Origin of the sequence: Ferrithrix thermotolerans DSM 19514 (genome assembly GCF_900128965.1) — a bacterium.
Taxonomy (GTDB): domain Bacteria; phylum Actinomycetota; class Acidimicrobiia; order Acidimicrobiales; family Acidimicrobiaceae; genus Ferrithrix; species Ferrithrix thermotolerans.
Genome location: NZ_FQUL01000003.1, coordinates 57672 through 113676, shown reverse-complemented (window position 1 = coordinate 113676; position 56005 = coordinate 57672). Strand labels below are relative to the sequence as shown.

Annotated in this window: 71 protein-coding genes and 2 pseudogenes (2 of these 73 only partly in view); 11 read left to right on the top strand and 62 right to left on the bottom strand. The window is 51.2% G+C overall.

Translation table 11 applies throughout. From position 1 onward, the window contains the following. Positions 1 to 770, top strand: partial view of a hypothetical protein gene (locus BUA24_RS02140; protein ID WP_072788269.1) — the 3' portion only. 37 nt of this gene lie to the left of the window's left edge; the window shows 770 of its 807 coding nt (coding positions 38–807); its start codon lies off the left edge, out of view; it ends in the stop codon at positions 768 to 770. A 57-nt stretch (positions 771 to 827) separates the two neighbouring features. Here BUA24_RS02140 and BUA24_RS02135 read toward each other — a convergent pair whose 3' ends face one another. After that, the gene (locus tag BUA24_RS02135; protein WP_072788268.1) at positions 828 to 1121 is read right to left on the bottom strand and encodes a WhiB family transcriptional regulator; all 294 of its coding nucleotides are present in this window, start codon (positions 1119 to 1121) and stop codon (positions 828 to 830) included. 243 nt (positions 1122 to 1364) lie between these two features. Between BUA24_RS02135 and sdhA the strand changes: the two genes are divergently transcribed. The 5 genes from sdhA to BUA24_RS02110 are packed head-to-tail and all read left to right on the top strand — an operon-like array spanning position 1365 to position 5312. Then, positions 1365 to 3122, top strand: a complete 1758-nt coding sequence (sdhA, locus tag BUA24_RS02130) for a succinate dehydrogenase flavoprotein subunit (RefSeq protein WP_072788266.1) — start codon at positions 1365 to 1367, stop codon at positions 3120 to 3122. Continuing rightward, a complete protein-coding gene (locus BUA24_RS02125; protein ID WP_072788264.1) occupies positions 3122 to 3868 on the top strand; it encodes a succinate dehydrogenase iron-sulfur subunit in 747 nt (248 codons plus the stop codon). Before sdhA ends, BUA24_RS02125 begins: the two co-directional genes overlap by 1 nt. Positions 3869 to 3871: 3 nt before the next feature. Continuing rightward, positions 3872 to 4255, top strand: a complete 384-nt coding sequence (locus tag BUA24_RS02120; RefSeq protein WP_072788262.1) for a hypothetical protein — start codon at positions 3872 to 3874, stop codon at positions 4253 to 4255. Beyond that, positions 4252 to 5013, top strand: coding sequence for a DUF2510 domain-containing protein (locus tag BUA24_RS02115; RefSeq protein ID WP_072788261.1), 762 nt, complete (start codon positions 4252 to 4254; stop codon positions 5011 to 5013). Before BUA24_RS02120 ends, BUA24_RS02115 begins: the two co-directional genes overlap by 4 nt. Before the next feature lie 47 nt (positions 5014 to 5060). Continuing rightward, positions 5061 to 5312, top strand: a complete 252-nt coding sequence (locus BUA24_RS02110) for a hypothetical protein (protein ID WP_072788259.1) — start codon at positions 5061 to 5063, stop codon at positions 5310 to 5312. 546 nt (positions 5313 to 5858) lie between these two features. Here the strand turns inward: BUA24_RS02110 and BUA24_RS02105 are convergent. From BUA24_RS02105 to purN, 6 genes and pseudogenes are all read right to left on the bottom strand, one after another. After that, complete coding sequence (locus BUA24_RS02105) at positions 5859 to 6839, bottom strand: malate dehydrogenase (protein ID WP_072788257.1); 981 nt, start codon at positions 6837 to 6839, stop codon at positions 5859 to 5861. A 33-nt stretch (positions 6840 to 6872) separates the two neighbouring features. After that, on the bottom strand, positions 6873 to 8075 hold the full coding sequence (gene icd / locus BUA24_RS02100; RefSeq protein WP_072788325.1) for an NADP-dependent isocitrate dehydrogenase: 1203 nt from the start codon (positions 8073 to 8075) through the stop codon (positions 6873 to 6875). A 147-nt stretch (positions 8076 to 8222) separates the two neighbouring features. Next, positions 8223 to 8996, bottom strand: a pseudogene (locus BUA24_RS02095) (methylenetetrahydrofolate reductase); the annotation flags it as partial. Positions 8997 to 9102: 106 nt separating this feature from the next. Then, positions 9103 to 9960, bottom strand: a complete 858-nt coding sequence (locus tag BUA24_RS02090; protein WP_072788255.1) for a bifunctional 5,10-methylenetetrahydrofolate dehydrogenase/5,10-methenyltetrahydrofolate cyclohydrolase — start codon at positions 9958 to 9960, stop codon at positions 9103 to 9105. A 61-nt stretch (positions 9961 to 10021) separates the two neighbouring features. Beyond that, complete coding sequence (gene purH / locus BUA24_RS02085) at positions 10022 to 11515, bottom strand: bifunctional phosphoribosylaminoimidazolecarboxamide formyltransferase/IMP cyclohydrolase (RefSeq protein WP_072788254.1); 1494 nt, start codon at positions 11513 to 11515, stop codon at positions 10022 to 10024. Beyond that, positions 11512 to 12144 (bottom strand): phosphoribosylglycinamide formyltransferase, encoded by a 633-nt coding sequence (purN, locus tag BUA24_RS02080; protein WP_084660101.1) that lies wholly within the window; start codon positions 12142 to 12144, stop codon positions 11512 to 11514. Before purN ends, purH begins: the two co-directional genes overlap by 4 nt. Before the next feature lie 83 nt (positions 12145 to 12227). Here purN and BUA24_RS02075 point away from each other — a divergent pair, with 83 nt between their 5' ends. Further along, the gene (locus BUA24_RS02075) at positions 12228 to 12965 is read left to right on the top strand and encodes an NUDIX hydrolase (protein WP_143146334.1); all 738 of its coding nucleotides are present in this window, start codon (positions 12228 to 12230) and stop codon (positions 12963 to 12965) included. Between the two features lie 723 nt (positions 12966 to 13688). Here BUA24_RS02075 and sucD read toward each other — a convergent pair. The 9 genes from sucD to BUA24_RS13070 all read right to left on the bottom strand — a co-directional run bounded on the left by sucD (position 13689) and on the right by BUA24_RS13070 (position 22644). Next, complete coding sequence (sucD, locus tag BUA24_RS02065; RefSeq protein WP_072788247.1) at positions 13689 to 14573, bottom strand: succinate--CoA ligase subunit alpha; 885 nt, start codon at positions 14571 to 14573, stop codon at positions 13689 to 13691. Between the two features lie 2 nt (positions 14574 to 14575). After that, positions 14576 to 15721, bottom strand: a complete 1146-nt coding sequence (sucC, locus tag BUA24_RS02060; RefSeq protein ID WP_072788245.1) for an ADP-forming succinate--CoA ligase subunit beta — start codon at positions 15719 to 15721, stop codon at positions 14576 to 14578. Between the two features lie 67 nt (positions 15722 to 15788). Beyond that, the gene (locus BUA24_RS02055; RefSeq protein WP_072788243.1) at positions 15789 to 16208 is read right to left on the bottom strand and encodes a cobalamin B12-binding domain-containing protein; all 420 of its coding nucleotides are present in this window, start codon (positions 16206 to 16208) and stop codon (positions 15789 to 15791) included. Between the two features lie 76 nt (positions 16209 to 16284). Next, the gene (locus BUA24_RS02050; protein WP_072788241.1) at positions 16285 to 18471 is read right to left on the bottom strand and encodes an ATP-dependent helicase; all 2187 of its coding nucleotides are present in this window, start codon (positions 18469 to 18471) and stop codon (positions 16285 to 16287) included. A gap of 23 nt (positions 18472 to 18494) precedes the next feature. Beyond that, positions 18495 to 20045 carry a glutamine-hydrolyzing GMP synthase gene (gene guaA / locus BUA24_RS02045; protein ID WP_072788239.1) on the bottom strand — a complete coding sequence of 517 codons (1551 nt, stop codon included), beginning with the start codon at positions 20043 to 20045 and terminating at the stop codon, positions 18495 to 18497. A gap of 3 nt (positions 20046 to 20048) precedes the next feature. Further along, positions 20049 to 21212, bottom strand: coding sequence for a GuaB3 family IMP dehydrogenase-related protein (locus tag BUA24_RS02040; RefSeq protein WP_072788238.1), 1164 nt, complete (start codon positions 21210 to 21212; stop codon positions 20049 to 20051). 470 nt (positions 21213 to 21682) lie between these two features. After that, positions 21683 to 21865, bottom strand: a complete 183-nt coding sequence (locus tag BUA24_RS02035) for a hypothetical protein (protein ID WP_072788236.1) — start codon at positions 21863 to 21865, stop codon at positions 21683 to 21685. 259 nt (positions 21866 to 22124) lie between these two features. Beyond that, complete coding sequence (locus tag BUA24_RS13075) at positions 22125 to 22370, bottom strand: hypothetical protein (RefSeq protein ID WP_072788234.1); 246 nt, start codon at positions 22368 to 22370, stop codon at positions 22125 to 22127. Positions 22371 to 22461: 91 nt separating this feature from the next. After that, positions 22462 to 22644, bottom strand: coding sequence for a hypothetical protein (locus BUA24_RS13070; protein WP_143146333.1), 183 nt, complete (start codon positions 22642 to 22644; stop codon positions 22462 to 22464). 104 nt (positions 22645 to 22748) lie between these two features. Here BUA24_RS13070 and BUA24_RS02020 point away from each other — a divergent pair, with 104 nt between their 5' ends. The 3 genes from BUA24_RS02020 to BUA24_RS11840 all read left to right on the top strand — a co-directional run bounded on the left by BUA24_RS02020 (position 22749) and on the right by BUA24_RS11840 (position 24903). Beyond that, the gene (locus BUA24_RS02020) at positions 22749 to 22994 is read left to right on the top strand and encodes a hypothetical protein (protein WP_072788230.1); all 246 of its coding nucleotides are present in this window, start codon (positions 22749 to 22751) and stop codon (positions 22992 to 22994) included. A 688-nt stretch (positions 22995 to 23682) separates the two neighbouring features. Then, positions 23683 to 24126, top strand: coding sequence for a sensor histidine kinase (locus tag BUA24_RS02010; RefSeq protein WP_143146332.1), 444 nt, complete (start codon positions 23683 to 23685; stop codon positions 24124 to 24126). Between the two features lie 531 nt (positions 24127 to 24657). Continuing rightward, the gene (locus tag BUA24_RS11840; protein ID WP_178138672.1) at positions 24658 to 24903 is read left to right on the top strand and encodes a winged helix-turn-helix domain-containing protein; all 246 of its coding nucleotides are present in this window, start codon (positions 24658 to 24660) and stop codon (positions 24901 to 24903) included. A gap of 121 nt (positions 24904 to 25024) precedes the next feature. Here BUA24_RS11840 and groL read toward each other — a convergent pair whose 3' ends face one another. From groL to BUA24_RS01950, 11 genes are all read right to left on the bottom strand, one after another. Then, entirely contained in the window at positions 25025 to 26656 is a 1632-nt protein-coding gene (groL, locus tag BUA24_RS02000; RefSeq protein WP_072788225.1) for a chaperonin GroEL, read from the bottom strand. Between the two features lie 2 nt (positions 26657 to 26658). After that, on the bottom strand, positions 26659 to 26952 hold the full coding sequence (gene groES, locus BUA24_RS01995; RefSeq protein ID WP_072788223.1) for a co-chaperone GroES: 294 nt from the start codon (positions 26950 to 26952) through the stop codon (positions 26659 to 26661). Between the two features lie 103 nt (positions 26953 to 27055). Then, complete coding sequence (tsaD, locus tag BUA24_RS01990) at positions 27056 to 28039, bottom strand: tRNA (adenosine(37)-N6)-threonylcarbamoyltransferase complex transferase subunit TsaD (protein WP_072788222.1); 984 nt, start codon at positions 28037 to 28039, stop codon at positions 27056 to 27058. A gap of 31 nt (positions 28040 to 28070) precedes the next feature. Next, a complete protein-coding gene (rimI, locus tag BUA24_RS01985) occupies positions 28071 to 28610 on the bottom strand; it encodes a ribosomal protein S18-alanine N-acetyltransferase (protein ID WP_072788220.1) in 540 nt (179 codons plus the stop codon). Further along, positions 28600 to 29337 (bottom strand): tRNA (adenosine(37)-N6)-threonylcarbamoyltransferase complex dimerization subunit type 1 TsaB, encoded by a 738-nt coding sequence (gene tsaB, locus BUA24_RS01980; RefSeq protein ID WP_178138671.1) that lies wholly within the window; start codon positions 29335 to 29337, stop codon positions 28600 to 28602. Before tsaB ends, rimI begins: the two co-directional genes overlap by 11 nt. After that, positions 29334 to 29828, bottom strand: coding sequence for a tRNA (adenosine(37)-N6)-threonylcarbamoyltransferase complex ATPase subunit type 1 TsaE (gene tsaE, locus BUA24_RS01975; protein WP_072788216.1), 495 nt, complete (start codon positions 29826 to 29828; stop codon positions 29334 to 29336). The genes tsaB and tsaE overlap by 4 nt, the downstream gene beginning before the upstream one ends. Then, a complete protein-coding gene (locus BUA24_RS01970; RefSeq protein ID WP_143146331.1) occupies positions 29813 to 30403 on the bottom strand; it encodes a uracil-DNA glycosylase in 591 nt (196 codons plus the stop codon). Before BUA24_RS01970 ends, tsaE begins: the two co-directional genes overlap by 16 nt. Positions 30404 to 30432: 29 nt before the next feature. Beyond that, the gene (gene alr, locus BUA24_RS01965) at positions 30433 to 31611 is read right to left on the bottom strand and encodes an alanine racemase (RefSeq protein WP_072788212.1); all 1179 of its coding nucleotides are present in this window, start codon (positions 31609 to 31611) and stop codon (positions 30433 to 30435) included. A 48-nt stretch (positions 31612 to 31659) separates the two neighbouring features. Continuing rightward, the gene (locus tag BUA24_RS01960; protein ID WP_072788210.1) at positions 31660 to 33081 is read right to left on the bottom strand and encodes an NAD(P)H-hydrate dehydratase; all 1422 of its coding nucleotides are present in this window, start codon (positions 33079 to 33081) and stop codon (positions 31660 to 31662) included. Positions 33082 to 33121: 40 nt separating this feature from the next. After that, complete coding sequence (gene acpS, locus BUA24_RS01955; protein WP_072788208.1) at positions 33122 to 33499, bottom strand: holo-ACP synthase; 378 nt, start codon at positions 33497 to 33499, stop codon at positions 33122 to 33124. A gap of 34 nt (positions 33500 to 33533) precedes the next feature. Then, a complete protein-coding gene (locus tag BUA24_RS01950) occupies positions 33534 to 34424 on the bottom strand; it encodes a LysR family transcriptional regulator (protein WP_178138670.1) in 891 nt (296 codons plus the stop codon). Between the two features lie 264 nt (positions 34425 to 34688). Between BUA24_RS01950 and BUA24_RS01945 the strand changes: the two genes are divergently transcribed. After that, positions 34689 to 35825 (top strand): glycosyltransferase family 4 protein, encoded by a 1137-nt coding sequence (locus BUA24_RS01945; protein WP_072788201.1) that lies wholly within the window; start codon positions 34689 to 34691, stop codon positions 35823 to 35825. On the opposite strand, the gene glmS is transcribed toward BUA24_RS01945, so the two are convergent. The 35 genes and pseudogenes from glmS to rplC form a co-directional block, all read right to left on the bottom strand. Further along, on the bottom strand, positions 35812 to 37647 hold the full coding sequence (gene glmS / locus BUA24_RS01940; protein ID WP_072788199.1) for a glutamine--fructose-6-phosphate transaminase (isomerizing): 1836 nt from the start codon (positions 37645 to 37647) through the stop codon (positions 35812 to 35814). The genes BUA24_RS01945 and glmS overlap by 14 nt on opposite strands. Before the next feature lie 8 nt (positions 37648 to 37655). Next, positions 37656 to 38990 (bottom strand): phosphoglucosamine mutase, encoded by a 1335-nt coding sequence (gene glmM, locus BUA24_RS01935; RefSeq protein WP_072788197.1) that lies wholly within the window; start codon positions 38988 to 38990, stop codon positions 37656 to 37658. 3 nt (positions 38991 to 38993) lie between these two features. After that, positions 38994 to 39389 (bottom strand): 30S ribosomal protein S9, encoded by a 396-nt coding sequence (rpsI, locus tag BUA24_RS01930; protein WP_072788195.1) that lies wholly within the window; start codon positions 39387 to 39389, stop codon positions 38994 to 38996. Positions 39390 to 39399: 10 nt separating this feature from the next. After that, entirely contained in the window at positions 39400 to 39861 is a 462-nt protein-coding gene (gene rplM / locus BUA24_RS01925; protein WP_072788193.1) for a 50S ribosomal protein L13, read from the bottom strand. 59 nt (positions 39862 to 39920) lie between these two features. Then, a complete protein-coding gene (truA, locus tag BUA24_RS01920) occupies positions 39921 to 40745 on the bottom strand; it encodes a tRNA pseudouridine(38-40) synthase TruA (protein WP_072788192.1) in 825 nt (274 codons plus the stop codon). A 54-nt stretch (positions 40746 to 40799) separates the two neighbouring features. Beyond that, positions 40800 to 41153 (bottom strand): annotated as a pseudogene (gene rplQ, locus BUA24_RS01915) (50S ribosomal protein L17); the annotation flags it as partial. After that, positions 41153 to 42091: a DNA-directed RNA polymerase subunit alpha gene (locus BUA24_RS01910; RefSeq protein ID WP_072788188.1), complete on the bottom strand. Its 939-nt coding sequence runs from the start codon at positions 42089 to 42091 to the stop codon at positions 41153 to 41155. The pseudogene rplQ and the gene BUA24_RS01910, both read right to left, overlap by 1 nt. Positions 42092 to 42107: 16 nt before the next feature. Then, a complete protein-coding gene (rpsD, locus tag BUA24_RS01905; protein WP_072788186.1) occupies positions 42108 to 42728 on the bottom strand; it encodes a 30S ribosomal protein S4 in 621 nt (206 codons plus the stop codon). A 7-nt stretch (positions 42729 to 42735) separates the two neighbouring features. Continuing rightward, entirely contained in the window at positions 42736 to 43134 is a 399-nt protein-coding gene (gene rpsK, locus BUA24_RS01900) for a 30S ribosomal protein S11 (protein WP_072788184.1), read from the bottom strand. Between the two features lie 38 nt (positions 43135 to 43172). After that, complete coding sequence (gene rpsM / locus BUA24_RS01895) at positions 43173 to 43553, bottom strand: 30S ribosomal protein S13 (protein WP_072788183.1); 381 nt, start codon at positions 43551 to 43553, stop codon at positions 43173 to 43175. A 6-nt stretch (positions 43554 to 43559) separates the two neighbouring features. Then, complete coding sequence (gene rpmJ / locus BUA24_RS01890) at positions 43560 to 43673, bottom strand: 50S ribosomal protein L36 (RefSeq protein WP_072788181.1); 114 nt, start codon at positions 43671 to 43673, stop codon at positions 43560 to 43562. A gap of 59 nt (positions 43674 to 43732) precedes the next feature. Next, complete coding sequence (gene infA, locus BUA24_RS01885; RefSeq protein WP_072788179.1) at positions 43733 to 43957, bottom strand: translation initiation factor IF-1; 225 nt, start codon at positions 43955 to 43957, stop codon at positions 43733 to 43735. A 120-nt stretch (positions 43958 to 44077) separates the two neighbouring features. Next, positions 44078 to 44818: a type I methionyl aminopeptidase gene (gene map, locus BUA24_RS01880; protein WP_072788178.1), complete on the bottom strand. Its 741-nt coding sequence runs from the start codon at positions 44816 to 44818 to the stop codon at positions 44078 to 44080. 24 nt (positions 44819 to 44842) lie between these two features. Next, complete coding sequence (locus BUA24_RS01875; RefSeq protein ID WP_072788176.1) at positions 44843 to 45517, bottom strand: adenylate kinase; 675 nt, start codon at positions 45515 to 45517, stop codon at positions 44843 to 44845. Positions 45518 to 45534: 17 nt separating this feature from the next. Further along, positions 45535 to 46830, bottom strand: a complete 1296-nt coding sequence (secY, locus tag BUA24_RS01870; RefSeq protein WP_072788175.1) for a preprotein translocase subunit SecY — start codon at positions 46828 to 46830, stop codon at positions 45535 to 45537. Between the two features lie 100 nt (positions 46831 to 46930). Then, on the bottom strand, positions 46931 to 47431 hold the full coding sequence (rplO, locus tag BUA24_RS01865) for a 50S ribosomal protein L15 (RefSeq protein ID WP_072788173.1): 501 nt from the start codon (positions 47429 to 47431) through the stop codon (positions 46931 to 46933). Between the two features lies 1 nt (position 47432). Next, complete coding sequence (rpmD, locus tag BUA24_RS01860) at positions 47433 to 47618, bottom strand: 50S ribosomal protein L30 (protein ID WP_072788171.1); 186 nt, start codon at positions 47616 to 47618, stop codon at positions 47433 to 47435. Positions 47619 to 47620: 2 nt separating this feature from the next. Continuing rightward, entirely contained in the window at positions 47621 to 48157 is a 537-nt protein-coding gene (gene rpsE, locus BUA24_RS01855) for a 30S ribosomal protein S5 (protein ID WP_072788169.1), read from the bottom strand. Next, positions 48157 to 48522 (bottom strand): 50S ribosomal protein L18, encoded by a 366-nt coding sequence (gene rplR, locus BUA24_RS01850; protein ID WP_072788167.1) that lies wholly within the window; start codon positions 48520 to 48522, stop codon positions 48157 to 48159. Before rplR ends, rpsE begins: the two co-directional genes overlap by 1 nt. A gap of 15 nt (positions 48523 to 48537) precedes the next feature. After that, entirely contained in the window at positions 48538 to 49080 is a 543-nt protein-coding gene (rplF, locus tag BUA24_RS01845) for a 50S ribosomal protein L6 (RefSeq protein ID WP_072788165.1), read from the bottom strand. Positions 49081 to 49094: 14 nt separating this feature from the next. Beyond that, positions 49095 to 49499, bottom strand: a complete 405-nt coding sequence (gene rpsH, locus BUA24_RS01840; RefSeq protein WP_072788163.1) for a 30S ribosomal protein S8 — start codon at positions 49497 to 49499, stop codon at positions 49095 to 49097. A 9-nt stretch (positions 49500 to 49508) separates the two neighbouring features. Further along, positions 49509 to 49694, bottom strand: coding sequence for a type Z 30S ribosomal protein S14 (locus BUA24_RS01835; RefSeq protein ID WP_072788151.1), 186 nt, complete (start codon positions 49692 to 49694; stop codon positions 49509 to 49511). Beyond that, positions 49694 to 50272, bottom strand: coding sequence for a 50S ribosomal protein L5 (gene rplE, locus BUA24_RS01830; protein WP_072788149.1), 579 nt, complete (start codon positions 50270 to 50272; stop codon positions 49694 to 49696). Before rplE ends, BUA24_RS01835 begins: the two co-directional genes overlap by 1 nt. Then, positions 50269 to 50574, bottom strand: coding sequence for a 50S ribosomal protein L24 (gene rplX / locus BUA24_RS01825; RefSeq protein WP_072788148.1), 306 nt, complete (start codon positions 50572 to 50574; stop codon positions 50269 to 50271). The genes rplE and rplX overlap by 4 nt, the downstream gene beginning before the upstream one ends. Next, positions 50575 to 50943: a 50S ribosomal protein L14 gene (rplN, locus tag BUA24_RS01820; RefSeq protein ID WP_072788146.1), complete on the bottom strand. Its 369-nt coding sequence runs from the start codon at positions 50941 to 50943 to the stop codon at positions 50575 to 50577. Continuing rightward, positions 50940 to 51212, bottom strand: coding sequence for a 30S ribosomal protein S17 (gene rpsQ / locus BUA24_RS01815; RefSeq protein WP_072788144.1), 273 nt, complete (start codon positions 51210 to 51212; stop codon positions 50940 to 50942). Before rpsQ ends, rplN begins: the two co-directional genes overlap by 4 nt. Next, positions 51209 to 51427, bottom strand: coding sequence for a 50S ribosomal protein L29 (gene rpmC, locus BUA24_RS01810; protein WP_072788142.1), 219 nt, complete (start codon positions 51425 to 51427; stop codon positions 51209 to 51211). Before rpmC ends, rpsQ begins: the two co-directional genes overlap by 4 nt. Beyond that, the gene (gene rplP, locus BUA24_RS01805) at positions 51424 to 51861 is read right to left on the bottom strand and encodes a 50S ribosomal protein L16 (RefSeq protein ID WP_072788140.1); all 438 of its coding nucleotides are present in this window, start codon (positions 51859 to 51861) and stop codon (positions 51424 to 51426) included. The genes rpmC and rplP overlap by 4 nt, the downstream gene beginning before the upstream one ends. A 5-nt stretch (positions 51862 to 51866) precedes the next feature. After that, positions 51867 to 52787, bottom strand: coding sequence for a 30S ribosomal protein S3 (gene rpsC, locus BUA24_RS01800; protein ID WP_072788138.1), 921 nt, complete (start codon positions 52785 to 52787; stop codon positions 51867 to 51869). 1 nt (position 52788) lies between these two features. Then, complete coding sequence (gene rplV, locus BUA24_RS13290) at positions 52789 to 53412, bottom strand: 50S ribosomal protein L22 (protein ID WP_072788136.1); 624 nt, start codon at positions 53410 to 53412, stop codon at positions 52789 to 52791. After that, positions 53413 to 53694 (bottom strand): 30S ribosomal protein S19, encoded by a 282-nt coding sequence (rpsS, locus tag BUA24_RS01790; protein ID WP_072788135.1) that lies wholly within the window; start codon positions 53692 to 53694, stop codon positions 53413 to 53415. It abuts the gene before it with no gap. Between the two features lie 8 nt (positions 53695 to 53702). Further along, complete coding sequence (rplB, locus tag BUA24_RS01785) at positions 53703 to 54539, bottom strand: 50S ribosomal protein L2 (RefSeq protein ID WP_072788133.1); 837 nt, start codon at positions 54537 to 54539, stop codon at positions 53703 to 53705. Between the two features lie 8 nt (positions 54540 to 54547). Next, positions 54548 to 54844, bottom strand: a complete 297-nt coding sequence (gene rplW, locus BUA24_RS01780) for a 50S ribosomal protein L23 (protein ID WP_072788131.1) — start codon at positions 54842 to 54844, stop codon at positions 54548 to 54550. Continuing rightward, positions 54844 to 55527, bottom strand: coding sequence for a 50S ribosomal protein L4 (rplD, locus tag BUA24_RS01775; RefSeq protein WP_072788129.1), 684 nt, complete (start codon positions 55525 to 55527; stop codon positions 54844 to 54846). Before rplD ends, rplW begins: the two co-directional genes overlap by 1 nt. Beyond that, a protein-coding gene (gene rplC / locus BUA24_RS01770; RefSeq protein ID WP_072788128.1) for a 50S ribosomal protein L3 crosses the window boundary here: on the bottom strand, positions 55527 to 56005 show its 3' portion. 163 nt of this gene lie beyond the right edge of the window; the window shows 479 of its 642 coding nt (coding positions 164–642); its start codon lies off the right edge, out of view; the stop codon is at positions 55527 to 55529. The genes rplD and rplC overlap by 1 nt, the downstream gene beginning before the upstream one ends.

The following is a 56005-nucleotide window of genomic DNA, read 5'->3' as shown; positions in this document are numbered from 1 at the left end:
ACTACGCAGCGTTGACTGACCTAGCGAATCTATCAAGCCGAAGCCTACTAGATCTCCACTTCGATCCCCACCACAATCGCTCCGTGTTCACCCTTGCAGGGGATCATCTATTAGAGGACCTTATGGAGATGACGCTCTACTGTGCTGCTCACCTAAACATCGACAGCCACAGTGGGGTACATCCAAGACTGGGAATCATCGACGTAGCGCCCTTCATTCCGAAAATGGGTTCGTCTTTCGATGAAGCTGAGGCTATGAGACAGGCGTTCGCTGAGTTCTTGGCACGGGAGTTGGATGTTCCAAGCTTCTACTACGGCAAAGAAAGATCTCTACCATACGTAAGGAAACACGCCTTTCAGGGCCTGATGCCAGATATCGGTCCGCAAGAGTCGCATAAGTTCCTTGGAGCTTCATGTCTAGGTGTGAGATCCCCGTTGATAGCCTATAATCTCGTACTAGATACAGATATCGAAAGTGCTAAGCGACTTGCAGCAAGCATTCGCTCCTCAGACGTACGGGCACTAGCTTTCAAAGTAGGTGAGTACGTTCAACTCTCCACCAACCTAATCAACCCAGGTAGCTATGGGCCATTGGACCTCTACTTTGACATACGCAAAGCCTTCCGAATCCTAAAGGGTGAGATGGTGGGAGTTATAGATGATGAGTACCTAGCCCAAATCCCTGAAAGGTTTCGACCAACGCTGGACATCTACTATGAAGACACCTTTCAAAGTCGACTAAGAAACGGTTACGAGCCTCCACTCATATGACACTATCGACATCATCTCAATCCACCAAGAGCGCCTTGCAACTTTTTAGCACGTAACCTAGGAGAATCTCGTCCTTACCACAGCAGATATTCTCTCTCTGTCGCTCTTCAGCTTACGGCGCTCCCGCTCCGACAGGCCACCCCAGATCCCAAACTCCTCATCGTTCTCGAGCGCATACTCAAGGCATTCAACGCGTACCTCACAACTTCGGCACATCGCCAGAGCTGATGCGGATGGCACTCCTCTTTGGGGATAAAAGACAGAGTTGCTAGCACCCCTACACCGAGCACGTTCGAACCAGGACAGGCCATCCCTTCCGATCCCGGTGGACGTTCTTGAAACCACGTACATTAAGCCCCCTTTTAGTGCAGTCGTTCGAGAGTACACCAATATGCAAGTCACACGGACTTTAGGTTTGGGTAAGTCTAACTCCAACCCACAACGCCGTTCTCACCCAATAGAGCTAGCGAGGGTACGATAACGAGTCCCATCGACAACCTCCTTCTCCCTAGAACATGGGGATATGTAATAGTACGAAGATCGTAATAAGATAGGTAATGTTCGATATGGACACCGACAAGAAAGTGACTTACATTGAGCCTTAATGTCCATTTTCATAGCTACGATGCCGTCATAGTAGGGGCTGGAGGAGCTGGTCTTAGAGCCGCTATCGAGGTATCAGGCAAGTGTAGAACCGCAGTTCTCACCAAGCTATATCCGACGCGTTCACACACCGGAGCTGCACAGGGCGGGATGTGCGCTGCGCTTGCGAACGTAGAAGAAGACTATTGGGAGTGGCACGCCTTTGACACCGTCAAGGGTTCCGACTACCTTGGAGATCAACCCGCTATCGACATCATGTGTCAAGAGGCTATTGATGCAGTAATCGACCTTGAGCACTTTGGACTTGCGTTCTCTCGTACTCCACAGGGCAAGATCGACCAGAGACGGTTCGGTGGACACACCAGGAACCACGGCGAAGCACCGGTTAGGAGATCATGTTACGCCGCCGACCGTACCGGGCACATGATCTTGCAGACCTTATACCAACAGTGCGTTGCAAGAGACGTGAACTTTTTCAACGAATTCCAAGTCTTTGACGTAATATTTGAGGGCGAAGGTACAGAGCGGCGTTGCGCTGGGGTTGTGGCCTATGAACTTGCAACCGGCGATCTTCACGTATTTGCGTCCAAGGGTGTACTCTTTGCAACTGGCGGATTTGGAAAGATGTTTCGCATCTCTTCAAACGCCCACACCCTAACGGGAGATGGCCCAGGTGTGCTGTTTCAAAACGGTCTTCCCATGGAAGACCTTGAGTTCTACCAGTTTCACCCCACGGGAATCTACGGTCTTGGGATCTTGCTTACCGAGGGCGCTCGAGGTGAGGGAGGAATTCTCCGCAACGGACTCGGAGAGCGCTTTATGGAGCGAGTAGCGCCAACAGTTAAGGATTTAGCTCCAAGAGACATGGTATCACGAGCCATCCATGCTGAGATTAAGGAGGGGCGAGGAGCCGGTCCAGATAAGGACTACGTCTACCTGGATCTGACCCACCTGCCTCCTGAACAGATAGACGCAAAACTGCCGGACATAACTGGTTTCGTACGGACCTACCTCGGAATAGAGCCGAAGAAAGACCCCATTCCAATACAGCCCACCGCCCACTACGCCATGGGGGGAATTCCGACCAACGTAAACGCTGAGGTTGTGATTGACACCAACAACACGGTCATGCCTGGTCTTTACGCCGCCGGTGAGTGCGCCTGTGTCTCTGTACACGGAGCGAACCGCCTCGGAACGAACTCCCTGTTGGATATCGTCGTATTTGGACGTCGAGGCGGCAGAGCCATGGCAGAGTATGTAAGTTCAGTTGGACATCCCGATGTAACCAAGGCGGCAGCGGACAAGGTGCGTGATCACATTGAAAGGTTAAAGTCCTCCAAGGGCGGAGAGAAGGTCGCAGAGTTGAGGACTGCCTTACAAGAGACTATGACAAGAAATGCGTCAGTGGTAAGGACCGAAGAATCCCTCAAGGAGGCAAAGGCTACTATCGACGATCTAAGAAAGCGCTACGAGAGCATATCGATCGATGACAAGGGCTCCGTCTTCAACAGCGACTTGACCGAAGCTCTTGAGCTCTCTCATCTCCTCGATCTTGCTAATGGTCTTGTAGTAGGGGCGATGGCTAGACAAGAAAGTCGCGGTGCGCACTGGAGGGACGACTTCCCTGTAAGAGATGACGTTAAATGGATGAAGCACACCTTCGCACACCAAGACGCTGAAGGGAACGTGACGCTCGACTACAAAGATGTTGTCGGCGGAAAGTATCAACCCATGGAGAGGAAGTATTGATGACAACGACGATAGCGAAGACCGGGTCAGTTGACGCAATGGAGCTGCTAACGGTTCACCTTCGCATAAAGCGTTACAACCCTGAAGTTGACACCAAACCTCACTGGGAAGAGTTCGAGGTGCAGCAGAAAGCATCGGACACCGTCTTAAACGCGCTGCACAACATAAAGTGGACAGTCGACGGCACTCTCTCCTTTAGAAGAAGTTGTGCGCACGGTGTATGCGGTTCGGACGCAATGGTAATCAACGGCGAGAACAAACTTTCATGCGTCAATCTAATCTCCGATGTCGGTACCGATCTGGTCATCGAGCCTATTCGAGGACTTCCGGTTATCAAAGACCTAATCGTTGATATGGAGCCCTTCTTCGCTCAGTACAGATCGGTTATCCCCTATCTCATCGCCGAGGATGATCCTGGGTACAAAGAAAGGTATCAGTCCCAAGAGGATCGAGCGCGATATGACGACACCACCAAGTGCATTTTGTGTGCATGTTGCACGACCTCCTGCCCCGTCTACTGGGCCAACGGGGAGTATGTCGGTCCGGCTGCGATCGTAAACGCACACCGGTTCATCTTTGACTCTCGAGATCAAGGAACCGAACGCAGACTGGATATACTAAATCAGAAGTCCGGAGTATGGAGGTGCAGGACCTCTTTCAACTGCACGGAAGCATGCCCGAGGGGAATTAAGGTAACACAAGCGATCGAAGAGGTGAAAAGAGCGATCTTGTATGACAGGGTGTAACAGATGACTAACTCAGCCCTAAGCTCTCTGATCCAAAGACTCAACTCTAGCTCCTTAGCTAACGGGCAAAGGCATCTCGCCGATGAGGATCCAGCCTTCAGACTACAGGTCTCTGTCAAAGAGGGCGATCTCAGTCCAGGCTGGATCGTGGAGATCAAAGACGGACTAGCTACCTATCTGACCCAAGAACAGGTGTCGTATGACTCTATCGACATCGAGATAACAGTAGGTTCCTCTGCAGAGGCGCTCTCTATAGTTCAAGGAGAAATAGATCTCGAAACGGTGTTATCTTGCGGATCTGTAAAGTTCAACGGTGACTTCACGGCTCTTTCACGAAAGGCCAGCTCCCTAACTCCTTCTGATGCGTCAGACGAGGAAGAGTTATGAGGTTACGTCGCAGATCAGATCGCTCTAGGTTGCCTTCATCCCCTGGATGGTATAGCGATGGATCAGGGTCACTAAGGTACTACAGTAGACTTGGGTGGACCGAACGCACCAGACCCATACCCCAGTACGTTGACCTTCCCGGCTTCTCCAATCTGCCGCCCTATCGAATAAAGTCCCGACCAAAGACGAAAGCCCACCTCCGCAAAGGGTTGTCTATTACTATCGTACTCATATTGGCTGCTAGTGCCTTATCGCAGATGACAGCCTTTTGGAGTTCCTCAACGCAGTCCAACAAGTTTGTACCGCTTATCACCGATCAAAACTTTACTCAGGCCGCCACAACTATCTGCTCGAAGACGCTACCCCCACAGCCCTCAATCGCTCTGACCGGAGCCCAGTACTCAGTCAACACCAGCTCCTTCACGTACCTATCCTCACCCTTCCAAGGACTATCACCTAAGGTCCTAAGACAAGCCGTACAACACGACGACGAGCTATATAGGCAGTTGAAGATTGCTACAAAACAGTTCGAATCCCTACCCCCATACCCTGGTTCTCAAAGTGCTGTATCATCTTGGATATCTGCATGGACCGATGCTCTTAGATCTCTCGCACTCTACAACAACGCTCTTCGTCATCGTTCTGCCTCTACTCGCTCAGACTACAAAACTGCCTCTGCGAACTTAGAGTGGATCAACGTATTTGCCAAGGCAAACACTCTCAATAGTTGCGCCGTTTTCTCGACAGAGCTCTTCTAAAGATGTATAGTTGGGGAGTCGGAACTTCACCGAAATGGGGGCAAAGTATGAGCAATGCCGGTGTAATTGATGACCACATCCTTGAACACTACAGAGGGCTCCTAGACGCTGAAGACTCAGCGTTCAACGCAGTCGAGCACGCCTACGAAGAAGGTGACCGAGAGCAGTTTCAAGCGGATCTTAAACTTTGGAGAAGCTGCATCGAGGCTAAGTTGCAGTATCTGGAGAAGTGTGGGTTTGCGCTCCTGGGACCCGAGTGGAAAGAGTGTCTCCGAAGTAGATCGTCGATCTCGCTGTAGCTTGACAAATGTTCATAGCTAAACTTCCAACTCTATGGTCCCTCTCTCCCGAGGTCTGCCTAGTCTTGGGTCAGTGTTCTTGTCGCACAGGACAATATCGTAGCTCTCATCTATCTACCTAGTAGTCCAACTTTGCAACGATATCTCAAGTAGACACGCCTTTAGTCGACAAAAAAGTTTCGTTGTCTGCGGAGTCGGTATTAGCACGAACAAACAAGTCTCAACCTCTGACTCTACTTAGACAGCTCAGACGTCTCGCTAACGAACACCCATCCATCGACGCAAATAACTGTTAATCAAGCTAATAAAACAGTCAGACCAATGCGGACCGGTTAACACGGATAACTCTTCACTTCAAAAAGACCTTGCATCCAACCATGACAGGTGAAATTCCAACTCTCGCGTAAGGCAAGATATGTCTTTACAGTCGAATCTGTCGATGGAATCTGATTCGCTAACTTCATATCATCCCGCGTGGACACTAGTTCGAATTGACCCACTAGGTGTGTCTTGGTGGCTTCTAGAACTTAATGCGCTAGCTTGACCCTAGCTAATCAGTTCTACAACCTCAGATCGCTCCCCCGTAAGTTCCTCCGTCGTCTTTGCGATGGCCTGCCTCGCAAAGTCATCGTGAGACAGCCCTTCGACCACCCTCACCGAGTTACCGTCTGAAACAACAGGGAATCCAAACTGCAGTCCTTCGGGTACTCCATACTCGCCCTTCGAGCACACCGCAAGGGAGACCCAATCACCATCTTTTGTGGGTGTAAATATGGAACGCACCGAGTCAACGATCGCGTTAGCCGCCGAGGCTGCAGAAGAAGAGCCCCTAGCGTCTATTATCGCAGCTCCTCTTTTTTGCACGGTTGATATAAACTCACCTTCAAGCCAAGCTCTGTCTCCTATTACCTTTTCGGCTGGCTCTCCACCGATGCGAGCGTTTTCAAAGTCTGGGAACTGCGTTGAGGAGTGGTTTCCCCAGATAGCCATGTTAGAGACGTTGTCCACAGCGACCCCTGACTTCTTGGCAAGCTGAGTCATCGCTCGATTTTGATCCAAACGGGTCATCGCAAAAAAGCGGTCCTCAGGGACACCGTCAGCGTTTTTACGAGCAATAAGGGCATTTGTATTGCACGGATTACCCACAACAAAGACCCTCACGTCAGAAGCTGCATACCTCGCAATAGCTTCTCCTTGTGGCTTGAAGATCCCCCCGTTCACAGACAGAAGATCCCTACGCTCCATCCCAGCCTTTCTCGGTACAGACCCGATAAGAAGCGCCCAATTTATCCCATCGAAGCCTGTCTTTAGGTCAGAGCTGAGTTCCATCGACTCAAGTAGGGGGAACGCACAGTCATCGAGCTCCATCGCCACCCCCTCAAGCGCCTTCATAGCTGGCTCGATCTCTATGAGATTAAGAGTCACCTTAGTGTCTAAGCCGAAAAGCTCACCAGACGCAATACGAAACAGTAACGAATATGCTATCTGACCTGCGGCACCTGTAACCGCCACCTTCACCTTTTTCATATCGCCCACTATCTCCAACTCCCTTCTAGCGACCTAGAGCCGATCGACTATCGCCGAGGCGAACTCGGAACACTTCACTTCTGTAGCACCGTCCATCAGGCGGGCAAAGTCGTAGGTTACGATCTTGTCCGCAATAGTTTTTTCTAGTGCCGCAACGATATCGTTGGCAACATCGAACCAGCCGAGATGCTCAAACATCATTACTCCCGAGAGAATAACGGAACCTGGGTTCACCTTGTCTAGGCCAGCGTACTTGGGTGCCGTTCCGTGCGTGGCTTCGAATACTCCGTGACCGGTTACGTAGTTAATGTTTCCTCCCGGAGCGATGCCAATCCCTCCGACCTGAGCTGCAAGGGCATCTGAGAGATAGTCACCGTTTAGGTTCATCGTAGCGATAACGTCAAACTCCTCTGCACGTGTGAGAACCTGCTGCAACGTTATGTCTGCAATCGCATCTTTGACAAGGACTTTATCCCCCGGCTTACCCCCACAGTCATCCCAAGATACAGCCTTGTCATTGAACTCCTCTTTTACCAAGTCGTATCCCCATCCCCTAAACGCTCCTTCCGTGAACTTTTGAATGTTTCCCTTATGCACAAGGGTGACGGAGCGCCGACCTCTTGAGATCGCATAGTTCAAGGCCGCACGAATGAGGCGTTTTGACCCAGTCTCTGATATCGGCTTTACACCTATCCCGGCGTCATCTCGAATCTGCCAGCCGAAACTCTCAAGTAAAAACTCCCGGAGTTTGGCAGCCTCCTTGGTAAAGGCCTCTACTTCCATCCCCGCATAGACGTCTTCAGTGTTCTCCCGAAAGATCACCATGTCCACCTTCTCGGGGTGTTTGACAGGAGAAGGAACTCCCTTGAAGTACCGAACGGGTCTCAGGCATACATATAGATCTAGAATCTGCCGCAGCGCTACGTTAAGCGACCTTATTCCACCACCTACAGGAGTAGTTAGAGGTCCTTTGATGCCGATCAGGTACTCTCGGAAAGCCTCGACCGTCTCGTTTGGTAGCCACTCACCTGTCTCATTGAAGGCCTTCTCTCCTGCTAGCACTTCTTTCCACTGCACCTTGTGCCCGTACTTCGCACAAGCCGCATCAAAGACCAGCCTTGAAGCCGGCCATATGTCAACCCCGGTGCCGTCTCCTTCAATGAAGGGAATGATAGGGTTTTCGGGCACAAATAGCGACCCGTCAGGGTTAGTCGAAATTTTCTCTGGCATAGACATCATCCTAGCCACCACATACCTTCTCGTCTAATCGAAACCCTTAAGCTGAGGTATGCCACCCCGTTGCGCAGTTCCTTTGCGAAAACCTTGGTTCGTCCAGCTCAACCACCCAAAGGCTGTATCCAACTAAGCGCCCAAGATAGGCTCTTAGTCTCGTTGGAGATAAGGCTTCACTGCGTCGTAGATCTCCCTAGTTGCCTCCGCTGAGTTCATGGAGTATATGTGCACTCCGGGAGCACCTGCCTCTATAGCAGAGATGCAGAGCTGGATCGCGATATCGACCCCGACTTTCCTTATCTCCTTTGGATCACCTCCAACGCTATCGAAAAGATCTACAACGTACGATGGTATCGTCGTCCCTGAAAGCTGTGCCATTCTCTGCAGTGTCGACCACGAGGTTGGTGCCATGATCCCTGGAACTATTGGTCGGTCGACACCGAGAGTAGACATCTGGTCTCGCACTCGTTCGTACGCTTCATGGGTAAAGTAGAACTGAGTCACCCCAAAGTCAGCGAGCTCTAACTTTCGCTTGAGATGGATCCGGTCAGTTTTTAGATCTTTTGACGCCGGATGACCCTCGGGGTGAACAGCGACCGCCACACCAAAGTCCGCCAACTCCTTTGCAAGCTCCACGAGCTGGTAAGCGTAGTCAAGCTCTCCCTTTGGTAAGAACCCATCTCCCTCAAGCGGCGGGTCGCCTCTGAGAGCCAGAACGTCATTAACGTTTGCCGCCTTATACTTCAAAAGGATCGTCTTAAGCTCGCCTTCGGAGTGCGCAGCACAGGTCAGATGAGCCATAGGAATCGTCCATCCCTGCTCCGCTATCTCTACGACCAAGGAGTGAGTTCGGTCTCTCGTAGATCCGCCCGCTCCATAGGTTATAGAGACAAAGTCTGGACTTATCTTGCGAAGTTCGTCGAGGGCAACCTCGAGTCTTTTTTACGCCGTTTCGCTTCGCGGCGGCCAAAGCTCCACAGAGAAGGTCGGCTTGGAGTCTTTTACTCTTTGAACTAGAGCTGAGGCCACATCACACCGCCTTACGCTCTGCCGCCAAAACGGTATTTTCCACCAACATCGCTCTGGTCATCGGTCCTACGCCGCCGATTCGGGGAGTGACAAAGGACGCCACCTCCGCAACACCGTCCTCGAGGTCCGAGAGGAGCCTCCTACCATCAAACGACGTTCCAGCACCAACAACAACGGCTCCGATCTTTACAAACTCACTTCTTATAATTCCTGGTACACCGGCCGCCGACACTATAACATCAGCTTCGCACAGGATCTCCCCAATGTCTTTGACTCTGGAGTGCACAACCGTCACTGCAGCGTTACATCCGGGCAGAGAGGAGGAGAGGAGCAACGCAAGAGGTCTACCAACGGTAAGGCCCCTGCCCACGATAACCACTCTTCGACCTTCGACAGCGATATCGTATCTCTGGAGAAGTTTCAATATTCCCGCTGGCGTACACGGCAAAATTCCAGGCTTCGACATAACAAGCTTGCCCAGATTGACAGGGTGAAGACCGTCGGCATCTTTAGCTGGAAGTACCTTATCTAAAACCTCCTCCTCAATATCCGGATCAGGTAACGGTAACTGAACTATGAAGGCACTTACATCAGGCGAATCATTAAACTCCTCTACCGCTTCCAGGATCTCACTGAGACTCGCACCCTTAGACAGATGTCGATGGAAGGATGTTACACCAACCTCGCTGCAGTCCTTATGTTTCATTGCCACGTAGTTGGCACTCGGACCATCGTCTCCAACAAGTATGGTTCCAAGCCCAACTGGGATACCCCGACCCTTTAGGAGCTCAACCTTCTCCCTGGCCTTGACTTTCATCTCATTGGCTAAGGATTGACCGTCTAGAAGCTTCGCTGGCAAATCGACCTTCCTTATAAGTAGTGGCTATATCTCTCTAAGATACACACTAGAAAGGTTATAGTTAGTGCCTAAAGTGACGGTTGGCTGCAAAGATAAACGATATTCCAAGCTCTTCTGCCCTTGCAGCAATATCCTGATCTCTAATTGACCCCGATGGGGCTATCACAACACTAACGCCAGCCGAAGCCAAGGTCTCTAGTCCATCGGGAAATGGGAAAAAGGCGTCAGAAGCTGCTACAGCTCCCTTGGCTGCCTCGCCAGCTCTAGCCACCGCTAATCGGGCAGAATCCACCCTGTTTTGTTGTCCACATCCAATCCCTACAGCCGCTTTATCGTTCACTACAACGATTGCGTTTGAGGAGGTTGCTGCACATACCTTCCAAGCGAGGTCGAGATTTTCTATCTCGTTGTCAAGGAGTTGACGGCTGGTTACACTTATCAGACGCTCAACCGACTCCACCGAGTCGATCTCCTGAACAAGCAAAGACCCTCCGACACTTCTAAAGGACCAACGTCTCTTCCTTGGGCGATCCAGAGCGACTACCCTCGTATTTTTACGCTTAGAAGATAAAACCTCCAAGGCCGCTTCGCTATAACTCGGAGCTATCAGCACATCGGCCTTAGGCCTAGATAAAATGGCTTCAGCCAGATCTGCATCTACCTCGCCCTTGAACGCCACCACGCCGCCAAAGGCAGAGATCGGATCGCAGTCGAACGCCTTCTCATACGCCTCAACCAGAGAGTTTGCTACGGCCACACCGCATGGATTGGCGTGTTTCACAATCACTACGGCGTTGTCTCCGTCGACTGAATTTACAAGTGTCCACGCAGCATCCGAGTCAAAGATGTTGAGGTAGGACGGCTCTGGACCTAAAATCCACTTAGGGTCTTTCCAGACGGAGTCTCCTTCATCCTGATAGAGGTACCCTCGCTGGTGGGGATTTTCCCCGTACTTTAGCTCCTTTTGGAAGGAGAAGTTGAAGTCAGACGCCAGTGGTCTATCGTCTGCGTTTTCCTGCAACCATGAAGCCACGAGGTAGTCGTATCGGGACGTGTGGTCAAAAACCTTATGCGCTAGATATTTCCGGGTTCTAAAGGAAACAGCACGATCTCTACCTAGCTCCTCCAGAACCGCTGGGTAGTCCGAAGGATCGACTACCGCTGCGACATAGGCAAAGTTTTTCGCTGCAGCCCGCAACATCGCCGGACCGCCTATGTCAATAAGCTCTACAGATGGATTGGAAGAGAAGGGATAGAGATTACATACAACTATATCTATAGGGTCAACACCTAGGAAGGAAAGGTCTTTCAAATGCGACTCTTTGGAACGATCAGCTAAGATGGCACCGTGGACCTTAGGATGAAGTGTCTTTACTCTACCGTCCAATAGTTCTGCAAATCCGGTCAGATCCTCAACTTTTTGATGTTGAACACCGTTTTTCTCTAACTCGCTAGCGGTTCCACCGCTAGCAACGATCTCGACACCAAGTGTCTGTAAAGCTTGCGCAAAGTCCAGTAATCCGGTCTTGTCATACACCGAAATCAAAGCCCTCAAATCCGCTCCTCTTTCTCCAACAGATCCGCGTCGAACCAGAAGTCCTCAGCTTTCACCTCCGCATTCCTAAATCTCTTTAGGAAAGAGGTGTAGGACTCGATGACTCGAGGATAGACGGACCTTTCAACCGACTTAATTCTTTCATGAAGCTTTGCTTCATCGTCTCCTTGAAGTACTGGCACTGCGAACTGCGCAAGTATCGGACCTTCGTCCACCACCTCTGTGGCCACATGAACCGTGCACCCTGTTACCTTCACGCCGTACTCTAAGGCTGCTCGAACCGCATGCCACCCGGGAAACGAGGGGAGCAGCGATGGGTGGGTGTTTAGCACTTTTGCCTCGTAGTCAACGTAGAGAGATCCAGAGAGAATCGTTCCAAAACCAGCCATCGCCACTATGTCGACCCCCAGATCCCTTAGCGTCTCGACCAGTCCATCGGTGTATCCTTTGCGGTCAAAATCACTACCAAAGTCCTCTCGTATGTGACGAACCACCTTTACCCCGGCCTCTTGCGCCACATCTGCCGCCCTACAAGGTCTGTCGATTACGACAGCCTCGACGTTCTGACAGTACTTTAGAATGGATTCCAGAACTGTTCCCGAGCCAGAAGCAAGGACCGCTAAATTCACAACAACAGGATACTTGAATAGGAACCAAAGCAAGCAAGTTTCGTGACTTAGAACCTATAGGTAAAGAACAGAGGACCTTGATCGTGGCGCAAGATAAACGGTACTGGTCTGATAGCAGCGAAGGTCTGTTTCCTCAGAGATTACCGCAACCTTACAGAAAGTCAGAGATCGCTGAGCCGACGCTACTTAGCACACTTGAAACCTTGAAGAGATCTCTCCATAAAACTTTGGACTTTGACGCCCTGACTAATGACATCATAAAGCGACTCCACAACGATCAAGAGAGGGTACAAAGTTGCTCAAAGCAGGTGCCAAACGCAGCGGTTATGGTGCCGATAATAAGGGACGAGGCAGTTACTGAAGTGGGAGATCTTCGAACTCTGCTAACCAAGCGAAGCGCCAACCTCAGTCGCCACAGAAACGAAATATCTTTCCCTGGTGGAAAAGTCGAACGAGAAGAAACGGTATCCGAGGCTGCCAAACGAGAATGCAAAGAAGAGATCGGAGTAATACCACAGATAACACTAGGTGAGATGCAGCCTAGCGTTACGGTAAGAGGTACGGTTTTTGCCGCAGTAGTAGGGGTATTAGACGATTTGAGGGGGCTACGACCCTCTCCATCTGAGGTGGAAAGGATATTGATCCCCTCAATAAGGCAGCTAACGGATAGCAACCGTTATCACTGCGAACTCTGGTACTTCTCGAAGCACAACGCAAGGACCATGCACTTCTTTGAGCTGGAAGGAGAACTGGTATGGGGAGCAACCGCCTATGTCTTGGCAAACTTTTTACAACTCCTATCCAGTGTTTTACCTGGGTAAAGATTTAGATCTCTCTCACACAGCCATAACAACCGTCCCAACCTAACCTTATGGCTTTGGCGGTCTGTTTGCGAGACACTGTCCAATTTCATTTCTTCCTCTAAGGGGCCGTCGGAGAAGACCTAAAACACCCATGCTTCTAAGCCAATGGCCACTTCCTCATCCCGTGGAATAGTTAGGTGGCGGCTCACATCTGAAAGTCGATACACACTATGCAATTCATCTCAACGATACGCAGACCTGACGAGAATAAATGGATCCATGAACAAGATAGCTGTGCCCCCAGCCGCATTTACATCAAAGAGGCGTCAGAGGACAGACTAGATCTTGGGGGATACAAGGTGTCACTTATCCTCTGCAAGTTACACCTCAACACCATAACCCTAGATAGCAAAGCACATCACACCTGCGACAGATCTGCTCCTATGGGTCTGAAAGCGAGAACTTCTAAGGTTCTCCAAGAAGTTAGGATCCAAAATAGCCTTTCATGCCAACACTGAAGGCTAGGGCTAGCTACGCTTCGGTCTTTCTGCCAATAAATCAATACACCCAAGACTCTCAGACTCCAAAAAGTCGATTCAGTCCAATCCTTACTCCTTCAAGCAAGGTTGGAGATCGCATAAGTAAAGGGGATGGGACCCGAACTAAATAGACAAAGCGACTCTTGAGGTCATCCAGCAGTAGAAACCTCCGCTCAAGTGATCTTTGCAGAGCACCTTGCGGTCACATAGAGTGGATGAGGTCCACCATAAGCTCCCCCGCCTCGGTGGGATTCTGAGCGACGGTTACACCGGCGTCTCTTAGGGCCTCCATCTTGGCCTTCGCACTACCTTGGGAACCAGAGATAATTGCACCAGCATGACCCATCTTCCTACCCGGAGGGGCGGTTACACCGGCTATGTACGAGACGACAGGTTTTGTCATGTTGTCCCTGATAAATTCGGCTGCCTTCTCCTCCTCGGAGCCGCCGATCTCACCGATCATCAGTATCGCCTTAGTTTCAGGATCAGCCTCAAATGCAGCGAGGCAGTCTATAAAATTGGTTCCTGGAACCGGATCCCCTCCAATTCCAACACAGGTGGTCTGCCCAACACCTTTTTGTGAGAGTTCATAGAGGGCTTGGTAGGTCAAGGTTCCAGATCTCGATACGATGCCAACTGGACCACCTGGCATAGCTATGTCCCCAGAGGTGATTCCTATATTACATCTGCCTGGCGAGATTATTCCAGGGCAGTTAGGACCGAGAACTCGGGTACCGCCGAAATCCCTCTTTATGATGTTGTAGAACATAGCCTCATCTCGCGCAGGAATAAACTCAGTGATGCAGACTATAAAGGTTATGCCCGCTGCAGCTGCTTCTAAAACCGCTGCCGAGGCAAATCGTGGGGGAACTGCTACAAACGAAGCGGTCGCACCCGTCGCCACAACGGCTTCTTCGACGGTGTCAAAAACTGGAATTCCCTCTACATCAAAGCCACCCTTGCCTGGGGTAACGCCTGCCACCACCTTGGTGCCGTAGTCGCGGTTTCGCAGGCCGTGGAATTTACCCTGAGACCCCGTAAGCCCTTGAACTATAACCTTGGTATTTTCATCGACAAAGATCGCCACTTCTATTCCTTCCCTGCCAGTTCAACAGCTCTCCTGGCTGCTCCGATCATGGTTGCCTCCACCACGACCTTCTCAGATTTAAAGTCTTCCAGGATCTTTCTCCCTTCCTGAGCGTTGGTTCCGTCTAAGCGAACCACCAGAGGTGACTTAATATCGACCCTACTTAGCGCATCTACGATACCTTTTGCCACCTGATCACATCTCGTGATACCACCGAAGACATTGATCAGCACCGACCGCACGTTCTCATCGGTGTTGATGACCTCCAAAGCCGCAGCCATAACGTCCGCCCCAGCACCACCTCCCAGGTCAAGAAAGTTAGCGGCCTTGCCTCCTACCTGATTGACCACATCCAAAGTGGACATAGCTAGCCCAGCGCCGTTGGCTATGATACCGACAGAGCCTTCTAATCCGATGTAGTTCAGGTGCTTCTCCTTTGCCAGTTTTTCTCTACCGTCGAGTTCTTGTGTTGCTCTAAACTCATCCCATTCCGGATGTCTAAAGGCTGCGTTATCGTCTAAGGTCACCTTGGCATCTAGAGCGTGCACCTTGCCTGATGTTGTAAGAATCAGAGGATTAATCTCGACCAAGTCTGCGTCGCCTTCAACGTAGGCGCGATAGAGCTTGAGTAGAACGTCAACCACCCCGGCCTGGGCCGCCTCATCGATAGCGGCCTCGACCACTATCTTTTTCGCTTCAGCCTCTTTCAGGCCGTCGATTGGATTTACATGAAGACGTTTGATGGCGTCGGGGTTGGATGCCGCTACCTCTTCTATCTCGACTCCACCTTGTGAGGAGACCATGATAAGGTGATCCTTTGCACCACGGTCCAAGGTAACTGAGACGTAGTATTCTTTAGCTATGTCGGAGGCGTGTTCGATCCAGACTCGTCTGACCAGATGACCCTTAATATCCATCCCCAAGATAGCAGACGCAGCTTCTCGGGCCTCATCTTCGGTACCCACAAGGCGTATTCCGCCGGCCTTTCCACGTCCACCAACTTGTACTTGAGCCTTCACTACCGCCGGGAATCCAACACGCCGGGCGATCGAGACCGCCTCCTCCACGTTCTCTGTTACATCGCCTTCAGAGGTGGGGATGCCGTATGCGGAGAAAAACTTCTTTCCCTGATACTCAAATAGATCCAACTTTCTCCTTCTTTCTCAACCTACCCCGGCTAGCACTCAGACGAAACTGGATGCACCGGGGACTAATTTACTTAGATCTCGATCTGATCTCTCTTTGATCCAGCTCCTGCTCGAGCCAAGCAGCGATGTTGGGCAGAGGGGATCCCGGTGTAAACACCTCACTTACACCCGCTTCCTTCAGTGCGGGGATATCCTTTTCGGGGATTATGCCACCAACCACGACTAGGACATCACCAAGCCCCTCTTCTCTCAGTGACTCTGTAATTTTGGGCACGAGCGTTAGGTGTGCACCCGAAAGCAGAGAGAGCCCAAGAGCGTCAGCATCTTCTTGAATAACAGCCTGAACGATCTGCTCCGGCATCTGATGCAGACCCGTATAGATCACCTCGAAACCTGCGTCCCTGAGCGATCTGGCTACCACCTTTGCACCACGGTCATGGCCGTCGAGTCCAGGCTTGGCCACAACTACACGATAAGGACGTTCCACAAGCGCAAATACTAGTCACCTATTTGGAGTTACGCAACCAGGAGCGGTCCTTGGACCTCTTGCGAACATAAAATAACTAGGTGGCCTTGCCTATGATCTTCAGGTTGGCGTACAAAGCCAACAGACGTTTCTCCCCTACCTCGGTAAAGTTCACGACGAGTTCCGCCTTATCACCCGATCCAATCCGCTCCAGAACCAGACCCTCACCCCATCGTTGATGAAAGACGATCTCTCCTGGTCGAGCCGATGAGATACTTTCCTCAAACCCTCTTGATCGAACTCTCGTACCCCTTAAGGAATCACTCACGGTCGTGTCTTTGTACGAGGAGAACTCAGACAGATTAGCTCCAAAGCCGAGTGGCTCCAAGGTCTCCACAAGCTCAAGGGGTATCTCCTCTAGGAATCTAGAGGGAGGGTTGTAAGAGGTATCACCAAAGGACCTTCGGGTACGTGCATACATCAAGTACAACTTTCTCATCGCTCTAGTAACCCCAACGTAGAAGAGACGTCTCTCTTCCTCAACACTTTGAGGGTCCGTCAAGGATCTCACGTGTGGAAATATCCCGTCCTCCAATCCGACAAGAAAGACTGTATCGAACTCCAGGCCTTTGGCTGCGTGAAGAGTCATGATAGTGACCTTTGCAACATCGTCCAGATCGTCTGTTGCCGAGTGAAGCGCAGTAGTCTCTAGAAAATCAGACAAGGTCTCGAACTCATCAACCACACGCCTGAGCTCTTCGACGTTTTCAACTCTTCCCAACCCTTCGTGCGACCTGTCGGACTTGAGCATCTCCAAATAGCCCGACTCTTCAAGTACGTGGTCTAAAACTACAAGTGGCTTAGACCTATCGGCCAAGGCAGAAGACTCTTCAATCAGACTGATAAAGGATTCAATCTGCTTTGACGTCTTGTGCGCGATACCGGCCTTCTCCGGCCAACGAAGAGCGTCATAAAGACTCGTCCCCGAGGATTTCGCAAGCGCCTCAGCCTTTGATATGGTTGCATCGCCTATCGCACGCTTGGGAGTGTTGATCACTCTTTTCAGCGACACCTCGTCTTGACGATTCAGTAGAAGTCGTAGGTAACAGATAAGATCTTTGATCTCTTTGCGCTCATAGAACGGCACACCCCCAACCACCTGGAAAGGAATGCCTCTTTGCATTAGAGCCTCTTCAACGATACGGCTCTGAGAGTTTGCTCGGTAGAACACGGCAAAGTCACTAAATCTGTTTTGACCCCCAGAGGTTAGAGATAAAACCTGAGAGGCCACAAAATTTGCTTCATCGAGATCGGTGGGTAGTTTCACTACCTTTACCTTCTCGCCTTGCATCTGCGCCGAGTAGAGTCTTTTGGAGTACCGGGATCTGTTGTTACTGATCGATGCGTTTGCCACGTCTAAGATCGCTTGCGTAGATCTAAAGTTCTCCTCCAAGACAACAACTTTGGCACCTAAATATGTGTCCTCAAACTCCAAGATATTGTTGACCTTGGCTCCCCTAAATGCGTATATCGACTGATCTGAGTCACCTACGGCGAACACATTGTCATCGGGCTTCGCTAGCACTCTGATGAGGTCACTTTGGACATCGTTGGTATCTTGGAACTCATCGACCAAGATGTGCTCAAACTTCCTTTGGTAGTAGTCAGCTATCTCGGGGTTGTCTGTTAGCAACCGAAGGGTTAGGAGCAAGATATCGTCAAAGTCCATGGCGTTAGCAGAGACGAGCCGATCTTGGTATGACGCAAAGATCTCCCCTATCTTTTTTTCATATAACCCCGATGCTCTATCTTGATAGATCTGTGGGGTAACCGAGACAGACTTTGCCTGAGATATAGCGGACTGCACACCCCTTGGAGGAAATCTTTTTGCATCTAGCCCCATGTCCTTGATCACATACTCAAGCAGACGTCTCGAGTCACTCTGGTCATAGATTACAAATGAAGTACGATAACCAACCGGCTCGGGATGGACTCTCAGTATCCGCAATGCAGCAGAGTGGAAGGTTGATACCCACATGGAACGACCAACCTCTCCCACCAGCTCGGCGACTCTCTCCTTCATCTCCCGGGCGGCCTTGTTAGTAAAGGTTATCGCCAACATGGAGTAAGGTGAGACTCCAGTCTCAATCAGGTAAGCCATTCTCCGAGTTAATACCCTGGTTTTGCCCGAGCCAGCACCGGCGACGACCAAAACAGGACCCTTCCCGCAGGTAACTGCCTCCAACTGAGTGGAGGTCAAACCCTCTAAGATACGGCTGGGCACCTAAGCTTCCTTTCAGCTTGAGCTTACTCCCACTCTATAGTACCTGGTGGCTTTGAAGTAATATCGTAGGCAACTCGGTTTACGCCTCGTACCTCAGCGACTATGCGCCTTGAGATGCTTTCTAAGACTTCGTAAGGGAGTCTGGCCCAATCCGCTGTCATTGCGTCCTCAGAGGTTACAGCTCTTAGGATCACGGGCGAGTCGTAGGTTCGCTCATCCCCCATTACCCCCACCGTCTTGACTTTTGCCACCAGCACCGCAAAGCTTTGCCAAAGGGTCTTGGTTAGACCCGCCTTGTAAATCTCCTCTGCGACGATCAGATCAGCCTTGCGCAAGGTTTCTGCCCTCTCAGGCGTGACCTCTCCCAAAATTCGTACGGCCAGACCTGGACCGGGAAAGGGTTGCCGCCAAAGTATCTCATCAGGGAGACCCAGCTCAGATCCGACTGAACGAACCTCATCTTTAAAGAGCCAACGCAGTGGCTCCACGAGATCGAAACTCATGACGTCGGGAAGTCCGCCAACGTTATGGTGGGACTTAATCTTTGCCGCAGTTTTTGTTCCCGACTCAATCACATCAGGATAAAGCGTCCCCTGCACTAGAACTGAAGCATCCTCTATCTCAGGCTTGAGATCTTCAAAGACCCGGATGAAGGTCTCTCCAATCGCCTTTCGCTTTGCTTCAGGGTCCTCCACCCCCCTTAGTACGGAAAAGAAACGATCAGATGCGTCAACGGTTATGAGTTTGATGGAGAACTGGTCTCTAAATGTTCTCTCGACCGCCTCGACCTCGCCCTGGCGCATTAGCCCCGTATCCACAAAAACACACGTCAGCTGGTCTCCCACGGCTTCATGCACCAGCGCTGCAGCCACAGAGGAGTCAACACCTCCCGAGAGGGCACAGATAACTTTTCGCTCCCCAACCTGCGCACGCACCTCCTTCACCGCTTCTTCGATGATCGAGTAGTTAGTCCAGACTTTGGGAACCTGTGCTAGTTCAAAGAGAAAGTTGGATAAAACCTCTTTGCCGAATTCAGAGTGAGTAACTTCAGGGTGAAACTGGACTCCGGCGATTTTTTTGACGGCGTCTTCAAAGGATGCCACTTTAGACACAGCCGTAGACGACGTAGGCGTCGCTCCCACTGGAGCCTGCGTGATAGCGTCGAAGTGGCTCATCCACACAGAGAACTCGGTGGGTAGTGAGCTAAAAAGTGTTGACGTACTAGCCAAGCTACGCCTGATCCCTGTTCGTCCGTACTCACCTACACCGTTTCTAACAACCTCCCCGCCTAGGTCACGCGCAAGCAGCTGGGCTCCGTAACAGATCCCGAGGATCGGAACACCAAGGTCATAGATACGCTCGTCCAGAGATGGTGCCCCATCCTCGTTGACAGACTTGGGACCACCAGAGAGGATGATCGCAGCGGGATTTTTGGCCTTTACCTCCTCAGCTGAGATATCGTGAGGAACGATCTCAGAGTAGACATGAACCTCTCGCACTCGACGCGCTATAACTTGGGCATACTGTGCACCAAAGTCCACAACTAGGACAGGTGAGGTTCTGATCTCCTTCAACCTTTAGTGCCCCATCCCAACTTTTTGGCTTTGCTGCAAAGCTTTGCCTTCGGTCTGTAGGGCTGGCGCCACCATAACCTCAGCCTTTTGGAACTCCTTCAGAGTCTCATATCCACACGTTGCCATTGAGGTTCTAAGCGCTCCAAAGAGATTCAGCCTTCCATCGTTTTCGTGTGCCGGGCCAAGTAGTATCTCTTTCAATGTACCTCTCTGTTCTGTCTTTACTCGCGTTCCTCGTGGAAGCGTCGGATGGAAGGTAGCCATACCCCAGTGATATCCGTGACCAGGTGCTTCGTAAGCAGAAGCCAGGGGTGATCCCATCATCACTGCATCGGCACCACATGCGATAGCCTTCGCAACATCTCCACCTTTGCTCAGTCCGCCATCAGCTATAACGTGCACGTAGACTCCGGTCTCATCTAGATGTCGCATCCTTGCACCAGCAGCATCGGCAATCGCCGTCGCTTGAGGTACGCCAATACCTAGTACACCTCTTGTCGTACAGGCATTTCCAGGTCCAACACCCACCAAGACACCCACAGCTCCTGTACGCATGAGGTGTAAGGCGGCTTGATAGGAGGCGCAACCTCCTACTATCACCGGAATCTCAAGCTCTCTAATAAAACTCTTGAGATTGAGCGGCTCGGAGGTCTTGGAGACATGCTCCGCCGAGACTACAGTTCCCTGTATAACTAGCATGTCGAGCTCTGCAGCCAGGATAGCCTTCATAAAGCTCTTCGTACGCTGAGGAGTAACTGAGGCGCACGTTACCACGCCAGCCGATTTGATCTCTTTGATTCGCTCCGTTATCAGCTCAGGTTTAATCTCCTCGGAATATATCTGCTGCATACGAGCGGTCGCTTTGTCAGGATCGAGTGAGGCTATCTCCCTAAGATAGGGTTCTGGATCCTCATATCTAGTCCAAAGTCCCTCGAGGTTTAGGACACCAACCCCTCCAAGCCTTCCTATTTCGATCGCCGTTGCCGGACTTACCACGCCGTCCATCGCAGAGGCCATAAGGGGTATGTCAAATTTGAATGCGTCGATCTCCCAGGTTATATCCACGTCCTCAGGATCTCTAGTGCGCCTTGAGGGCACAATGGCGATGTCATCGAACCCATACGCCCTTCGGCCAGACTTACCAATTCCGATCTCGACCTCTGCCACAGAGCCTCCATTTCAACCGACGCACGAGAGACACAACATGGACCTAGTGATGCGATCTCAGTGCCAACCTTATTTGGATCAATAATAGCCGTACAACCAGAGGTTACTAATAGGTTGTGAGACTTAGTTGACATGTTCGCACCGCTGTCACAGCAAAGGAAACCTCAATTTTCTACTTGAGTCTGTGTGGTCTCACCGCTCACGCTTTGAGAGGTTGATGAACCTCCACCTCTGCAAAGCCTATCTGTCTGAACCGCAGCGTCAAAGCAATCCCCGTAAACACCTACAAAAGTAGAGTTCGTGTATCTAAGACTCCTCTACCTCATCCATGTAAGTAAGACCCGACTCTTGTCTTCATTGTGCGACTACGCGTACACCGACGCTAGTATGGCTGGCGAGGCGAAGAACCTTGCTGAGCAAGGATCCCTTTATCAGTTCAGCGACTCGGCTACGTTGTGACGCCCCTACCACTATCTGGGTAATCTAATGTTCCTTTGAAAACTAAAAAGCACAGTAGCCACGTAGTCCCCTGGTAGGTCGTATAAAGTGGCCCCAAGATCACCACAGATCTTTCTAACCTCGTCGATCTTACGTCCGTCTTCGTCCTGGCTAACGTGCACAGCCATAAGCGGGGTACGGGCTCTCTTGGCCATAGGACTGCTCTGTATAAAAGGTGATCGGTATCCGGGGCACTTGTCACCCCGTCCACTATCCTCTCGGTGTTCTCAAAGGCCTTGGGATTATGAAACTTTGAGAGATAGGTGAGCATCTCCTCTTCTGTCTCATCGGCTAAGAAGCGCAACGCCAACTCACGCAGGGCTGATAGGTTTCAAATCGAAAGAAGTTAGAAAAAGCACCTTCAATCCTTTCAGGTGGATATACATCTGCATGCAACAGCCGTCTTCTTAGCTGCTATATGGAGGAGTCGACGAGTTTGATCTGATCCGCCCTCCTAACAACCTGGTCTGGAACACGCTCCCGAACCTTTGCACCCACAAACTCCTCGACAGCGTCGGCTACAGACCCTAGGTGCTGAATGTTCCAAGTTATAACTACCGAAGTTCCCCTCGAAAGCACATCCAGCACATCCTCCCACCTTTTTTCGTGCCTTCCACTGCCAGACACGTTAGAGTGCGCAAGCTCGTCTATCAGTACCACCTAAGCTGCCTTGCCAAGATTGCTCAAGATCCATCTCCTCAAATACCGACCCTCGGTACGCTACCTTCTTAGACAGAACTATCTCCATCCCCTATAACCTGGCTGCCACGTTGGTCCTCTGATGCGTCTCCACAAAGCCCATAACGACATCAGCACCACGTTTCAACCCAGAGCGCCCTTCATCTAGCATCGCAACCGTTTTCCCAACACCAGCAGCAACGCCTAGATATATGCGAAACTTACCCGCCGGATCAACGAGAGCTCCCTGGTTCATCGTATCTCCTGCCAAAGGAATCGCCTCTCGACCAACCTAGTAAGCGCCGCCAAGATAGCTAGCACATAGCCATCAGGACTGCGTCCCCTTCCAGACAACCTTATGTGGCAGTTGGAGTATCACTTGGCCCCTTTATCGTTCTCGCCTTAGCGATCGTTCCTTTTCGGGCTTCCCTCTCCATCTCTACAACGGCACTAATACTGATGGTCCCCGTCGTCGGAGTCTCGACAGATGGTTTTTACATAGGCGCCTTTGATGTTGCAGTAGGGTTCTTAAAATACAACCATGTCCTTATCCTCTCTACTACACACTTTCCGTGGGAGAAAGCCAAAACTGGGTTGCCCTGGTGATCCACACCACAGTGATGCTGGTGGTCTCGATCTAAAGGAAGCTAGGGGACGTGCAGATCAGGCAAGTAGAGATACAAGGCGACTCATGGAGTTCTAGCAGGATCTCGTTGGTCAAAGATCCCCCGAGATCGTAACCGCAGCCACAGCAGAAGCTTTATTTGAGGTATCAGCCTTAGATTCGGTCTCTCTTTACCTCTCGGACATGACACATAATCTCAAAGAGATGATCGCTCTCGGACGGCCGATCCAAAGTGACGTTATCGCGTCGCTCACCCCCCAGGAGAGGAAGCATTCATACAAGTCAGTTTCGCAGATGCGGCGAAGATAGCTCGAACAAGATCACTACAGGGATGCCCCTTAGCTCCTCTGGGGTACTTCTAGGGATGTTGATAACCAAAGGTCCAGAGTTGCCTCAAGCTCGCTTAGAACTACTTTCTGTATTTATCAGCCAGAGCGCTCTCGCTCTGCATAAAGCGATCTTGGACAAAGAATCCTCGAGGACTCGAGAACTTGTAAAGGTCGATCGGTGGAGAAGGATCCTTTTGGAGACGGTGTCTCATGACTTTAGAACCCTATTTGGCTTTTATCGAAGCAGCAACGTCGGTCCTAGCAGGCCCCGAGTCCAGACTAAGCCCAACGACCTTTCAACACCTTCAAACACTAGATCAATCCAGACAGACTTACGCAGATGGTCTTCAATCTCTTAGACGCAACAAAGGTACAGTCGGGAATGTTGAAGCTCCGCCTCTCTAGGCGTGACATCTTTGAAACGGTAGTCGAAGGAGTAAGAACCCTTGGCGAGAAGTCTGTCTCAAAAGTATCGTTCATAGATCCAGATACCCCGATATCAGCGGTGTACCTTGATAAGACCCCAGTATCTCGGGTCGTCGCTAACCTAGTTGAAATCTCTATCCGACATAGCCCAAAGAACAAGGCTGTAACCGTTAGGCTCTCATTAACGCAAGAAGAGATAAGAGTAGCGGTTACCAACTACGGACCGATGATTCCGACAAAGATGCAAGAGGACATCTGTTCGATTTTTCCAATCGAGCTAGGTAGACCAAGTCAAGCAGCCTTGGTCTTTGGATCGCCCACACCCTTATCGATCTGCATAGTGGAACTATATCAGTAGCACCTTACACAGAGGGGCGAACCACGTTTTTCTTCATAATACCGCAAGTCAAAGAGCCCGCCGCATTAGAGAGAGCAGGGTAGAACCATAATCCACAAGGTAGTTGTCATCGACGACGACCCATCCCTCCTGACTGCGTTGCGCACAGGCCTAACCTCAAAGGGTTATGAGGTGGCCATACGCTTTAAACGCCGAAAGCGGAGTTGAGGCAACCGTAGAGACATCCTCAAATGCATTTATCTTGGATCTTGGGCTTTCCGACATAGACGGGGTCTCCCTGTGCCGAACCATCAGCCCTTTAGCAGTGCTCCGATCATAGTTCTCTCAGCAACCCCAGATGAAGAAATGAAGATTCGTGCGCTGGATATCGGGTGTGGATAACTACGTTACCAAGCCACATTCAATGGGGGAGCTACTTGCACGCCTGAGGGTAGTCTTACCTATCTAAACACACAGGTAGTGAGGACTGAACACAAGAGCACCCAAATCCTACTCGGTCTACACGTAATTTTAGATACAGTCAGACACGAGGTGTTCGTAGACGACAACCCCATCGAAGTAACGGCAAAAGAGTACGACCTTCTTTGTCTATTAGCCTCTCATACTGGCAAGATCTTTACGCACGAAGACCTCCTGAAAGAGGTGTGGGGGGCGGAGTACTTCTCAGAGACAAACTATCTGAGGGTATACATAAACCGTCTTCGCAGGAAGCTCGGCCCTTATGGAGAGGATCTCATTCGAACAAAACCTGGCATGGCTTACCGCATCGAGTTGTAGTGTGATACCACCAAGGCCTCCAACACGAAGCCGCCTCCAAAACCTAAAACGATAAAGGGACAGCCCCCTATCAGGGACTGCCCCAGAGACATCCAGCTCTTTTTGACTGGAAAAACTCTTCTTACATCATTCCGCCCATGCCGCCAGCAGCAGCCGCAGCAGCAGCGTTATCCTTGGGTTCGGGCTTATCAGCAACCAAGGCCTCGGTCGTGAGCAAGAGAGCCGCAATAGAAGCGGCGTTCTGCAACGCTGACCGGGTTACCTTTGCTGGGTCGATCACACCAACCTTGACAAGATCCTCGTACTCACCGGTACGAGCGTTCAGGCCATAGGCGCCGCTCTCACGCTCCACCGTCTGAACCACCACTGGCCCTTCAAGTCCTGCGTTGTAGGCGATCCACTTAAGAGGCTCTTCAAGGGCCTTTGCAACGATAGTTGCTCCAACGGCCTCATCACCTTCAAGGGTGCCCACTAGCTCCTGGACCTTGGCTCTCGCTCTTAGAAGTGCGGTACCACCTCCAGCAACGATGCCTTCTTCTATTGCCGCTCGAGTAGCAGAGAGAGCATCTTCGATTCGATGCTTTTTCTCCTTCAGCTCGACCTCAGTAGCCGCTCCAACCTTGACTACAGCGACACCGCCAGCAAGCTTAGCGAGCCTCTCCTGGAGCTTCTCACGATCCCAGTCAGAGTCGGTCTCTTCGATCTCTCGTCTTATCTGAGCCACTCGGCCATTGATCTCTTCCACCTTACCGCTACCGCCGATGATCTTGGTATCATCCTTTGTCACCTCCACACGGCGTGCCTGGCCCATCAGATCCAAGGTAGCGTTCTCTAGCTTGAGACCCACCTCTTCAGAGATAACTTGACCACCGGTAAGGACGGCCATATCCTGCAACATGGCCTTTCTTCTCTCTCCAAAGCCCGGAGCCTTGACGGCTACTGAAGAGAATGTGCCGCGAATCTTGTTGACCACTAAGGTCGCTAGAGCCTCACCCTCAACGTCCTCGGCGATTATAAGCAGGGGCTTACCTGCCTGCATCACTTTTTCAAGGACAGGGAGCATCTCATGAACCGAGGAAATTTTAGATCCGTAGAACAGAATGTAGGGGTTTTCCAAAACCGCTTCTTGACGGTCAGGATTGGTTACAAAATACGGAGACAAGTAACCCTTGTCAAACTGCATTCCCTCAGTGAACTCAAGCTCTAGGCCGAAGGTGTTGGACTCCTCAACGGTGACGGTTCCGTCCTTGCCAACCTTATCGATTGCTTCAGCAAGCACCTCGCCAATCGCAGTGTCACCTGCTGAGATCGAAGCGACCTGTGCAAAGTCTTGCTTACCTTCGACCGGCTTGGCCTGGGACGAGATAGAGTCAGACGCTGCCTTTACGGCCTTTTCAATACCACGCTTTAGCGACATAGGATTTGCCCCAGCAGCGACGTTCTTTAGCCCTTCTCGAATAAGGGCCTGAGCCAGAACGGTAGCAGTGGTCGTTCCGTCTCCAGCTACGTCGTTAGTCTTTGTCGCCACCTCTTTGACGAGTTGGGCACCCATGTTCTCAAAGGGGTCTTCTAGCTCGATCTCCCGAGCTATCGACACTCCGTCATTGGTAATTGTAGGCGCACCAAACTTCTTGTCGAGGACGACGTTTCTACCCTTGGGCCCAAGCGTCACCTTGACGGTGTCTGCTAGCTTATTGACGCCAGCTTCAAGACCTCGTCTTGCGGCCTCGTCAAATTTCAACATCTTTGCCATCGTTACTTCTCCACCTTAGCTAATACGTCTCGAGAGGAGAGGATTAAGAGGTCTTCCCCATCAACAGAGATCTCAGTGCCGCCATACTTTGAGTAGACAACTCGATCTCCAACTTTTACGTCGAGAGGAATTATCTCTCCACTTGCCTCTGCCCGACGACCGGGGCCGACAGCTAGAACTTCACCTTGTTGTGGTTTTTCTTTCGCAGTGTCAGGAATCACGAGTCCAGAAGCTGTGCGCTCCTCAGACTCCGCTGGCCTAACAACAATACGATCCTCCATGGGATGGAGCTTCATAACTTCAAGCCTCCTTGGTTGAATCACGCCTCTTAATGGCCATTTAGCACTCTAGCCCCTTGAGTGCTAATTTCTGCACTTGCAGGAAAAATTTTTTGGTTCCCTACGCAAGAGACAGGGAGGTATCGATACCGATGTCCAAAGCAGCCACCTGCCCTAGACCAAGACGAAAGGCACCAGCAGCTGCGATCATCGCACCGTTGTCGGTACATAGGCGTTTAGGGGGTATGACTGCTTTGACACCCGCAGCTGCACACAGTTCTTCGATGCGACTGCGAAGCAAGGTGTTTGCAGCCACTCCTCCCCCTATGACAACCGAACGGTATTCTCTTTTTCTAAGCGCCATACCCACTTTATGGGCAAGCGCATCCACAACCGCCTCTTGAAACGCCGCTGCAACGTCGTTTACGTTGACAGGACCGTGAATCTCCAGATAACGCAACACCGCAGTCTTGAGCCCCGAGAACGAAAAATCAAGGGTATCCCCAGACAGCGCCCTAGGAAATCGAATATAAGACCCGTCGCCTAAAAGTGCCACTCTTTCGATCTCAGGACCGCCTGGAAAAGAAAGACCGAGCAACCGAGCAACCTTGTCGAAGGCCTCACCCGCTGCGTCATCTAAAGTGCCACCCAACTCTACGTACCGCCCCGGCTCGGTGATCTCAATTAGTTGGCTATGGCCTCCCGACACCAGCAGGGTAAGAGATGGCAGATCCACAGGACTCATCAAAGTGCCAGCGAAAAGATGTCCCTCCATGTGATCGACGGCCACTAAGGGAACGTCCCATGCGAGTGAGAGCGCCTTGGCAGCGGAGACTCCAACCATCAAAGAACCAGCTAGTCCCGGTCCGTAAGTGACCGCAACGCCATCGAGGTCCTTTGCGGGCGAACTAAGCTGGGACTGCCTTAGCACATCAGAGATAGATCGGGTAATGGCTCTTGCGTGCTGCCGCGAGGCCAACTCGGGCACGACTCCTCCGAAGTCGGCGTGAAGATCATTTTGCGCCACAATCGTCTCAGCAGTCACCCGTCCTCTTTTTAGCACCGCAACAGCTGTCTCGTCACACGAGGTCTCTATCCCAAGGATATTGAGACCTTTGGGATAATCAAGGTAGTTGCTAATCGAGGTTCACCTCGCCCTCGTTTAGACCTTGGCGAATCTCGGCGAGTCGTTGCTCGAAGATCTCTGTATCGATGTTGTACGACCACATTACAATAGCATCCTCATTATTCTCTTTGTAGTAACCCTTTCGTATCCCCACCGGTACGAATCCGAACCTAAAGTAAAGCTTTTGAGCTCTGGTATTTGACGCCCTCACCTCTAGCGTCATGTCTTTGGCTCCACTTTGTTTGGCAACCTCAAAGGCGTTCAACAACAGCCTGGTAGCTACCTTTACCCCCCAAAACTCTGGATCCACAGCGACGTTCGTGATGTGACCTTCGCCAACAGCAACCATCAGTCCACAGTAACCGACCACCTTCCGCCTAACCTGTGCGACGTAGTAGTACCTGGATTCAGGAAGGTTGAGTTCCGACAGAAATATTCCTAATGACCAAGGCCTTGGATACACCTTCGCCTCTATCCTCAATACCTGAGTGAGGTGTCTCTTCTTCATCGGAGAAATAGAGATCTCTGCAACCAACGCACTACGTTTCAACCCGGCCTCCATCTATCGGAGAGTCAAATCTTCGAAAGTTGGGCCTAGCATCCGCCTCTCTAAGGTAGCTAACAGAGACATGCAAGGGGTCTACCACTTCGTTACGGAGAAACTTCTCCATCGCCAACCGTAAATGTGAACTTGCATCTCCCGGTGGCGTCAAATCCACATTTTCGTTCCACGTAGGATAGCTCTTCCATCTGTTGCGGTACTTTACAAGACCTCCTCCCCTCACGAGAACCCTCTGCCCTAAATTCGAAAGCTGAGGGTACTTAGACAAGAGATACCCCGTTAGCTCCTCTGGAGCCATGTGTCCTTCCTCTAGAAGCGTTCTTTGGTCCTTCGGGCCACTGAAGAGGCCGTAAAACACCTCTTGACGTTTGCCGTCTTCGATAATCAAGATATAGTCCCACTCGCCTAGCTCCCCGTAGACCGCCAACTCAAGCCTCGAAAGTTCCACCACTGACAGGGCAGCGGCCTGTGCCAAGACAGATACAAAGGTAACTCCCACCCTAAGACCACTAAACCCCCCCGGACCACAGACAACAGCTATAAAGGAGAGGTCATCGAGTCCTAGACCACTGTCTGAAAGGACCTCTTTAGTTAGAGGCGCCAGACTTTCGACGTGAAACTGTCCCTCTCTATACCTGCTGACGCTGTTTACACCTTCGACAGATGCAGCCACTAAAGTGAACTCCCCCGAGGTGTCGACACAGAGAAAGTTCAACTGCACCGGACACCCTCATTCGTCTCCAATAGCCCTGCAACTGTTGGGAAACACGCCAAGTTACCAAGGTTCGAAAACGTAACAACCCTATGCAACTCTGACACACCCTGCGAGATTGTAAGGTCGTAAGAGATCAGGTCGATACCTTCTAAGTCGATATCTTTGGGCCACTCGATGGCGACTACCGCCCCTTTCTCCGCCTCATCGAGCACCCCAAGCTCCTCGAGATACATTGGGTCTTCTATCCTATAAAGATCACAATGGATAAACTTACCACAAGTTGCCTTGTACTCCCGGGCGGTGAGAAAAGTGGGAGATGTCACGACCCTGCTAACCCCAAGGGCTCGCGCAAGACCCTGCACAAAGGTCGTCTTTCCAGCTCCCATTCCTCCCCGAAGAAGAAGAATGGACGGTGAAGGGATATCACGTCCAACGGCAAAGCCCAAGGCAGTCATCTCTTGGGCTGAGTTCACCTCTATGGATATGGGCACGGTTGGATCTCTCCTTTTAGAAACAGATTCACGAGCGCCAAGTCCGCTCGAATCTTTGTAACCACAGATGGACCTCCCCTCAGAGCAGCAGCGGGGTGAAATGATGGTGCAACAGCCAACTTGCCGTCGTAGTAGATCTGTCCCCGAAGCGCCCCAACGCCTAACTTTGTACTAAGCAGCGTCTTCGCCGCAAAGGCGCCAACGGCAAGTACGACCTTTGGCGAGATCGTCTCGATTTGTCGATAAAGGTAACCCACACAAGCTTCAATCTCTGTCGACTCAGGGTTTCGGTTATTGGGTGGTCTACACTTGACTAAGTTTGCGATAAAGATATCAACACCACTTTCACCCAAGTTCTCGTTGAGTAAGTCTCGCAACAAACGACCCGATCGACCCACGAAGGGACGACCCGAGATATCCTCATCCTTTCCCGGAGCTTCACCCACTACTAAGACATCCGCGTCGACGGCACCCTCCCCAAACACTGTATGAGTACGAGACTCATGAAGTGGACATCTCGTGCAACTGGAGACCTCTTTCTCCATCGCTCCCAGAGTCGTTACCTTGTCACTCATTGATCTGCTCCAGACGTTGGGTCCGTACACTACAGATCAACACGGTAAGGGTCAGCTCCTTTGTCACTTCCATCAATATAGATTCGTGGCACCCGTGCAGCAATGGAGGTTAGTACCTCATACGGAATGGTCTCCAACGCCTCAGCCCACTCAAGAGCCGTTACCACGTTCGCACCTTGTCGTCCAAGCAGAACCACCTCTTCCCCTTGAGCGACCTCCACATCCCCGCAGTCGATCATAATCTGATCCATAGTCACAGTACCTGCTATAGGGACACGTTCCCCCTTTATAAGAACCTCCTGACCCCTGTCAAATAGAGTCCTACGCAGCCCATCTGCATAACCTATCGGAACCGTAGCAATGAAAGAAGCGGAGGCTAGCGGACGTCTCAACCCATATGACACCGCCTCACCCGCTTTGAGTCTCCTAACAAAGGACACTCTCGACTTAAGCGACATAACAGGCCGCAGCCCAACCAGGTTGATCTCTTGGCTCGGTAGATATCCATAGACGCCTATTCCGGAGCGCACTAGATCGTAACGTGCACTCGGATAAGCGACCCCTCCAGCAGTGTTAGCGAGATGCAGTAGAGAGGGCCGGATGTTGATCGTAGCAAGCCTGGCAACAACACGTTCAAAGCGTGCGATCTGCTCTAAGGTATAGCCTCTACCTAACTCTCCTGCGTCAGCCACGGCTAAGTGAGAACTGAGTCCGCCGACAGAGACCCCACTATCTCTCGCCAGCCTCGCCAGTTCTAGGGCTTCTTCCTCGCTCACGCCGAGACGGTGCATACCAGTATCGACCTTGATGTGTATCTTTGGAGAGGAGGTGGACTTAGACCCTCTCGCCAGACGTTGCCAAGACGCTACTACCTCCACTAAAGTACGAGCGTTATAGATGGTCAAAGTAAGATCCTTAGCCAAGGCCTCTTCTATGTACTCCCGCTCCGGCTCCATCAGGACAATAACCTCACCCTTAATATCAGCGTCCTTTAGCTCTATCCCTTCCTCCACCGTGGCTACGCAGAAGAACGAGACACCGAGCTCACTAGCCTGACGAGCTATTTGAGTAGCTCCGTGACCATAACCATTGGCCTTTACCACTACTGCAAGCTGTGCTGGGTAGACCGTTCTTTTCAGCACGGAGATGTTGTGCCTTAGCGCAGAGAGGTCAACCTCAGCCCAAAGCGCTCTGGAACGATATGCCACTACGTCTCCCTACAACTATTTAATGTTCACCTGAACGTTAGATACAGACTAAATAACATCAAGCCCACGGTGCCATCTCTTGTCAAGGGAGCTGAGCCATCCAACACACCCTTCGATAAGGTCAGAGGCTCTAACTGAGTATCCACCCAAGAAAGAAGAGGCTCTTCCGTGAATATGCGCACCTAAAGCAGATGCAAGAGCAGGTTCCACCCCACGGGCCATCAAGCCTCCAATCACACCAGAGAGGACATCACCGCTTCCTCCAACTCCCAGGCGAGAGGATCCAGACCCAACGAGGTATGCAGCACCATGCGGACTAGCCACCACCGTGAGAGACCCTTTAAGCAAAACTATGGCTCCGCACATCTCTGCTGCTCTGACCGCAGCTTTGACTCGGTCTTCTCCTCGAACCACCTTTACACCAGAGCCTTCAAAGAATGCGTTGAACTCACCTTCGTGCGGCGTAATCACGATTGGAGCATTTCTCGAAGTGGCTATACGGCGTAGGCGTGCCGGATCACCAAGAGCGAAGATTCCATCCGCATCCAATAAAGCCGGCATCTCGGTGTTGTTCAGCAGCCTTCGCACTAGGTTAGAGAGCTGAAGACTGCGCCCAAGCCCAGGACCAATTACGGTAGACTTAAAGTGCCTAGCTGCGTCGATAACAGGTTCCGCCCAAAGGCTATCTAGTCCAACGCGAACAATCTCCGGAGACAAGGTAACCCCCATTCGACCACCGGGAGTGGAGGGATAATATAGATGCACGATGCCTGAGGCAAGTCGATAGCTTGCATTTGCCGATAGCTCGGCGGCTCCGAACATTCCTTCTGACCCCGCAAGAACAAATACCGAGTGACGCCACTTATGGTCATAAAGATCGCCCTCGCCGAGATGCTCCAAAACATCGGTGTCTTCTATGAGCGAAACTGAAGTGCCAGATGTGTAAAGGTCTTCAAGTGCTACTTCAACCTTGCCCGAGACAAGAGGTCCTTGATTTTGAAGTAGCCCTATCTTTAGGGCACCTACGGTAGCGGTAACATCAGCAGCTAGACATCCTCCCCAAAGCGTTCCAAGATCTGCGTCAAGCCCAGAGGGAACATCAACGCTAAGCACGGGGATATGGGGTGGAAGCTTGACTGGCTCAAACTCCCGATTGATCCCAACTCCAAATGATCCATCGATAAACAGGTCGGCTTCCTTTATCGAACCCATGTCACGATCTTTTATCCCCTTTACAATAACCTTGACACCTCGTTCCGATAGAAACCTTGCAGCTGAGCGGGCATCCTCACCGTTGTTGCCAGGACCAGCCTCAATATAGACCCTCTTCCCATATGCACCTGAGAGCATCTTCATGGTGATCCTTGCAACAGCAAAACCGACCCTTGCAACTACAGCTTCAAGCTCACCGCGCTGGGAGATATCTGCATCGAGACCCCGCACATCAGCTGCGTAAGCGACCTTTTTCATCGAATCTCCCTACAGAACCTATTCCTTCTCTACCCAGAGATTAGCCTTGAACCATGGCTACAGCTGTTGCCACAGCAACGCTGTGAGAGTGAGAGATCGATAGATCGATAGAAGTAACTCCTAGCTCCTCTGCGACTATCGCTGCTCTTCCCGACAGCTCCACCTTTGGACGCCGAGATGGCGTCCTTACCACCTCAACCTCCCTAAAGCTAATTACACCAATTCCACTCCCTAAAAGCTTCATAACCGCCTCCTTCGCACAGAAGCGAGCTGCTAGGTATGGAATTGGATCTTTGTGAGCATCGGCGTAACTAATCTCTAAAGGACAGAAGATCCTTTCAACGAGTGCTGGAGACCTAACGACAGCCTTTCTCATTCGCTCGATCTCAAGCACGTCTATACCGCAGAGAACCTTCACGTAACGTCTCGATCGTCAGCCAACTCTGATTGCCCTAAGGCTTGCCAACAACGAGCTGGTAGAAGGAACGTGCCGGAATCGAGAGCTCATCAAATGGTCTTGAGATGATACGAAATGCGCGCGTAATCCTCCCAAGCTCTTTCACCATAGCCAGCTTCAATAGCCCGTCTTCGACCTCGCGCCCCACCGCCAGCGATGAAACAAATCCCACTCCAAGACCTGCAACTAGAGCTTCTTTTACAGCCTCCCCGCCCGCCAGTTCAAATACCGTTCGAGGGAAGATTCCAGCCTTTACCATAGCAGCTTCGACCGTGGAGCGCACGCCAGAACCGCTCTCCCTCCAGACCATTGGAAGATGTTCGATCTCACTGTAAGAGACCTCAGGTAATGTAAAGTCAAACAGCGAAGGAGAACACGCAAGCACTAGCTCATCTCCGCCTATCACTCTCTCTACTAGCTCCTTTGAGTGTGAATACTCCGGAGACTCTATCAACCCCACCTCCATCTCTCCGTTGTCCAAAGACGACACGACAAGTTCAGAGTTGGTTGACCGTGCGCTAACTCGTACTCCCGGGTACGCTCGGCGAAACTTTATAAGCCAGTTAGGCAGAACATGCGCTGCGACCGTGTTCGACGCCGCAACCGAGAGGACACCGGCTTCGCCTTTCTCCAAGGAACTTAGGTACTCCATGACCCCCCTATAACCCCTAAGAAGAGGGGCGGACTCACGCGCTAATTCTCGCCCAGCGCGCGTGAGAGTAACTCCGTGTCCTGAGCGTTCATGAAGACGTTCACCAACGGCCTGAGATAGTGCCTTGAGCTGCTGGGAGACAGCTGGCTGTGAGATACCGAGTAGCGAAGCCGCCTCAGACAGATTCTCCGTCTCCGCCACAACTACTAGTGTGACCAGATAGTCAGAACTCACGCGCTGAAGCCGATGCAGTGTCATAGACCTCTCGCCAGTTAGAACCTGTGTAAAATTCACCACAACTACTATCTACTATAAAAAATCTTGGATTGATAGCTAATAATAAAATAAATTCTTCAAATGTGCCAATTTTCTACTGATTTTTTACAGCCTTTCATGGAGTATCACGCAGCACGCTTCTCAGGTATCCGCCGGTCTCCACCCGTTACAGATCGGTGCTAAATATTGACCCATAGGAGTCGGCCCGAAGCAATATCCCCCATGAATCAAACTTCGCACATGGGAGTCCTTGTGGTCCCCTTCGCTCCGTCTAAAACACAAAAAGTGGTACATCACGGCTTTACCGCTAAAGTAGGCCTAGTGCACATAGCGTTTGTCTCAACGGAACTGTTGCCGATTTACGGACAAGGTGCTCTAGAACGCCTAGTCAGAGGCTGGGCTAAGTGGATAGCTCAAGAGCACGAGGTGACTCTGATATCCATTGGACAGGGTGTGACCGAAGATTACTCCGGCGACTTGGGAGATCTTAGGCACATCTGGGCGTCGAGTCCTAGTGATCTTGCAGGGATATGCAAGACACACCACATCGATCTCTGCTGCGTCAACAACAGGCCGGGTTGGCTTCACCTAACAGGGACTACCCCGGTCCTAATTCTTCATAACTTCTCAACCGCCTGGCGGCTACATAGATACCCCCAGCAGCCTGTATCTCCTGCCACCAAGGTGATAGCTCTTTCAAATGCACTAATGTTTCATGCTAGAGAGGTCCTTGGGTTGAACTTCGAACAGCTTGATATGGTTTACCCCTTTTTAGATCCGGCCTTTCTTGAGGGCAGCACTATATTTCGCAAGACAAAGCAGGGTCAACTGAAGCTACTCTTCCCAAATCGTATAATGTATAAAAAAGGCGTATGGGCAACTCTCGACGCTTTGGACCTAATCGGAGGGAAAGTTGACATCGACTTCACTCTAAGTCTCTCTCCAAACCCGAGCGACCGTCACTTTACTAATCTTGCAATCAAAAGAGTGAACCACACCGAGCATGCTCGATTGATCAGATCTGTATCTCACCCTTACGACCTCGCTGATCTAATGCTTGACTACGACGGCATCTTGATGCCTTCTGTAGAACCAGAGGGCTTTGGTCTCGTAGCGATGGAGGCTTTGAGCCTAGGGCTTCCCGTTGTCGCCTCAAACCTCGGAGGACTTAGTCACGCTGTTGAATGTGGAGCAATCCCCATTGACCCACTCCACAGCCCGAGCTTTGCCAAGACGCTTACTGACCTCGGGGAGATCGAACAACCAATACCAGAAATAAAGTTCATCCGGGAGAATCTCTGTCTCGAGAGATCGGCAGCCTCACTTCTTTCTGTCTTACTCCGAGCTACTCAACCGTAACAGTCTTTGCAAGATTCCTAGGACGATCCGGATCAAGTCCCCTGGCGACGGATGTGTAGTGTGCCAACACCTGAAGAGGTACGACATCGACCATAGGAGAAAATAGTTGATGAACCTGTGGAACTAAAAATACGTCATCATCGGATGCCATGTGCCCCGCAGGCATCTCGTTAACTACGAGAACTACCTTGGCACCCCTGGCCCTCACCTCTTCGACGTTAGCTAAAACCTTCTCGTATAGAGCTCCCTTTGGTGCTATCGCCACAACGACGGCCTGTTCGTCGATCATTGCAATTGGGCCGTGCTTGAGCTCGCCGGCGGGGTAGCCCTCGGACGGAGTATAAGTGATCTCCTTGAGCTTTAGAGCCCCTTCTAGAGCTACCGGATAGCCAACGTTTCTTCCGATAAAGTAGAATCTGTCGTAGCCGAGGAGCCTTTGTGCTACTCGCTCGTACTCCTTTATCTGAGATAACGCAACAGATATCGCCTCTGGAACTGCGTTCAGTCTCCCTATCAGTTCGTTCACTTCTGAAGGATATAAGGTTCTCTTTAGATCTGCCAGGTAAAGAGCTAAAATCTCCAGAGCTCCGATCTGAGCTATGAAGGTCTTGGTCGAAGCTACCGATATCTCCGGACCAGCTCTTGTGTACAACACGGCATCGGCCATTCTGGCCATGGATGAACCAACTACGTTGGATACGACTAAGGTTTTTGCTCCGGAAGCCTTGGCCTCGGAGAGCGCCACCATCGTATCTAGAGTCTCCCCGGACTGTGAGACGCCAACAACTAAAGTCGTCGGGCTCAGAACCGGATCTCTATAGCGAAACTCAGAGGAGACATCGATCTCAACAGGCACTCTAACAAAGTGCTCAAGCGCATAGCGAGCCACCATACCTGCGTGTAACGAGGTGCCACAGCCGACAATCACTACTTTTTGTATCGTCTTCAGCTCTTCCTGCGTTATATTGAGCTCGTCAAGAGAGATCCGACCCTCCTGGTCAACACGCCCTGCCAAAGTATCTCGCAGAGAGCGAGGCTGTTCGTCGATCTCTTTCGACATAAAATCTGAAAAGCCTCCGACCTCGACCCTTGAGACATCCCACTCTACCCGAAGTTCATCCAACTCCGGAGAGAGCGTTACTATATTCGACCTAACCTTCCCAACGGTGAGGGTATCCTCAGGTACCATAAAGTAAGAGGAGGCGCTATCTAAAAGAGCCGGGACATCCGAGGCAACAAATAAGGTGCTGTCATCCACGCCAACAACGAGAGGCGCCATCCGTCGCATCATGTACAAAGTGTTGGGTTCCCTTAAATCGAGCACTACAACGGCCATGGACCCCATCAGCCTTGAAAAGGCTTCTTGTACCGAAGCCTCAGCATCTCCGTTGAGCCTGAATCTCTCTTCGACCAGGTGCACGATAACCTCAGTATCGGTCTCAGAGGCAAACTCATGCCCAAGGGCAATCAGCTCATCTTTGAGCTCTTTGTAGTTCTCCACGATACCGTTGTGTACCACTGCGAAGTGTCCAGAGCAGTCAAGATGAGGGTGCGCATTCATCTCGGAAGGCCTTCCATGAGTCGCCCAGCGAGTATGCCCAATCGCTGCAACAAGCTGTCTAGGGGGGTTCTGACCCTCAAGCCACTCCGACAATGCTGCAATTGAAGAGGTATCTCTGGCAACTCGCCTTACTTCAAAACCTGATGAAGATGCAAGAACCATGCCTGCTGAGTCGTATCCTCTGTACTCCAGGCGTCGTAGACCTTCGACAACCGCCGCTGCGGTAGCACCACTGCCAACAATACCCACGATTCCGCACATTTACTGCCTCACTCTTTTGCCGAAGCACGAACTGTTTCTTCGATACGAAACGCCACTTCACGAGCTAGCTCGTCGGTCAACGCCTCAACCATTACTCTAACTAGCGGCTCTGTACCAGAGGCTCTAACCAGTATTCGTCCACGCTCCCCAAGATAATCCGAGAGGCTACTAACTACATCTTTTACTACTTTGGTTTCCAAGAGCTCCTTGCCATCTCTAACTGCCACATTTATCAACACTTGTGGATAGCGCTGGAAAGAACCCTTCAACAGCTCCGAAAGAGGCGCGCCTTTACGGCCTAGCAACTCCAGCAAAAGTGCTGCACTTAACAGTCCATCCCCTGTGGTTGCATGATCAGCAAAAATAATATGTCCCGACTGTTCGCCTCCTAGACTGAGGCCATCTCTTTCCATAGCCTCTAAGACATATCTGTCTCCTACGCTGGTGCGTACACACGCAATACCACGCGCCTTCAAAAACAGTTCGAGACCCATATTACTCATCACAGTGAGTGCGACGGAGTTGCGGGCGAGCAAAGACCTCTCAAGCAAATCCATCGCAAAAAGAGCGAGGAGGTCATCCCCATCTACTATCTCGCCCAAGTTGGAGACTGCGATCAAACGGTCGGCGTCGCCATCAAACGCAAGACCCACATCGGCTCCGCTTGCGCAAACAGCATCAACGAGCGGTTTCGGGTTGGTAGAACCAACCTCTTTGTTTATGTTGTAGCCGTCAGGAGCGTCACCGAGGGTAGCAACAACATTGCAACCTAGTGATTCGAGCAGAGATTTAGCCAACGGATAGGAGGCTCCATTGGCAAAGTCAACCGCTACCTTGATACCTTTCGTAAGGCTCGCGTCAGCAACGGTTGTAACGTAACTGACATAACTTTCGGACAAATCCTCTCCGCTGATCTCTCCGATCTTTCCACCACGTTCCCGATTGCCAGAGGAACTCAACTCCAGCAGAATTCGCTCCAGATCCTCTTCCTCTAGGTCGGTTAGCTTCCTCCCACCCGCTCCGAATAACTTTATTCCATTATCTTGATATGGGTTGTGAGAAGCAGATATGACTGCTCCTGGAACACCGTTACGCGCACAAAGGTGAGCCAAAGCTCCGGTGGGCATTACACCAAGATCAACGACATTGCCTCCGCCAGAGGATATCCCAGCGGCCAAAGCAGAACTCAACATCGCTCCAGACACCCTTGTATCTCTTGCTATATAAAGGGTGCACCCTTTATCTAGCAATCTCATGTAAGCCAATCCGAGAGATAAGGCTAGTTCCGGAGTTAGCTCGAGATTTGCAACACCCCTGATGCCATCTGTACCGAAGGAGATCACTGTCTAACGCTTGGAGTACTGTGGAGCTTTCCTGGCCTTCTTCAAACCGTACTTTTTAGATTCCTTCTCACGCGCGTCTCTCGTGAGAAATCCAGCAGCCTTCATTACCGAACGTAGTTCCGGGTTCACTTCAACGAGGGCTCTTGCCAATCCAAGTCTGATAGCACCCGCTTGGCCAGAAATCCCACCACCGTCAACGGTTATATCGACATCAAAGGTAGTCGATAAAGTCTGAGAAGTCATGGGCTCCATAGCGTAGTTACGACTTGTTAGGGAAGGTATGTAGTCTTCGACCGGTCTTCCATTTACAACTACCTTGCCTTCGCCTTCCCTGAGCCTGACGCGAGCAACCGCTTCTTTACGGCGCCCTGTACTTTGTGTTAGGGGTTTAGTTGCCATTGTATCCTACCTATCCCACGTAGTCTTGACTTTTTCTCGCACCGGAAAACTCCAGCGGAAGAGCGTTTTGTGCTTGATGAGGGTGTGTACTTCCTCCATAAACCTTCAGTTTCTTGGCCATCTTACGGCCAAGCGGACCCTTGGGCAACATACCCTTTATGGCCTTTTCAACAACAAACTCTGGTTTTTCTTCGAGTAGATCCTTATACAAAGACGCTCTCAAAGATCCAGGATAACCAGAGTGCCTGTATGCATACTTTCGCTCAGCCTTATTTGAGGTAAGCACTACCTTGGATGCGTTCACCACGATAACGTGGTCACCGCAGTCAAGGTACGGTGAATAGGCGGTCTTATGTTTACCCTTTAGTATTGTTGCGACCTCCGTCGCCAAGCGACCCAGGACCATGTCAGAGGCGTCAACAACAAACCACTGCCTAGTTATATCCGACTGTTTCGTAGCTACGGTCTTCATAATCCTCACCGAATATCTGTCATTATCGGCGCACTGTGCGCTCAAGACACAAGACAAAATCATATACGCTCGATACCCCAAGTCGGACCAGAAAAGTCCCATGAGTTTGTTCTTTCGAGCCATAGCCTGCGAGATAGAGGATCAAATGACTGGTAACCTACTCCAAATAAATAGAGACCTTCCGGTGGCGCCACTGAGTGCACAAGGGACCGATCACCTGACACGAGGGCCTGCCGTAGCACAACACCTTGTCGCCTGCCCAGGCCAACCTCCACTAACACAGAGACGATCGACCTAACCATTTGATGACAGAACGAGTTAGACCAGATCAAGATGTCCACGAAGTGATCGGACTCAACGATCTCTACACCATAAAGCCTACGTCGGGTTGGGCGACCGTCGTTCCCGCCTGACTTGCAAAACGCACGGAAGTCGTGGCTACCCACAAGCGCAAAAGAAGCGTTTATCATTTTCTTCACATCAAGCGGTTCTTGAATTGCCCAGCTCAAATCCCTTAAGAAAGGTGTCCCAGAGTTATTCTTAACTATCCGATACAGATAGAGCCGGTAACGTGCAGAGAATCGCGCAGAGAAACTACAAACCGTAGTCTCAAGAGCATGAACCTTGACTGAAGAGGGCAAAAGCCGGTTGATGGACCTAAGCGGAGCCTTTGATCTAGGGTCAGGCGCATCAAAGGAGATCACCTGACCTACCGCATGAACGCCTTTATCCGTCCGCCCCGCAACGACTATATCTATCTGGCGCTGGAAAACGACGGAAAGGGCGGACATCAACGCTCCGCCTACCGTCTCAACTCCCCCCGGCTGTACCCCGAAACCGTGGAACTGCGAACCGTTGTACGACACTAACGCAACCCAACGCATGACGAGGTGCCTCCGACGACCTGCTCCCTAAAAAACGGTCGCTCTTCAGATCTAAACCAGTTCGATAACTACCATTGGAGCGTTATCACCCTGCCGAGGACCCCTCTTTAGAACCCTTGTGTATCCACCGGGACGCTCTTCGTAACGAGGTGCCACCTCAGCGAATAGCTTGTGCGCCATGTCCTTATCTCGAAGGAAAGCTACCACCTGACGGTGATTGTGCACTCCGCCCTTTTTTGCTTTGGTGATGAGACGCTCAATTATTGGCTTCAGCATCTTAGCCTTCGCTTCGGTAGTCAAGATCGACTCTGCTGCAATTAGTGATGCCGCTAGATTTGCAAGCAATGCACGTTGATGCGCCGCACTGCCACCAAGCCTCTGTCCCTGTTTAGGTCGTCCAGGCACCATCAGTCTTTACTCCTTAGTGATAAACCTCTACGCTCCAACTTGTCTACAACTTCATCCAGCGACTTTTGACCAAAGTTCGTAATCGAAAGAAGATCCTCTGGTGTCCTTACAATCAGCTCTCCTATGGAGTTGATTTGCGCTCGTTTCAGACAGTTTCGAGGACGCTCAGTGAGCTCCAAGTCCTCGATCGGGAGATCAAGATCGGGTGAACGCTCCTCGAGCACCTCAGCCTCTGACAGTTCCAAACCGTGCGGATCATCGGAGATCTCGGCGACTAACGTGACAAGATTTCTCAACGTCTCACCTGCTGACGCTAGCGCTTCTCTCGGAGAGATCGAACCGTCGGTCTCAACGTCAAGAATTAGCTGATCGTAGTCGGTCGACTGCCCAACTCTGGTGGGTTCTACGTCTACGGCTACTCTCCTAACAGGAGAGAAAATAGAGTCAATGGGGATGATCCCGATCGACGAAGTCTTCTTGTTCTTTTCGGCGGAAGAGTATCCTCTCCCTCGCTCCACTACCGCATCCAAGGCGAGCCTGCCACGCTGCGAGAGTGTGGCAAGATGTAGATCAGGATTGACGATCTCAACGTCTGAGGAGAGAACAAAGTCTTCCGCTCGCACAATCCTGGGCCCGCGCACATCCAGGCGTATCGTCACCGGCTCGTCTGAATAACTTCTAAAGACTATATCTTTCAGGTTGAGAACGATATCGGTAACGTCTTCTTTAACACCCGGTAACGTGGTGAACTCATGCAGAGCATCATCGAAGCGTACCTGGGTTATAGCTGCTCCCGGAATCGAGGAAAGCAGAACACGTCGGAGCATTCCTCCCAAGGTGTAACCGAAGCCTGGCTCAAGCGGACCAAATACGAACTTTTGACGGCCACCTACCTCTTCACCCTGAGCCTCAATGGAGGGACGCTGAATATATAACACTCTCTCTCCTTAGTTCTTACTTCGAGTAAAGCTCGACGATCAGCTGTTCGCGCACCTGGACGTCGATCTGTTCCCGTAGCGGGGGGTTAAGCACCCTAACTGCATTCCCTTCCCGTTCAAGCCATCCTGGGAGCTGCCTGTCAAGGATATCCCTATTATGTTGCACTACGATAAGTTGCTCGGCCCTTTCGCCCAGGGATACAAGGTCACCCTTCTTGACTCTCATGGAGGGTATATCGACCCTCTTCCCATTTACAAGAACATGACGGTGACGAACGAACTGTCGAGCCTGCGACCTTGATGAAGCCCACCCTGCTCTGAACACCACGTTGTCTAGCCGGAGTTCGAGCATGCGGAGAAGGTTTTCACCAGTAATACCACTTTGACGGTTGGCTTCTTCATAGATGTTGCGAAACTGCTTCTCCAAGACCCCATATATTCTTCTTGCTTTTTGCTTTTCGCGCAGCTGCGCAGAGTACTCTGACCCTTGGCGAGTTCTATCGCGACCATGTTCGCCAGGAGGAAATGGCCTCGACTCCATCGGGCAACGAGATGAGTCACACTTTGGCCCCTTGAGGTAGAGCTTCATCCGCTCTCGTCTGCATAACCTACATACCGGTCCTGTATAACGTGCCACTTCGAACTTACACCCTTCTGCGTTTCTTAGGCCTGCAGCCGTTGTGAGGAATAGGAGTGACGTCTCTTACCGACACGATCTCGATACCGGCGTTCGCAATCGCGCGATGAGCCGTCTCTCTCCCAGAACCTGGTCCCTTAACTAAAACCTCGACCTGGCGTACTCCATGCTCCTGAGCCCTCTTAGCACAAGTTTCAGCAGCCACCTGCGCTGCGAAGGGGGTTGATTTTCTAGAACCCTTGAAACCTACGTTTCCAGCGGATGCCCAGGCCAAAACATTTCCCTGCTGATCTGTGATCGTCACGATCGTGTTGTTAAACGACGAGTGAATATGAGCCACTCCGTACGCTACATTCTTTCTTTCGCGCCTGCGAGGACGTCGTCCCCCGGCCCTTGGCTTAGCCATCAGCTAGAACCCTCCTATCATATAATCAACCTTGTCGGCTACTTGCGTGTTGCCTTCTTCTTACCGGCAACCGTCTTCTTGGGACCTTTTCTCGTTCTTGCGTTAGTGTGAGTGCGCTGACCGTGAACGGGAAGACCCCTTCGATGACGAAGCCCTTGGTAGCAACCAATTTGGATCTTGCGTTTGATATCTTGATCAACTTCACGTCTCAAGTCACCTTCGACCTGCAGGTTTTGATCAATATAGCTACGAAGCCTGCTCACTTCCTCATCGGTAAGATCCTTAACTCTAGTGTTAGGATCTACTTGCGTTTCTCGGCAGATCTTTTGCGACGTAGCTAATCCTATTCCATATATGTAGGTGAGGGAAATCTCAAGCCTCTTGTCCCTAGGGATATCAACACCTGCTATACGTGCCATAAAACGTTATCCTTGCCGCTGCTTATGTCTTGGGTTCTCGCAAATTACAAGAACTGTTCTCTCTCTCTTAATGACCTTGCACTTCTCGCAAATAGTCTTTACGCTTGGTCTAACCTTCATTTCGCGCACTCACCTAGTCTCTAACTAACCCTACTTTTCTCACCGTTTAGGAGAGGTACTTACTTATATCGGTAAGTAATGCGCCCTCTCGTAAGGTCGTAAGGAGTAAACTCAACCTGGACGCGATCTCCTGGCAGTATCCTTATGCGATGCATTCGCATCTTTCCAGAACTGTGGGCTAACACCTTATGCCCGTTCTCCAACTCGACACGAAACATTGCGTTGGGAAGAGGCTCAATAACTTTGCCCTCCACCACAATCACGTCCTCTTTTGGTTGCGACAGCTTACTCCTCCTAAATAAATGTTTACTACCTCAGCGGTTTAGAACACCACCTGGCAAAAATCACCCGAAAGGTCATTATAATAGCTAAACTTCACCAACCACCAAGATACCCTATAATTCCTAGGGAGCGGTGAAGATTTCTGGTCCCTCCTCTGTCACCGCAATAGTGTGTTCGAAGTGCGCTGAAAGGGACCCATCCTTCGTTACAACGCTCCAACCGTCAGAGAGCTGTACGGTCTCCGGCCCACCTACATTGACCATCGGCTCAACTGCGAACACGTTTCCTGCTCGCATCTTTGGTCCTGGAGATCCAGGCCAATAGTTCGGCACGTTAGGCGGTTCATGCATCGCCGTTCCAATTCCATGACCAACGTACTCCCGGACCACCGAGAACCCTGCCTTTTCACAGACCTCTTGAACCGCTCTTCCGACTTCATGAAGGTGCCTACCAGGCCACATCACATCTATCCCTGCATAAAGCGATCGTTCTGTGACCTCGATGAGTTGCTCCGCCAGCTTAGACACCTTTCCAACGGCGGCGGTATAAGCAGCATCGCCATGGTACCCCTCCACGATAGCGCCTGCATCGATGGATATGATGTCCCCTTCCTGTAACCTATATTTTCCAGGAATTCCGTGTACGATCATGGAGTTCGGGGATGTACAGATTACAGCAGGGAAACCGTGATAGTTCAAAAAGTTAGAACGAGCTCCCCTTTTTTCGAGCACCTCCCTGGCCACCTTATCGATCTCGAGGGTCGTTACCCCTGGACGGATCGCCTCCCTTGTCTTTTCATGTATCTCTGCTACCACTCGCCCTGCTTTTCGCATCTTGGCGAGCTCTTCTTTTGTTCTAATCATTATCTACGCCTGTCGACACTACAACTAAAGGTCAATGGGGTTTCCCCTCATTCTGTTTATGACGGAGATCAGCCTTGCCATTACCTCATCAGGATCACCAACGCCGTTTACTACAACCAGCCTATCTCTGTCCTGGTAGTAACGAATCAACGGTGCAGTCTGAGTCTCATAGAGATCTAAGCGCCTTTGAATGGCTGCCTCTGTATCATCTTCCCTTTGAATTACCTCACCACCACAACTGTCGCAAGTCCAGTCGTGTTTTGGTCGATCGGTCAACGAGTAGTTTGCTCCACACACCGAGCAGACCCGACGAGAAGCTAGGCGTTTCAGAACCAGATCGGTCGGCACATCGAGATCCACAACGATATCTAAGTCAAAGGGATAAAGGATCTTTTCGAGGTCCTGGGCCTGGCCCAGCGTTCTTGGGTAACCGTCAAGTAAGAACCCTCTTAGTCGTGCATCAGGCTCTTCTAGCCTCTCCTTGACCACCCCGGTTATCACCTCGTCCGGAACAAGCTCTCCCTTTTCCATGTAACTCTTGGCCAAGGTGCCAAACTCGGATGTTCCCTTGGCGGCAGATCGAAGCATATCTCCTGTTGAGATATGCGGAATCACATAATGGTGAGATAGGCGGGTGGACTGGGTACCTTTACCCGCACCTTGCTTACCAAGCATTACGATGCGCGTGGGAGTGGCCATAGCTTTGCAACCTCGACTTAGCGCAGAAAACCGTCGTAGTTTCGCATCGTCAGCTGGGAGTCGATCTGCTTCAGGGTCTCTAGACCAACTCCTACAGCGATCAGAAGGGTCGTTCCAGCAAAGGGTACGTTGTTGACATGCCAGAGCGCAAGCAATATTGCTGGTATCAAAGCCACTGCTGCCAAGAACAAGGCCCCTGGAAAGGTGATGCGATTGAGAATCTGTCCGAGATAACGCTCAGTATTCGGACCAGGTCTAACCCCTTGAATGTAACCACCCTGTTTCCTAATAATCTCTGACTGCTGATGAGGGTCAAAAGACACCTGCACGTAGAAGAACGTAAACATGACAATCAGTACGCCGTAGATAGAAATGTAAAAGAGACTCGTGGAAGAGACGAGATGATTATTTACGAAAGATCGAAAAGGTGCCCACGGTATGATACTCGCCAAAAGTACCGGGAAATACAGGATCGAAGACGCAAAAATTATCGGTATAACACCGGCCTGATTCACCTTGAGGGGAATATAGCTGTTACCGCCTTCGTACATTTTTCTTCCCACAACCCGACGTGCAAAGACCACTGGAATTCGCCTCTGTCCCTGCTCGACAAAGACAATCGCTACGAGAATCGCAACTGCAACCACAAAAACTACTACGAACTTGAATACCCCAGCGTCGGCAAGGATAATCCTACCTGCAGAGGGAAGGCTGGCAACCACGTTGGCAAAGATCAAAATCGACATGCCCTGACCAATCCCTCTTTGCGTGACGAGCTCACCCATCCACATAACTAAAGCAGTACCGGCAGTAAGGGTCAGCACTATGAACAAGACCCTTGGGACGGTGAAGTGGGGAATCAAATCGACTGGCCGGCCATTACTGCTCAAAAGACCAGTGCCGCCATCATGGAATATGAACGCAAGTCCAGTTGCCTGCATGAGCGCCAGCGCTATAGTCAGATACCTTGTAGTCTGCGTTATCTTCTTTTCACCAACCGCACCTTGGTCACGCCACTCTTCCAGCTTCGGAATCACCGTCGTAAGGAGCTGGATAATGATCGACGATGTAATATAGGGCATGACTCCGAGGCCAAAAAGAGCGGCCCTGGCTATCGCGCCACCCGAGAATAGATTTAGAAAACCAAAGACGCCTCCGTTGACCTGGGACTCAAGCGTCTGAATCTGATGAAAGTCAATGCCAGGAACTGGTATGTTGGCGCCCAACTGGTATAAGGCGATAATTAATAGGGTAAACAGTAACTTATTTCTTAGGTCAGGAACCCTGAACACATTTTTTAGGCTTGAAAGCACAGCCCGAACTCCTCAACAGTTATACGCCTTATCGAGTGACCCATACCATGAATCTAACACAACTTTATAAAACAACCTCAACCCGACAGGTTTCAAGAGGTTAACGGTTCATCAAAGCATTACCTTGCGCTGGAACCCGCCTTCCACCGTTTGGCTTCTCAAGGATAACTGGAGAACCACCAAGAGCACGAATCTGTTCCGCAGCCTTCTTCGAGAACCCGTGGGCAGAGACCGTGATCGCCTTAGAGAGTGTACCTTCAGCCAACACCTTCACTAAGGTTCCCTTACGCACTACGCCACGACGATACAGGATCTCAGGATCCACTACCACGACACCTTGTACAGCGAGCTCTTCTAGCGTTTGTAGATTCACTACACTGTAGGACACTCGGAAAGGATTATGAAACCCTTTCAACTTGGGGAGGCGTTGAGTTAGAGGCAGCTGACCGCCTTCAAATCCCAAAGGAATGGTATCTCTTGCACCTTGACCCTTGGTACCGCGGCCAGCAGTCTTGCCACCTTTGCCTCCAGTACCGCGTCCAACCCGCTTACGGTCTTTGTGTGAACCCTTAGCGGGTTTCAAATCGTGTGTATTTAACAACCTAACCCACCTCTTCCACTTCGATTAGGTGAGGTACCCGCCTAATCATCCCTCTTATCTCAGGTCGATCCACCAGTTCGTTGGAGGTACCAATGCCGTGTAAACCAAGAGCTCTAAGCGTTCCTCTGTGCTTCGGCTTGGTTCCAATGGATGAACGCACTTGAGTAACTTTCAAACTCTTCACCATAGCTACGCCTCTCTTCTCGCCTTTTCAGAAGCTTCATAGGCACGCAAGATGCCACTTGGAGTAACCTCGTCAGGCGCCTTACCTCTGAGCTTTGCAATCTCGTCAGGGCGCTTTAGTTGCTTTAGACCCTCTATCGTTGCGTGCGCAACATTAATACCGTTAGAAGATCCAAGGGACTTAGCAAGGATGTCTTTTATCCCAGCCATCTCCAAAATTGCTCTCGCTGCACCGCCTGCTATGACGCCTGTACCTGGTGCCGCAGGCTTTAGAAGAACTCTGCCTGCCCCGGCTTCTCCCAAAATTGGATGCGTTATGGTTCCACCAGCCAGAGGTACCTCGATCATAGCCTTTTTCGCTTCTTCGATGCCTTTTTGAACAGCCAGTCCGGCCTCTTTGGCTTTACCATAACCCAGACCAACACGCCCGTTTCCGTCACCGACGACCATAAGAGCGGTGAAGGAGAACCTACGCCCACCCTTTACCACCTTGGCAACTCGATTAACCTTTATCGTTCTTTCTTCAAACTCGGACTCAGCCATTAAAACACCAAACCCCCTTCACGGGCAGACTCAGCCACGGCGGCAACCCTACCATGATAAGCAAAACCACCTCGATCAAACACAACAGCACTAACTCCGGCCGCCTTGGCTCTTTCAGCTATCATCGAACCGACCTTCTTGGCAGCTTCAATATTGCCCGTTTTGGATCCCTTGAACGAAGCGTCGTAAGTCGAAGCATACGCAAGCGTCTTACCGACTGAGTCGTCGATTACCTGTGCAACAATGTGCTGATTGGACCTGTAAACGGCAAGACGGGGTCTCTCACTAGTGCCCGCAATATATTTTCGAACTCTAAAGTGTCTTTTTTGTCTCCGTTTTACAGAGATATGGGACCTATCCGACATCTAAATCTCCTATACCTACTTGCCGGCCTTACCGACTTTGCGGAGGACTTTCTCATTCTCATATCGAACACCTTTACCCTTGTAGGGCTCCGGTTTGCGAATCTTGCGAATGTTAGCGGCTACCTGACCTACTAGCTCTTTATCTATGCCGCTCACCGCAATCTTGGTCGGAGTAGGACAAGCAAACTCGATACCAGCTGGCGCCTCCACAACCACAGGATGTGAAAATCCAAGCGCTAACTCAAGCTCTTTTGGCGACTTTACTGCAGCGCGGTAGCCAACGCCAACGATATCTAGATTCCTAACGAAACCAACCGTTACCCCATTGACCATGTTCGCTATGAGTGTACGGCTAAGACCATGCATAGCTCGAGCCGTCCGTGAGTCGTCTACCCTTGAGACAACGATCACACCATTTTCAATGTTCAAGGTCACCTGGGAGGGCAGGGTTCTCGATAGCGAACCCTTGGGACCTTTTACTTCGACGTAGTTTCCCTCACCAACAGAGACCTCAACACCTGATGGAATAGGTACCGGAACCTTACCAATTCTTGACATAATTACCTCGCAATTTACCAGACATAGCAGATAACCTCTCCACCCATATGAGCCTTGCGAGCCTCTCTGTCGGTCATCAAGCCCTTCGAGGTCGATAACACAGCCACACCAAGCCCACCAAGAACCCTGGGGATCGCATCCGCTCTTCTGTACACCCTCAGTCCCGGCTTTGAGACCCTTTGAATACCGTTGATTGCAGCCTGTCGGGTGGGCGAGTACTTTAGTGTAACTTCAAGTACACTTCCAGGACGATCGGCAGCGTCTGACATGCGATATCCGGCAATGAAGCCCTCTTTTTCCAAGATCTTGGCTAAATTTTCCTTGACCTTAGACCCTGGCATCAACACCTTCTCATGTTTTGCTGAACTTGCGTTGCGAATTCGAGTCAGCATATCTGCGATGGGATCACTCATGCTCATAACTACTCCCTACCAACTCGCCTTTTTGACACCAGGAATCTCCCCTGCGTGGACCATCTCTCGCAAACAAATCCTGCAAAGACCGAACTTCCTAAAAACAGCGTGAGGTCTACCACATCTCTTACAACGGGTGTAAGCCCTAACCTTAAACTTTGGGGTTCTAGCCTGCTTTGCGATTAAAGACTTTTTTGCCACTAGTTCTGCACACCCTCTCTCTTGAACGGAAAGCCAAATGCGTCTAACAGTGCTTTCCCTTGCGCATCGTTTTTTGCCGTGGTAACTATGGTGATGTCCATACCTCTTGTAGCGTCCACAGAGTCGTAATTGATCTCAGGAAAGATTAGCTGCTCTGTAACACCCAGGGTATAGTTGCCATGGCCATCAAAGGACTTGGGGTTCAGTCCCCTAAAGTCTCGAATTCGAGGGATAACAACAGCTATCAAGCGGTCAAAGAACTCCCACATCCGGTCTCCGCGCAACGTCACGCGCACGCCAATAGCGTTACCGGCGCGCAACTTAAAGCCGGCTACAGACTTCTTAGCTCTCGTCACAACGGCCTTTTGTCCGGCTATGGTTTCGAGATCTCTCACAGCATTCTCGATGAGAGACGGTTGTTGAGTAGCACGTCCAACACCAATGTTAATCGAGATCTTCTCAAGAGTTGGGACCTCCATTACATTGGAGAGACCCAATGACTCCTTCAGAGCTTGCTTAATCTCGCTCTCGTAGCGCTCCTTCAACCTAGGTCGCACAACACTTACTACTTCGCTCATAGTTCAGCACCACACTTCGCACATACTCGGCTCTTCTTACCATCAGCGTCCATAGAGTACCCAACACGAGTGGGCCCGCACTTGGAACATAGCATCGCCACATTCGATACGTGCATGGGCATAGCCTTATCAATAATGCCGCCTTGGGTCGTCGCTGAAGTGGGCTTTGTATGTCGCTTCGCAACGTTTACACCCGCCACTACGACACGGCTCTCTTTGGGAAGCACTCTAACTACCTCCCCTTCTTGACCTCTATCCTTGCCAGCGATAATGCGGACCTTGTCGCCTTTTTTGATCTTCATTTACAACACCTCCGGAGCTAGGGAGACGATACGCATAAAACGCTTGTCTCGCAACTCCCGACCTACAGGTCCAAATATACGGGTACCACGAGGCTGCATGGCATCGTTTATAAGAACAGCTGCGTTCTCATCAAAGCGTATATAACTGCCATCAGCTCTTCGCTTCTCTTTCTTTACCCTCACGACCACACATTTGACAACATCGCCCTTTTTAACTGCCGCTCCTGGGATTGCGTCTTTTACGGTCGCCACAAATACATCACCAATGCTCGCATAACGCCGCCTCGAGCCACCTAGCACCTTGATGCAAAGTACCTCTTTAGCCCCGGAGTTATCCGCTACCTTAAGACGGGTCTCTTGCTGTATCATCGTGCACGCTCCACAATCTCTAGAAGCCGCCATCTTTTGAGTTTCGAGAGCGGACGAGTCTCCATCACTCTGACGGTATCTCCTACCTGAGCAGTTCCCTCGCCATCATGGACGTATAGTCTCTTTGTTCTTTGGACCGTACGCTGATATCTAGGGTGTCTTACCCTCTCCGTGATAGCCACAACTACGGTCTTATCCATAGAGGAAGAGACGACGATCCCCTCTCTAACCTTTCTCCGACCCCTATCGGCTGATCGACTATCCGTCATCTTCCTGCTCCCTTGTCTTTCGAACTCGCATCCCTTTCTGCCTTCAACGTCAGAAGTCTTGCAACCTCTTTCTTCAGGTGGGACAGACGAGCTGTATTCGTTGACTGCGCCGTTGCTAATTGAAAACGTAAGGTGAATAGTTCTCTCTTAGTCTCTTCCAGCTTTTCTTCCAGCTCGACATCAGCTAGAACACGTAGATCCTTAGCCTTCGTCATGCCCCAACCTCCGACACAGAGTTCATCTCATCCTTTACGACAAAACGAGCCTTTATGGGAAGCTTCTGAATAGCTCGGTTCATAGCGGCGGAAGCGAGCTCCTCTGAGACACCGCCCAGCTCGAACATGATTCGCCCTGGTTTTACTACCGCTACCCAAAACTCTGGGTTTCCCTTCCCAGACCCCATACGGGTCTCGGCTGGCTTCTTAGTGATCGGTTTATCAGGGAAAATGCGAATCCAAACCTTACCACCACGTCGAACATGTCTAGTCATCGCGATACGAGCTGCCTCGATTTGCCGAGCGGATATCCATCCTGGTTCGAGGGCCTGGATCCCATACTGACCAAACATGATCTCATTGCCGCCTTTGGAGACACCTCCCATGCGACCCCTTTGTACCTTACGGTGGCGAACCCTTCTAGGCATCAACATAGCTACTAATCCACCTCTCGCTTAAAGTGCGGCGCCTCTGGAGCGGAGTCCTTTGTTCGCCTTTCGATCTCCTCTTCCTCCTGAAGGAGCCTCTCGAGGGCATCGGTCTCTGCGTCTTTTGGTTCTAAGATCTCAGCGGGCGCAAGACCGGTCCTTTCCTCAATCGAGCTACTGCTCTCGACAACCACCCCGGCCTGTTCTGGACGTCTCTTGCCACCGCCTGCGGTAATAACTCTTCGTGGTTTATCTGCGCCTTGGTTACCCTCAGAAACCGCCCTCTCATCAACAGCAGTCTTATAGGGCAAGATGTCTCCCTTGTAAATCCAAACCTTTACGCCGATACGACCAAAAGTCGTGCGTGCCTCCCTGAAACCATAGTCAATATTGGCTCTCAAGGTATGACGAGGGACCCGCCCCTCACGGTAGGACTCCTTACGGGCCATCTCAGCTCCGCCTAGGCGCCCGGAACACATAACGGTAACTCCCTGACCTCCAGATTTCTCAACTACCTGGATAGCTCTCTTCATCGCACGTCGGAAAGAAACACGCCGGGACAGCTGATCAGCGATACCCTGTGCGACTAAAGTTGCGTCTAGCTCCGGATGCTTTATCTCTTCTATATTGATCTGAACTTTGGGGTTGCCCGTAAGAGCAGCCAGATGCTGCCTAAGCCTCTCCGCCTCAGATCCTTTCTTTCCAATTACGATACCAGGACGCGCTGTATGGATATCAACCTTGAGCCGGTCCCGGGTGCGCTCAATCTCAACCTTCGACACAGCGGCAGTTTCAAGCTCTTCCATCAGATACTTACGGATCTTGTAGTCTTGCACGATCCATTCCTGATAGTGCCTTTCGTCAAACCAGCGTGACTTCCAATCTGTCGTTACTCCAAGGCGAAAACCGTAAGGATTTACTTTCTGTCCCATATCAGTTTTTCTCTACTTCCCCGTCTGCCACGGTATCATCATCATTTTGCTCCTTGATATCTACAGCGCCCTTAGGGGCTGAATCTACCTCCATCGTCACCGACGAGGCCTCCAGCGCATCGCTGTCAACAACCGAAGCCTCACTATTTGAGCCTTCATCGATCTTCGGGGAGTTCTTGTCATTCCGAGCTCCACGTGACGAACGCACTCTGCGAGCACGCCTTCCCGCCGCATCGTCACGGCTTCGCTCTCTAAGGCGCCTAAGTTCTCCTTCGGAGAGTCTTTGAACCTCAATTACGATGTGACTAGTCCTCTTCCTGATACGGCCGGCACGCCCACGCGCCCTTGGACGAAAACGCTTCAAGGTGGCTCCCTCATCCGCATAGGTCGCCGAGACGAAAAGCTCTTCTGGAGGCAAACCATAAAGATTTGCAGCGTTCGCCGCTGCTGAGCGGAGGACCTTTGCAACAACCTCCGCCGCTCCTCTTTCCGTTAGAGAGAGGCGCTCCATAGCCTTGACAACACTTTGCCCCCTAATCAGGTCGAGAACCTCTCTCACCTTCGAGGCAGACATCTGGTAGGAACGGTGAACGGCCCTAGCCTTTTCAACAGTTTGATCGCTCATCTACCTACGCCTTCCAGCTCTCTCTTGACCCGCATGGTAACGGAAGGTGCGAGTTGGGGCGAACTCTCCGAGCTTGTGTCCAACCATAGCCTCCGTGACATACACCGGAACGTGCTTGCGACCATCATGAACTGCGATTGTGTGACCGACCATGTCAGGGATAATGGTCGACCTTCTCGACCAGGTCTTAATTACCTTTTTTTCGCCATCAGCGTTGAGAACATCCACCTTTTTGAGCAGATGATCATCGACGAAGGGACCCTTCTTCAAACTACGGGGCATCTAAGCAACTACCTCCTGGCTCCGCGCGTACGTCTGCGTCTAATAATCAACTTGTCGGAGTCCTTCTTTCGGCTCCTCGTGCGGCCTTCCGGTTTACCCCAAGGTGATACGGGATGCCTTCCACCAGAAGTCTTACCTTCGCCACCACCAAGAGGGTGATCGACAGGGTTCATTGCCACACCTCGAGTTTGAGGACGAACTCCCTTCCACCTGTTACGACCTGCCTTACCGACAGATAGCAGCTCGAACTCAGAGTTGCCAACTTCGCCGATTGAGGCTCGGCAATCTATCGGAACTCTTCTCATCTCTGTAGAAGGGAGACGAAGAGTGGCATAGTCACCTTCTCTTGCCACTAGCTGCACACCCATGCCTGCCGAACGGGCAATCTTACCACCTTGACCTGGCCGTAACTCGACATTATGGACCACAGTTCCAACGGGAATTACTCGCAGAGGCAGTGCGTTACCCACCTTTATATCTGCGCCAACCCCGGACATGACCGTATCCCCCACGCTCAGTTTGGCCGGGGCGAGTATGTAGCGCTTCTCACCATCCAGATAGTGCAATAAAGCGATTCTTGCATTACGGTTAGGATCGTACTCAATAGCCGCCACCTTCGCAGGCACACCGTCTTTGTTCCTTTTGAAGTCGATCAGACGATATCGATTTTTGTTACCACCACCTCTATGGCGTGCAGTCTTTCGTCCATATGAGTTTCGACCACCAGTGGACTTGGCCGGTCTGAGCAGAGACTTCTCAGGTTTCTCCTTTGTGATCTCACTGAAGTCAGATACGCTCTGAAACCGTCTTCCGGCGCTTGTGGGTTTCCTCTTTCGAATAGCCACTACTACTCCTACTTCTCAAACAGATCGATCGAATCGCCTTCGGCGAGCCTAACCATGGCATGCTTCTTGGTACTGCCATTGACCCAGGTGCCGTTCTTACGGTTTCTTTTTCGCTTACCCTTACGATTAAGCGTGTTTACCGCTAATACCTTTACGTCAAAGAGCTTTTCAACGGCATAACGAACATCAACCTTCGTAGCCCTACCGTCTACTTCAAAACAGTAGACACCTTCGTCCATCAGCTTGTAACTCTTCTCAGAGACAACCGGCCTCTTTACAATTGCGTACGGATCAAACCCTGCCATTACTGCTCAGCCTCTCCTAGTATGACCTTTGCTTTACCTTGGCTAACTGCCTCTAACGTCCCCGGGGTAAACACGATCGCCTCGTTTACCAAGACGAGATAAGCACTCAACTGCGACGGAAAGGCTACCTCTACTTGTGGCAGGTTTCGGAAGCTTTTAGCGAGAACCTCATCTTCTGAGGAAACCACCATCAACACTGATCCTTCGAGACCTAGCTTCTCAAGCCACTGGGCTGCCTTCTTTGTGGAGGGTTGACCGTTATCAAACCCATCGAGTACAAATACGTTACCCGCCTCTGCACGATCAGAGAGAGCACCCCAAAGTGCCTGAGCAACCATCTTCTTCGGAGTCTTTTGCTTGTAACTGCGTGGCTTTGGACCAAGAGCCACGCCACCCCCGCTGAAGTGAGGTGCGCGCGTAGAGCCCTGGCGTGCCCTACCTGTACCTTTTTGCCTATAGGGCTTTGCCCCTCCACCGGAGACCTCCGCCCTAGTCTTGGTGGACTGGGTTCCAGCCCGAACACCAGCTAGCTGCCCCACAACAACCTGGTGCATGAGAGCTATGTTCGGCTGTCGACCAAACACCGTTTCTTTCAGTTCGACAGAACCTACTTCAACTCCATCTCCATCGACCTTCTTGGCCGAACGTACCTCAAAGACCTCTTCCTTTGCAAACTTAGTCACTACTTACCGCCTCTCACGGAGGAACGAATCACAACGCGCCCACCCTTGGGCCCCGGAACAGATCCTTTCACTAAAATGAGCTGCCGCTCGGGATCAGCTTGAACAATCTCCAGGTTGAGCGTTGTAACGCTACCTCCACCGTACTGACCGGCCATGCGGGTACCCTTAAACACACGCCCCGGAGTGGCACAGGCACCGATCGAACCGGGAGCTCGATGATGTTTATGGTTACCGTGTCCAGCACCCTGGCCCTTGAAGTTATGACGCTTCATGCCGCCGGAGAACCCATGCCCCTTAGATGTCGCCGTAACGTCTACGCGATCACCTGTTTGAAATATCTCCGCACCGAACTCATCGCCACTAGCAAGATCGAGACCATCGACCCCTCTAAGCTCCATGATCGCAACGCCGGGCTCTACACCAGACTTCTCGAACTGCCCGAGAACGGGTTTGGAAACCCTTGACCGCTTACGTACCC

What these genes read in the sequence shown, in the direction of transcription:
- rpmC (WP_072788142.1), bottom strand. Translation starts at nt 51,427, where the DNA reads ATGACGAAGGCTAAGGATCTACGTGTTCTAGCTGATGTCGAGCTGGAA.
- rpsQ (WP_072788144.1), bottom strand. Translation starts at nt 51,212, where the DNA reads ATGACGGATAGTCGATCAGCCGATAGGGGTCGGAGAAAGGTTAGAGAG.
- rpmJ (WP_072788181.1), bottom strand. Translation starts at nt 43,673, where the DNA reads ATGAAGGTTAGACCAAGCGTAAAGACTATTTGCGAGAAGTGCAAGGTC.
- rplE (WP_072788149.1), bottom strand. Translation starts at nt 50,272, where the DNA reads ATGAGCGAAGTAGTAAGTGTTGTGCGACCTAGGTTGAAGGAGCGCTAC.
- rpsC (WP_072788138.1), bottom strand. Translation starts at nt 52,787, where the DNA reads ATGGGACAGAAAGTAAATCCTTACGGTTTTCGCCTTGGAGTAACGACA.
- groES (WP_072788223.1), bottom strand. Translation starts at nt 26,952, where the DNA reads ATGAAGCTCCATCCCATGGAGGATCGTATTGTTGTTAGGCCAGCGGAG.
- BUA24_RS02120 (WP_072788262.1), top strand. Translation starts at nt 3,872, where the DNA reads ATGACTAACTCAGCCCTAAGCTCTCTGATCCAAAGACTCAACTCTAGC.
- BUA24_RS02010 (WP_143146332.1), top strand. Translation starts at nt 23,683, where the DNA reads ATGGTCTTCAATCTCTTAGACGCAACAAAGGTACAGTCGGGAATGTTG.
- rpsH (WP_072788163.1), bottom strand. Translation starts at nt 49,499, where the DNA reads ATGAGCATGAGTGATCCCATCGCAGATATGCTGACTCGAATTCGCAAC.
- rplM (WP_072788193.1), bottom strand. Translation starts at nt 39,861, where the DNA reads ATGAAGACCGTAGCTACGAAACAGTCGGATATAACTAGGCAGTGGTTT.
- rplP (WP_072788140.1), bottom strand. Translation starts at nt 51,861, where the DNA reads ATGTTGATGCCTAGAAGGGTTCGCCACCGTAAGGTACAAAGGGGTCGC.
- rplF (WP_072788165.1), bottom strand. Translation starts at nt 49,080, where the DNA reads ATGTCAAGAATTGGTAAGGTTCCGGTACCTATTCCATCAGGTGTTGAG.
- BUA24_RS02105 (WP_072788257.1), bottom strand. Translation starts at nt 6,839, where the DNA reads ATGAAAAAGGTGAAGGTGGCGGTTACAGGTGCCGCAGGTCAGATAGCA.
- BUA24_RS02115 (WP_072788261.1), top strand. Translation starts at nt 4,252, where the DNA reads ATGAGGTTACGTCGCAGATCAGATCGCTCTAGGTTGCCTTCATCCCCT.
- rpmD (WP_072788171.1), bottom strand. Translation starts at nt 47,618, where the DNA reads ATGGTGAAGAGTTTGAAAGTTACTCAAGTGCGTTCATCCATTGGAACC.
- groL (WP_072788225.1), bottom strand. Translation starts at nt 26,656, where the DNA reads ATGGCAAAGATGTTGAAATTTGACGAGGCCGCAAGACGAGGTCTTGAA.
- BUA24_RS01970 (WP_143146331.1), bottom strand. Translation starts at nt 30,403, where the DNA reads ATGAGTGACAAGGTAACGACTCTGGGAGCGATGGAGAAAGAGGTCTCC.
- rplW (WP_072788131.1), bottom strand. Translation starts at nt 54,844, where the DNA reads ATGGCAGGGTTTGATCCGTACGCAATTGTAAAGAGGCCGGTTGTCTCT.
- BUA24_RS02035 (WP_072788236.1), bottom strand. Translation starts at nt 21,865, where the DNA reads ATGGCCAAGAGAGCCCGTACCCCGCTTATGGCTGTGCACGTTAGCCAG.
- BUA24_RS02110 (WP_072788259.1), top strand. Translation starts at nt 5,061, where the DNA reads ATGAGCAATGCCGGTGTAATTGATGACCACATCCTTGAACACTACAGA.
- rpsM (WP_072788183.1), bottom strand. Translation starts at nt 43,553, where the DNA reads ATGGCACGTATAGCAGGTGTTGATATCCCTAGGGACAAGAGGCTTGAG.
- truA (WP_072788192.1), bottom strand. Translation starts at nt 40,745, where the DNA reads ATGCGTTGGGTTGCGTTAGTGTCGTACAACGGTTCGCAGTTCCACGGT.
- BUA24_RS01875 (WP_072788176.1), bottom strand. Translation starts at nt 45,517, where the DNA reads ATGGCCACTCCCACGCGCATCGTAATGCTTGGTAAGCAAGGTGCGGGT.
- rpsS (WP_072788135.1), bottom strand. Translation starts at nt 53,694, where the DNA reads ATGCCCCGTAGTTTGAAGAAGGGTCCCTTCGTCGATGATCATCTGCTC.
- rpsE (WP_072788169.1), bottom strand. Translation starts at nt 48,157, where the DNA reads ATGGCTGAGTCCGAGTTTGAAGAAAGAACGATAAAGGTTAATCGAGTT.
- rpsI (WP_072788195.1), bottom strand. Translation starts at nt 39,389, where the DNA reads ATGGCAACTAAACCCCTAACACAAAGTACAGGGCGCCGTAAAGAAGCG.
- rplV (WP_072788136.1), bottom strand. Translation starts at nt 53,412, where the DNA reads ATGAGCGATCAAACTGTTGAAAAGGCTAGGGCCGTTCACCGTTCCTAC.
- rplR (WP_072788167.1), bottom strand. Translation starts at nt 48,522, where the DNA reads ATGTCGGATAGGTCCCATATCTCTGTAAAACGGAGACAAAAAAGACAC.
- rplX (WP_072788148.1), bottom strand. Translation starts at nt 50,574, where the DNA reads ATGAAGATCAAAAAAGGCGACAAGGTCCGCATTATCGCTGGCAAGGAT.
- BUA24_RS02135 (WP_072788268.1), bottom strand. Translation starts at nt 1,121, where the DNA reads ATGTACGTGGTTTCAAGAACGTCCACCGGGATCGGAAGGGATGGCCTG.
- map (WP_072788178.1), bottom strand. Translation starts at nt 44,818, where the DNA reads ATGATTAGAACAAAAGAAGAGCTCGCCAAGATGCGAAAAGCAGGGCGA.
- rplN (WP_072788146.1), bottom strand. Translation starts at nt 50,943, where the DNA reads ATGATACAGCAAGAGACCCGTCTTAAGGTAGCGGATAACTCCGGGGCT.
- BUA24_RS01945 (WP_072788201.1), top strand. Translation starts at nt 34,689, where the DNA reads ATGAATCAAACTTCGCACATGGGAGTCCTTGTGGTCCCCTTCGCTCCG.
- BUA24_RS01960 (WP_072788210.1), bottom strand. Translation starts at nt 33,081, where the DNA reads ATGAAAAAGGTCGCTTACGCAGCTGATGTGCGGGGTCTCGATGCAGAT.
- icd (WP_072788325.1), bottom strand. Translation starts at nt 8,075, where the DNA reads ATGTCTATGCCAGAGAAAATTTCGACTAACCCTGACGGGTCGCTATTT.
- glmS (WP_072788199.1), bottom strand. Translation starts at nt 37,647, where the DNA reads ATGTGCGGAATCGTGGGTATTGTTGGCAGTGGTGCTACCGCAGCGGCG.
- BUA24_RS13070 (WP_143146333.1), bottom strand. Translation starts at nt 22,644, where the DNA reads ATGAACCAGGGAGCTCTCGTTGATCCGGCGGGTAAGTTTCGCATATAT.
- rpsK (WP_072788184.1), bottom strand. Translation starts at nt 43,134, where the DNA reads ATGGCTAAGCCAAGGGCCGGGGGACGACGTCCTCGCAGGCGCGAAAGA.
- BUA24_RS02125 (WP_072788264.1), top strand. Translation starts at nt 3,122, where the DNA reads ATGACAACGACGATAGCGAAGACCGGGTCAGTTGACGCAATGGAGCTG.